Here is a 56,840-nt window from a genome sequence, read left to right on the forward strand (position 1 = left end):
CTGCCCGGCATCGACCTCCGCCTGGAGCGACTGCTCGTGCGGCGGGACACCCAGCAGATCCAGTTCTACGGGCTCGGCGACCAACGGGCCCTGGACCAGGGCGGAACCGAGGCCGTCATCCGCTTTCTGCGCCGCTACTACCCCGTCCGCAGCATCTTCGAGCGCGGGGCTTCGAGGGAGTCGGGCAACCAGTCGTGAGCATGGGCAATCCCGAGGCGTCCGCGGTCGTCGGGGCGTACCGCACCCTTGTCCCGAGCGGGCTGCGGCGCCGGATCGCGCGCCGTGTACCGATCCGTCTGCGGACAGGACTCAAGCAGCTGTTGCGCCATGCGACGGCCGTGACCCTGCTGGCCCGCGCCCTGCGCGCCGCGCGGGCGCGCCGGCGCTGGCCGCATCTGTTCAACGCGCAGGAGCGGCTCGCCGTCCTGGCCGGACACAGCAGACACGTCGCACTGGTGCGCCCCACGGTGTCACCACTCGGACTGCGCGAGGCCAACCTCGAACTCGTCTCGACCTTGTTCGACGAGGAGGGCGTCGACTACTTCGCGATCCGGGGTGAGTCGGACTATCGCTCGTGCCTCGCCGTCGCCGAGGCGGACCGCGACCGGGTGGCTCGGGCGCTGAGCCGCAGCGCCGCCACCGGGCCTGTCTATGTGACCGCCTGCCGCGGCGACGTCGAGGTGGGCCGCCGGGTCCTGTGCGGATCCCGTCGTGCCCGCCAACTCGTGGGCGGAGCGCAAGTGTTGCGTGTCGGCATGGTGTGGAGCGATCCCGCCGCATCCTTGGTCATCGGCCTCGCCCACGGCTGCGACATCGAGTTCTGGCAACAGCAGGACGGCCGACTCGTCGCTCCAAGGCCCAACCGTGTCACCGACGACGTGGCCTTCGACGAACCCAGGGTTGTCGTGCCGGTCAGCAGGCTGACGGGCTTCGCGGCGCTGCACACCCGCCGCACCCGCTCGGTGCGCACCATCGCACCGTGCGCCGACGCACTGCCCGAGGACGTCCGCTTCCCCATCGACGTGGTCTACACCTGGGTCGACGGGGACGACCCCGAGTGGCAGCACCGCCGGGCCGTGTACGGCGAGGGCGGCTATCACTCGGAGTCCGCGAACGCCGCCCGCTATATCAGTCGGGACGAACTCCGCTACTCCCTGCGTGCGTTGGAGCAGAACGCCCCTTGGGTGCGCCACGTCTATCTGGTGACGGACCGTCAACGCCCGGGCTGGCTCAATGAACGCCACCCGCGGATCACCGTGGTCGACCACTCGGAGATCTTCCACGACTCGGCCGCCCTGCCGACGTTCAACTCCCATGCGATCGAGAGCAGGCTGCACCACATCAAGGGCCTGTCCGAGCACTTCCTCTACTTCAACGACGACATGTTCCTCGGGCGTCCGGTCACCCCGGCCGACTTCTTCCTGTCGAACGGCATGACCCGAACCTTCCTGTCGCCGTCCCAAGTCCCCCAGTGGGAGCGGACGCTGGGGGACAGGCCGGTCGACGCGGCCGGGAAGAACAACCGCAGACTGCTGCTGGACAACTTCGGCTCGGCCATCGTCCAGAAGATCCGGCACGCCCCCTATGCGCTGCGGCGCAGCGTGCTCCAGGAGATCGAGACGGAGTTCGCCGAGGCGCACTGGAACACGTCCATGAGCCGGTTCCGCAGCGCGGACGACATCTCCATCCCGTCGTCGCTGTACCACTACTACGCCTACTTCACCGGCCGAGCGATCCCCTCCGAGATCACCTTCGCCTATCTCGACCTGGCCAGGCCCGAGATACAGCGGCGGCTCGGCATCCTGCTGGCCCGCCGTGACCGGCAGGCCTTCTGCATCAACGACACCCTGTCCGACGGGCGCGACGTGGTTCGGCAGACCGTGATGCTCAACAAGTTCCTCCAGGCGTACTACCCCGTGCCGAGTCCGTTCGAGCGCAAGGAGGGCGAGGTCCGATGAAGATCTCCTTCCTCATCAACAACATCTACGGCATCGGCGGCACCAACCGCACGGTCATCAACCTCGCGGAGGCGCTGGCCGTCCACCACGACGTGGAGATCGTCTCGGTGTTCCGGCGTACGACCGCGACCAAGTTCGAGATCTCCCCGCGGATCACCGTTCGCGCCCTCGTCGACCTGCGCCCCGGATCCGCCGACCACACCGCGGCCGGAGGCGACGAGCCCAGCGAAGTGGTGCCGCGTCAGGAGGAGTTCTACGCGCAGTACAGCAGGTTCACCGACGCCCGCATCATCCGGGATCTGGAACGCACCGACGCCGACGTGGTCGTCGGCACCCGGCCCAGCCTCAATCTGTTCGTCGCCGGGTACACCCGCGACGGTGCGCTGCGCATCGCCCAGGAGCACATGACACACCTGGGCATCCCCGCCGCGGTGCGAGCCGAGATGGCCCGGGTCTACCCACGGCTCGACGCCATCACCACGGTCACCGAGGCCGACGCCCGCTCGTTCATGGAGAACACGCCGATCCCCGGCATCTCCGTCGTCGGCATCCCCAACAGCGTGCCCGAGCCGTCCGTACCGCCGTCCGACTGCACGCACAAGGTCGTGGTCAGCGCCGGACGCATGCACCACATCAAGCGGTACGACCTGCTGATCCGGGCCTTCGGGGAACTCGCCGACGAGTTCCCCGACTGGCAACTGCGCATATACGGCGACGGCGGCGAGGCCGGCAAGCTCCGCGAGCTCGTCTCTGAACTGGGCCTGGCCGGACGGGCGTTGCTGATGGGCGGCTTCTCACCGATCGAGTCGGAGTGGGCCAAGGGGTCCATCGCGGCTGTCACCTCCAGCGCGGAGTCCTTCGGTATGACGCTGGTCGAGGCCATGCGCTGCGGACTGCCCGTGGTGTCCACCGACTGTCCCGTCGGCCCGCGCGAGATCCTCCACCCGGGCGAGGACGGCTTTCTCGTGCCCAATGGGCAGGTCGATGGCATCGTCTGGGGGCTTCGACGACTCATGGCCGATGAACCGCTGCGCCGTGCCATGGGGGCCGCCGCCCTGCGCAACGGAGCCGATTACGACCCGTCCGCCGTGGCGGCCCGCTACGTCGCGCTGTTCGAGGAGGCCGCCCGCAAGCGAGCCGCCGCCCAGCGGGGCTACCGGTCCCCGGGGTCGGCCCGTCGCGCCGGCGGCGGCGTTCTCACCGTGCCCCCGGTGACGCTGGGCGCGGCCACCGTGGACGTCACCACCGATGACACGGGCTGGCTGCGCTTTTCGGCCGACGGTCCCGGGGAGGGCCGCCGCCGCTGGCAGTTCACGCTGCGCCACAAGCCGTCGGACGGTGAGCGCCGCCCCGATCTCCCGTTGCGCACCTCGCGCAAGGATCTGGACAACGGTGCGACCCGATATTCCGCCGCGCTCACGCCGTCCGCCTTCGACGCCCTCGGCGACGGGCGCTGGCAGGTGACCATGAGCGCTCCCAACGTCGCCCCCGTGCACATGAAGGCAGGAGTCCGGGACACCCGTGCCCTGATCGGTGCGCGCGCCCGTGTGATCGACCGCCCGCCCACAGGACCGATCGCCTGGAACCTCCCGTACGCCCAGCCGAACGGTCGGCTCATGCTGCGGACCGTGCTGCGTGAGGAGCACGTCGAGTGCACCGAAGTCGATGTCGACGCCGACACGATCTCCCTGCGCGGTGTGCTGTGCGGCGGCCTCCGGATGGAGCCCGGTGCCCAGTTCGTCGTCAGCCGCCGAGGCCGACATGCGCGCAATGTTGCCGTACAGGTAGGGATCCTGGGCCGGCAGTCGTTCCGGGCCGAGGTACCACTGCGCCATGTCGTCGACCTTCGCCTGGAGCGGTGGGAGGACTGGGACTGGTGGCTGCAGCCCGACCCGTACGACCGGCGCAAGGTGCGCGTCTGCCATCTGCTGGAGGACTTCCACGACGTGAAGAGCGCCTACGTATACCCGTCGGTCCCGCTCGCGGGGGAGGAGGCCTCGGAGTTCGCCGTGGTCCACCCGGCGCGCCCGGTGTGGGTGCGTCCGTACTGCTCGGCATCCGGGGCCATGGCCATGAACGTGGTGGACCGATGACCGTCCCGGAGACCTCGCCGACCCGTTCCGTCCTGCACATCGTCGCCCACCAGGACGACGACCTGTACTTCATGAACCCCGACCTGGTGCGCTCCCTGCAGGACGGCGACGACGTCACGACGGTGATCGTCACCGCGGGAGAGGGTGACGGCATCAACGTCGACACCGGCGAACCGCAACGCAAGGCCGTGGCACCCGACTTCGCCCGCTACAGCACCGAACGCGGGTGCGGCCTGCGCTCGGCGTACGCCCGGATGGCGACGGGTGACCGCGACCGTCCGTGGCACCGCGAGGCGGTGGAGATCGTCCCCGGATTCGCCGTGGAGCGGTTCGTCCTCGTCGGCCACCCCTCCGTGTGCCTGTACTTCTTCCAGCTGCACATGGGCGCACCCACGGAGCGGGGCACCCGCACCAGGCTGCACGAGCTGTGGGAGGGCGCGCTGCGCACCCAGCGCACGCTGCCCGTGCACGGCGGGGTCGTGACCGAGGCCCAGCACATCACCCGGGACCAGGTGATCGGCGGGCTCGCGGCACTGCTCGACCGCATCCGGCCGACCACTGTCCGCACCATGGACCCCGACCCCGAACACGACGGTGGCCGAACGGAGTTCGTCTGCTCCGACCACATCGACCACACCACGACCACCCAGTTCGCCCTCGCGGCCCTCACTCGGCACCGCGAGGCGGGGCACACCACCGTCGTCGAGCACTATCGCGGCTACGCCAACCGTTTCTGGGGCTACAACCTCGACTCGGACGCGGTGACGGAGAAGGCCGAGTACCTGGCGACGTACAGCGGCCTCGACGCCCCCGACGACTGCCGGCACGGCACCTGTCACACCTGTGGCGACCGACAGCTGGGCCCGGACCCGTTCCGCAGCACACACATGATGAGCACCGCCCACCGGTACTCGCCGACCACCGGGTGGCTGCGCCTCGGCCCGGGCGGGCGGCTCAATGCCTTCGGAGTGCTGGGCGGTCGGCTTGCCTTCTGGACGGAGACCGGGCCGGCGAGCGGCGAGTGGAAGGGGCCGTTCGTGCTCGGTGAGGGCTGGGTGGCTCCCACCCTGGCCGTTGCCGGACTTCCCGGTGGGTCCGCGGAACTCGCGGCCCTGCGCCGCCAGCACGTCATCGGCAGCGGGGTCACCGTCGACGTCGTCCACACCACCCAGGACCCGGACGGCAACGGATTCAGCGGCTGGCAGAGCCTGGAGAACCCCGACTGGGCGCACGGCGACGCGCACCGCCAGCGGGAGTTGGGAGTGCCGCACGCGGCGGTCGACGCGGCCGGCCGGCTGTACGTCTTCTGCCGCGACTTCGACCAGGGCATCAGCGTGCGCCGTCGGGACACGGACGGCACCTGGGCGCCGTGGGAGAGCATCGGCGGCAGTTTCGTCCAGGACGCGGGCACAGCCGTCACCACTGAGCGCGGCACCGTGGAGTTGTTCGTGCCGGGCAAGACCTCGGTCTGGCGCTGGCACCAGACCGAACCGGGAGGCCCGTTCCTGCTGGACGACACCCTCAAGACGGGGCGGCCGGCGACCGGCGGGCTCTCCGCGGTCGATTCCGGCGGCGGTCGCACCTGCCTGTATTTCCGGGAGGCCGGGACCCAGCAGGTCATGGCCTACCGGCAGCATGCCGACGGTCGCTGGCCGGGCTCGGGGGCGGGGCTCGGCGGCCACGGTGGCACCGGCGCGGTGGCCGCGCTGTGGGCCCCCGAACGCGGGGCACGCGAGGCCTTCTTGGCGCATCGCGGCAGCCGGGGCCGAGTGGTCGTTTCGATGCCCGACCGCGACAAGGACGTCTCTGGTACGCACTGGCGCGAGTCGGGGGAGATGTTCACGAACGCCCCGTCGATGGCGTACGACGCGTCCGGGGCGCTGGCCGTAGCGGTCATCGGCCTGGACGGTCGACTACGAGTGCGGCGACAGCTGTCTCCCAAGGCAGGGAGCCCGTTGGGGCCGTGGAGCTCCTGACCGCACTGTGACGGCTACCCACGAATATTTCGTGGGTAGCCGTCACAGTCACATCAGACGCACACCACTACGCCGGAACCGAAGCCACCCCGGCCTCCAGGAACTTCTTCCCGATGACCCGCTCCGAGACGCCCGCCCGGTCCAGGTACGGAGTGATTCCGCCCAGGTGGAAGGGCCAGCCCGCACCCGTGATCAGGCACAGGTCGATGTCCTGGGCCTCGGCCACGACGCCCTCGTCGAGCATCAGGCCGATCTCCTGGGCCACCGCGTCGAGGACGCGGTCGCGGACCTGCTCCTCCGTGAGGACCACGTCGCCCTGCTCGAGGAGCGCCGCGACCTCCGGGTCCAGCTCCGGCTTGCCGGAGTCGTAGACGTAGAAGCCGCGCTTGCCGGCCTTGACGACCGCCGCGAGGTTCGGGGAGACCGTGAAGCGCTCCGGGAAGGCGCGGTTGAGGGTCTCCGAGACGTGGAGACCGATCGCCGGGCCGACCAGCTCGAGCAGCACCAGCGGGGACATCGGGAGGCCGAGGGGCTCGACCGCCTTCTCCGCCACGGCCACCGGCGTGCCCTCGTCGATGACGTTCTGGATCTCGCCCATGAAGCGGGTCAGGATGCGGTTGACCACGAACGCCGGGGCGTCCTTGACCAGGACCGCGGTCTTCTTCAGCTTCTTGGCGACGCCGAACGCCGTGGCCAGCGCCGCGTCGTCCGTCTGCTCGCCGCGGACGATCTCCAGGAGCGGGAGGATCGCGACCGGGTTGAAGAAGTGGAAGCCGACCACGCGCTCGGGGTGCTTGAGCTTCGAGGCCATCTCCGACACCGACAACGACGACGTGTTCGTCGCCAGGATCGCGTGTGCGGGGGCCACGGCCTCCACCTCCGCGAACACCTGCTGCTTGACGCCGATCTCCTCGAAGACCGCCTCGATGATGAAGTCGGCGTCCGAGAAGCCCTCCGCCTTGTCCAGGACACCGGAGACCAGGCCCTTGAGGCGGTTCGCCTTGTCCTGGTTGATGCGGCCCTTGCCGAGCAGCTTGTCGATCTCGGCGTGGACGTAGCCCACACCCTTGTCGACGCGCGCCTGGTCGATGTCCGTGAGGACGACCGGGACCTCGAGGCGGCGCAGGAAGAGCAGCGCCAGCTGCGAGGCCATCAGGCCCGCGCCGACCACGCCGACCTTCGACACCGGGCGCGCCAGGTTCTTGTCCGGGGCGCCCGCCGGGCGCTTCGCGCGCTTCTGGACGAGGTTGAACGCGTAGATGCCCGCGCGCAGTTCGCCGCCCATGATCAGGTCCGCGAGGGCCTGGTCCTCGGCGTCGAAGCCGGCCTGCAGGTCACCGGACTTGGCGTTCGCGATGATGTCCAGCGCGCGGTACGCCGCCGGGGCCGCGCCGTGCACCTTGCCGTCGGCGATGAACTTGCCGCGCGCCACGGCCTGGTCCCAGGCCTCGCCGCGGTCGACGTCCGGGCGCTCGACCTTGACGTTCCCCTTGAGGACGTCCGCGGTCCAGAGCAGGGACTGCTCCAGGAAGTCGGCGCCCTCGAACAGCGCGTCCGCGATGCCGAGTTCGTAGACCTGCTTGCCCTTGAGCTGCTTGTTCTGGTTGAGGCTGTTCTCGATGATCACCGAGACGGCCTTGTCCGCACCGATCAGGTTCGGGAGCAGCGCGCAGCCGCCCCAACCCGGGACCAGACCGAGGAAGACCTCGGGGAGCGAGAAGGCCGGGAGGGCCTTCGAGACGGTGCGGTAGCTGCAGTGCAGGCCGACCTCGACGCCGCCGCCCATCGCCGCGCCGTTGTAGTACGCGAAGGTGGGGACCGCGAGGGCGGAGAGGCGCTTGAAGACCTCGTGGCCGCCCTTGCCGATGGCGAGCGCGTCGTCGTGCTTCTTCAGCAGCTCGACGCCCTTGAGGTCGGCGCCGACCGCGAAGATGAACGGCTTGCCGGTGACGCCGACGCCGACGATGTCGCCCTCGGCGGCCTCCTTCTCCACCTGGTCGATCGCCGTGTTCAGGTTGGCGAGCGAGGCCGGGCCGAAGGTGGTCGGCTTGGTGTGGTCCAGGCCGTTGTCCAGCGTGATGAGGGCGAACTTGCCCGCACCGTACGGGAGATCGAGGTGGCGTACGTGCGCGGACGTGACGACCTCGTCGGGGAAGAGGGCCGAGGCGCCCTTCAGGAGCTCAGCGGTGGTGGTGCTCACTTGTCGCCTCCGGCGTCCTTGTGGTGCGGGTTCTCCCAGATGACCGTGGCGCCCATGCCGAAGCCGACGCACATGGTCGTGAGGCCGTAGCGGACCTCCGGGTGCTCCTCGAACTGGCGGGCCAGCTGCGTCATCAGACGGACGCCGGAGGAGGCGAGCGGGTGGCCGTACGCGATGGCGCCGCCGTACTGGTTGACGCGCGCGTCGTCGTCGGCGATGCCGTAGTGGTCCAGGAAGGCCAGGACCTGGATGGCGAACGCCTCGTTGATCTCGAAGAGGTTGATGTCCTCGATCGACAGGCCGGCCTTCGCGAGGGCCTTTTCCGTCGCCGGGATCGGGCCGTAGCCCATGACCTCCGGCTCCACGCCCACGAAGGCGTAGGAGACGAGGCGCATCTTCACCGGGAGGTTGTTCTCGCGGGCGAAGTCCTCGGAGGCGATGATCGAGGCCGTCGCGCCGTCGTTGAGACCGGCCGCGTTGCCGGCCGTGACGCGGCCGTGCGTGCGGAACGGGGTCTTGAGGCCCGCGAGGTTCTCGAGCGTCGTGCCCGGGCGCATCGGCTCGTCGGCCGTGACCAGGCCCCAGCCGGTCTCGCCGACCTCGGCGTTGGTGTTGCGGACGGAGATCGGGACGAGGTCCTGCTGGATCTTCCCGTCCGCGTACGCCTTCGCCGCCTTCTCCTGCGAGCGCACGGCGTACTCGTCGGCGCGCTGCTTGGTGATGTGCGGGTAGCGGTCGTGCAGGTTCTCCGCCGTCATACCCATGAAGAGGGCCGACTCGTCGACCAGCTTCTCCGATACGAAGCGGGGGTTCGGGTCCACGCCCTCGCCCATGGGGTGGCGGCCCATGTGCTCGACACCACCCGCGATGACGGCGTCGTACGCGCCGAAGGCGATGGAGCCCGCGGTGGTGGTGACGGCCGTGAGCGCGCCGGCGCACATGCGGTCGATGGAGTAGCCGGGGACCGACTGCGGCAGGCCCGCGAGGATGCCCGCGGTGCGGCCGATGGTCAGGCCCTGGTCACCGATCTGCGTGGTCGCGGCGACGGCGACCTCGTCGATCTGCGCGGGGTCCAGGTTCGGGTTGCGGCGCAGCAGCTCCCGGATGGACTTGACGACCAGGTCGTCGGCGCGGGTCTCGTGGTAGATGCCCTTCGGGCCCGCCTTGCCGAACGGGGTGCGGACGCCGTCGACGAAGACGACGTCCCTGACGGTACGAGGCACGATGGCTCTCCTCCTGGTGCGGGAATGCGCTGCCGCGCGGCGCGGGCGTCCGGTACGGACCCGTTTCCGGGTACGCGGACGGCGCGCTGCGAATACCGTCATGCTACTTGCGGGTAACCAAGTCTTGAAGCCCCCCGGGCCGGAGCGGCGAAGGTCACACCTCCTAAGCCCCTGCGGCGATTGAGCAGCGGGGTCCGGGGCAGAGCCCCGGGGCGGAGGACGGAGGGGCCGCCACCCACGGGGCCCGTGAACGCCGTACGCCCCCGACCGGAAGTCGGGGGCGTACGGAAGAGGGGATGGGATCAGGCCGTCAGCGCCGGGAGCAGGACCGGGGTCACCTGCTCCACCTGCCAGCGCCGCGCCCCGTGCGAGGCCAGCGCCTCCGCCACGGATTCCGCGTCCACGACCGCCGGAGGCTCCCAGCACACCCGGCGCACCGTGTCCGGCGTGATCAGGTTCTCCTGGGGCATCGAGAGCGTCTCGGCGAGGGCAGAGACCGCCGCGCGCGCCGCCGAGAGGCGGGCCGCCGCGGCGGGGTCCTTGTCGGCCCAGGCGCGGGGCGGGGGCGGTCCCGTCGTGGGCTGGCTGGGCTGCGGCAGCTCGGAGTCCGGCAGGGCCCGCGCCCGGTCGACCGCCGCCTGCCACTGCTCCAGCTGGCGCCGGCCCATGCGGTGGCCGAAGCCGGGCAGCGCGGACAGTGCGTGCACATTGAGCGGCAGCGCGAGTGCGGCCTCGACGATCGCCGAGTCACCGAGCACCTTGCCCGGCGACACGTCCCGCCGCTGGGCGACCTGGTCGCGCGCCGTCCACAGCTCGCGGACGACCGCCATCTGACGCCGGCGCCGCACCTTGTGCATGCCGGACGTGCGCCGCCAGGGGTCCTTGCGCGGCGGCGGGGGCGGGGCCGAGGCGATGGCGTCGAACTCCTCGTGGGCCCACTCCAGCTTGCCCTGCCGGTCGAGCTCCTTCTCCAGCGCGTCGCGCAGGTCGACGAGGAGTTCGACGTCGAGCGCGGCGTAGCGCAGCCAGGGCTCGGGCAGCGGGCGCGTCGACCAGTCGACGGCGGAGTGGCCCTTCTCCAGTACGTAGCCGAGCACGTTCTCGACCATCGCGCCGAGGCCCACCCGCGGGAAACCGGCGAGCCGTCCGGCCAGCTCGGTGTCGAAGAGGTGGGCGGGCCGCATGCCTATGTCGCGCAGGCACGGCAGGTCCTGGGTGGCGGCGTGCAGGTCCCATTCGGCGTCGCCGATGGCCTCGCCGAGGGAGGAGAGGTCGGGGCAGGCGACCGGGTCGATGAGCGCGGTGCCCGCGCCTTCGCGGCGCAGCTGCACCAGATAGGCGCGCTGCCCGTAGCGGTAGCCGGAGGCGCGCTCGGCGTCGACGGCGACAGGGCCGGTGCCGGCGGCGAAGGCCGCGACGACATCGGCGAGCGAGGCCTCGTCGGCGATCACCGGCGGGATGCCCTCGCGGGGTTCGAGGAGGGGGGTGGGCGCACCGTCGACTGAACCAACAGATCCTTCAGCAGAAGATCCGCCGTCGTCCAGAGGGGCGCCTCCGGTGGTGCGCAGTGAACTGTCTGCTGCGGTCTCTTGGGCGTCGGTCACCTGTCAAGAGTATCTGTGAACGCACGGCGCCCGTCGACGGAACGTTCCGTCGACGGGCGCCGTGCCGAAGTAAACCGGACGAATCCGGCCACGGGTCGATCAGTGGATGATGCCGGTGCGCAGTGCGACCGCGACCATGCCGGCCCGGTCACCCGTGCCGAGCTTGCGCGCGATGCGGGCGAGGTGGCTCTTGACGGTCAGGGCGGACAGGCCCATCGAGACGCCGATGGCCTTGTTCGACTGGCCCTCGGCGACGAGCCGGAGCACCTCCACTTCGCGGCCGGAGAGTTCGCGGTAGCCGCCCGGGTGGCTCGGGGCACCCGGGGGGCGACGGTGCATACGGGCGGCCGCGGCGCCGATCGGGGCGGCGCCGGGGCGGGTGGGCAGGCCGATGTTGGTACGGGTGCCGGTGACGACATAGCCCTTGACGCCGCCCGCGAGGGCGTTGCGCACGGCACCGATGTCGTCGGCGGCGGAGAGGGCGAGCCCATTGGGCCAGCCCGCGGCTCGGGTTTCGGAGAGGAGCGTCAGGCCGGATCCATCGGGGAGGTGGACGTCGGCGACGCAGATGTCGCGGGGGTTGCCGATGCGGGGACGAGCCTCAGCGACGGACGAGGCCTCGATCACGTCACGAACACCGAGCGCCCACAGATGGCGGGTCACGGTGGAACGGACGCGGGGGTCGGCCACGACCACCATCGCCGTCGGCTTGTTCGGGCGGTAGGCGACCAGGCTTGAGGGCTGCTCGAGGAGAACGGACACCAGGCCTCCTGGGGTGCGGGACGGAGCCGGCTCGGGGATGAAGCCGGGATGAACCGTGCTTTCAAGGTCACTGGGTCCTTCGGCACCAAACCCGGCCGCCTTTAGAGAATGATCACGATTTGGTGAGTAACAATGCGAGCAATTCGGACACGCTAGCGACCATTCGAAAGGGTGCCGAATAGTCAGGAGTCGCATCCAATCGAACCAAATCCGACTGACCGGGGCCATTTCGAAAGGATCCGAAACATGGGAAGGCCGTGTCGGAGGTGCTCCGACACGGCCGAAAATGATCCCTGGGAAACGGCGCTCAGGAAGGCCGCGGCCCCCGCCGCTGCGGCAGCGTCACCACCGCGCCGTCCGGCCCCTGCGGCCCCGCCGCCACCGGCGGAAGGCCCGCGATCTGGCACAGCACCTCGCACCACGCCGCGAGATGCGCCGCCGTGTCCGGTACGCCGCCCAGACCCTCGCGCGGTGTCCACGACGCCCGGATCTCGATCTGCGAGGCGGGCGCCCGGTCGCCGAGCCCGCCGAAGTAGTGCGAACTCGCACGAGTGACTGTGCCCGATGGCTCCCCGTAGGAGAGGCCGCGGGCCTGCAGCGCGCCCGTCAGCCAGGACCAGGAGACGTCCGGGAGCAGGGGGTCGGCCGCCATCTCGGGTTCGAGTTCGGCCCGGACCAGGGTCACGAGCCGGAACGTGCCGTGCCAGGCGTCGTGGCCCTCCGGATCGTGCAGCAGGACGAGCCGGCCGTCGGCCAGATCCTCGTCACCGTCCACGACCGCGGCCTCGAGCGCGTACGAAAAGGGGGCCAGGCGCTGCGGCGGCCGCGTCGGGTCGATCTCGATCTCCGGGCGGAGCCGCGCGGACCGCAGGGCGTCGACCGCCGTGCGGAAGGCGGGCGGGGTGGGGTCGTGCTCCTGTGCAGCGTTCATGTCCCGAGCGTTCTGCCCCTCCCGCACCGATTCACTCATCCCGCCTGTGTCGTCGTGGTCGTCGCGCCCGTCGCCCGACCGTTGTCCCTGAGCCGCAGCCATGCCGGGAAGGTTAAGGGGAGCGGGCCCCGCGCGTGGGGAGGGACACCCCTCTCGGAGCCCCCTTCCCCAGGTCCTTCACAGGCGACGTCGGGGGCGTGCGAAACTTTCGGGTGTGAGTGCCAACACCGAGGCCACGGGCCAGCAGCCGTCAGCGACGTACGAAGCCACGAAGGCGACCAGGAACTCAGCCTTCCTCAAGGCGTGCAGGCGCGAGCCCGTGCCGCACACGCCGGTGTGGTTCATGCGCCAGGCCGGCCGCTCGCTGCCGGAGTACCACAAGGTGCGCGAGGGCATCGCGATGCTGGACTCCTGCATGCGCCCCGACCTGGTCGCCGAGATCACGATGCAGCCGGTGCGCCGGCACGGCGTCGACGCGGCGATCTACTTCAGCGACATCGTCGTGCCCCTCAAGGCCATCGGCATCGACCTCGACATCAAGCCCGGTGTCGGCCCGGTCATCGCCGACCCGATCCGCACGCGCGCCGACCTGGCCCGGCTGCGGGACCTCACCCCCGAGGACGTCTGGTACGTCACGGAGGCCATCGGGCTGCTCACCGCCGAGCTCGGCGAGAAGCCGCTGATCGGCTTCGCGGGCGCCCCGTTCACGCTCGCCAGCTACCTCGTGGAGGGCGGCCCGTCCCGCAACCACGAGCACACCAAGGCGCTCATGTACGGCGACCCGCAGCTCTGGGCCGACCTGGTCGACCGGCTCGCCGAGATCACCTCCGCGTTCCTCAAGGTGCAGATCGAGGCCGGCGCCAGCGCCGTCCAGCTGTTCGACTCCTGGGTGGGGGCGCTCGCGCCCGCCGACTACCGGCGCTCCGTCATGCCCGCATCGGCGAAGGTCTTCCAGTCCGTCGCGGAGTACGGGGTGCCCCGGATCCACTTCGGTGTCGGCACGGGCGAGCTGCTCGGGCTCATGGGCGAGGCCGGTGCGGATGTCGTCGGTGTCGACTGGCGCGTCCCGCTCGACGAGGCCGCGCGCCGCGTCGGCCCCGGCAAGGCGCTCCAGGGCAACTTCGACCCGGCCATCCTGTTCTCCACGCCCGAGGCCGTCGAGACCAGGGCCAGCGAGGTCCTCGACGCCGCTGCGGGCCTGGAGGGCCACGTGTTCAACCTCGGCCACGGCGTGCCGCCGAACACCGACCCGGACTCGCTGACCCGGCTCGTCGAGTACGTGCACACGCAGACCGCCAAGTAGTTCGCGCCGCCGCCGGGGTCCCTTCGGAATTGCCGAAGGGCCCCTGCGGAGAACGGCCATTGTTCGCGCCCGCCACCTCCGATTGCCTGTGCGGTGCGCCACCCCATCCGGTGGCGCGGGACCGTGGAGGTGGACGTGACCGCGCATGCAGCGTCGCAGGCGGCGGCCGGGACGGCGAAGGAGCCGGGGTTCCGTCGAGGGGTGTCGTCGACGGACTGGTGGATCATCGGCCTGCTGCTGGCCTTCTTCACCCTGAACTTCGCCGACAAGGCGGCCATCGGGCTCGCCGCGCCCGACCTGGAGAAGGACCTCGGGCTCACCGCCGCCCAGTACGGCCTGATGTCGAGCGCCTTCTTCTGGCTGTTCGCGGCGGGCGCGGTCGTCCTCGCGCTGTTCTTCCGGCGGATCGGCTGGCGCTGGTCCGCGGCCGCTCTGATGATCGCGTGGGTGGCGAGCATGGCGCCGCTGACCGTGCCCACCACGGTGGGCGTGGTGATCGCGTCGCGGATGGTGCTCGGCTTCTTCGAGGGCCCCGCCCACGCGCTGTGCCAGTCCGTCGTGGCGGACCGATTCCCTTCCGAGCGGCGGGCGTTCGCGGGCGCGATCGTCAACGCCGGTTCGTCGGTCGGGCCACTGGTGGCCACGCCGCTGCTCACGTGGGTCATCGTCACCTGGACCTGGCACGCGGCGTTCATCGTGCTCGTCGCCACCGGGGCGGTGTGGGCGGTCGTATGGCTGGTCGTGACGCGGCGGGAGCCGGGGATGGGGCCGCGTCCTGCGGCGCCCACGGCGGCGGAGGCCGACCCCAACGGTGACATCGACGTACCGCTGACCTCGCTCCTGCGCACCGGCAGCTTCTGGGGACTCGCCCTGCTCTCCTTCGCCGGATACCTCATCTCCTCGCTCAAGGTGTCCTGGCTGCCCTCGTTCCTGCACGACGGAATGGGCTACTCGCGCGGCACCGTCGGGCTCCTCGCCACGCTCCCGTACGGGCTCGCGATCGTCGTGCTGCTCACCGCCGGGCTGATCTCGGGGCGGATGCTGAAGGCCGGGCGCTCGGCGCGGGCCGCGCGCGGATTCCTGACGATGGGCTATCTCTGCTTCGCGGGCGTCGCCATGATCGCCTTCACGCAGGTGCCGCCGGGCGGGCTCCAACTGGCCCTGGTGGTCGCCGCGTTCTCCATCAACAGCGTGGCGTTCTCGGTCGCCTTCGCGGGCGCCGCCGACTTCCTGCCCCGCAGGCACCGGCCCGGCTTCTTCGGCTGCATCATCGCCGCGTACAGCGTCGCGGGGATCGTCGCGCCGTGGCTGCTCGGCGTCATCGTGGACGCCGCGGACACCGTCTCGCAGGGGTACGCCGACGGGTTCCTCGTCGTCGGCATCACCATCTGCGTCTTCGCCGTCGCGGGCGGGCTGCTGCTGAACCCGGCGCGCTCGCGGGAGGCGCTGCTCGCCGAGACCGCGAAGCGCCGCGCCGCGTCCGTGGAGGTGGCCCGATGAACGCTCTCGCAGGGCTGCGCGTCCTCGACTTCGGGCAGTACATCGCCGCGCCCGGAGCCGGGCAGAACCTCGCCGACCTCGGCGCCGACGTCATCAAGGTGGAACCCCTCTCCGGCGACCAGGCCCGCGGCATCGGCCCCTTCGGCACCGCGATGGTCCGCGCCAACAACCGCGGCAAGCGCAGCATCGCCGTCGACCTGCGCGCGCCCGAGGGCGAGGCCGTGGTCCGCGAACTGCTCGCGTCGGCCGACGTGCTGCTGCACAACTTCCGGCACGGCGTCAGCGAACGCCTCGGCCTCGGCCCGGACGTCCTGCTCGCCCGCCACCCGCGCCTCGTCTACGGCTTCGTCACCGGGTTCGGCACGCGGGGCCCCTCGGCATACCGGGTCGGCCTCGACATCGCGGCGCAGGCCGAGTTCGCCGTCATGGACCTCACCGGGTCGGCGGACGGGGACCCGCAGCGGGTGGGCTTCGCGGTGGCGGACGTGCTGGCGGCGCAGGCGCTGACGTCCGGGGTGCTCGCCGCGCTGCTCCAGCGGGCGACCACGGGGCGCGGCGATGTCGTCGAGACCTCGCTCATGGAGGCCGTCGTGCACGCCCAGGCGTCCACCTGGGCCGAGCACGAGCTGAGCGGCAACGTCCCGCGGCGGCGCGGCAACGGGCAGGCGCTGGCGGCGCCCGCCGCGGACCTGGTGCGGACCCGGGACGGCGGGGCGCTGGTCCTCTCCGCCTATACGAAGGAGAAGTTCGCGGCGCTGTGCGAGGTGATCGGGCGTCCTGAGCTGGCCGGTGACCCCCGGTTCGCGTCCAACCCGGAACGGGTGGCCCACCGCCCGGCGCTGCTCGACGTCCTGCACGACACGCTGGGGCGGCTCGACCGGGGGACCGCGCTGGAACGGCTGCGCTCGGCGGGCATCGTGTGCGGGGCCGTGCGCCGGTTCGACGAGATCGTCGACGACGCCGACCTGCTGGCGTCCGGGATCGTCGCGGACTGCGCCGACCCGGAGGGCGGACGCACCGCCCCCACCACCGCCTTCTCGCTGGGCGGTCGGCGCCCCGCGAGCACCTTGTCCGCGCCGCGGGTCGGTGAGCACACGGTGCGCATCCTGGCGGAACTCGGCCGGGGCGAGGCGGAGATCCGCGCTCTGGTCGACGGCGGCACCGTCGCGGCGGCGGACCTCGCGCCCGCCGGCCCGCCCATGCGCGGCCGGACCCCTTAGTCGTCATTGCGCGGCACCGTGCGCCGCCTTGCCCACCCTGCCGCCCAAGGCGGCAGATTGCCCAAGTCGGGACGGGCACCCCGGCACCACCACCCCCTAGGAGGAATCCGCATGATCGACCCCGACGTCTTCGAGCTCGGCTTCGATGCGTATCTGGCCCGCGTGGCCGCCCTCACCGATGACGTTCTCATTCCCGCCGAGCCGGAGATGGTGGAAGCGGGGGAGGTCCCCGAGCGTGTGGTGGAGGCGCTCGCGAACAACGGGCTGTTCGGTGTGTCGATACCGCGGCGGCTCGGCGGGCTCGAGTGGTCCATGAGCCAACAGGTCCAGCTGACAATGGAGTTCACCCGCGCGTCGTGCGTGTACCGGTCGCGGTTCTCCACCGTCATCGGGCTGTGTTCGCAGGCGATCCTCGACCACGGCACCGACGAGCAGCGCGAGACCATGCTGCCGAAGATGGCGGCGGGGGAGCACGTCACGGCATTCGCGCTCACCGAACCCGGTGCCGGGTCCGACGCCGGTTCGCTCACCACCACCGCGCGCCGGGTCGACGGCGGCTGGGTCATCGACGGGCACAAGCGGTACATCACCAACGCCCACTGGGCCGACGAGCTGGTCGTGTTCGCGCGCACGGGGGAGCCGGAAGACGGCGCCGCGGGCGTCTCCGCGTTCCTCGTGCCGCGCGACACCGAAGGCGTCACGACCCGGCTGCCCACCCGCATGAACGGGCACGCGGAGGCGCCGGTCGCCGAGATCGACCTCGCCGGGGCGCGGGTCGCCGACTCCGCGCTGCTCGGCGGCGAACTCGGCGCCGGGTTCAAGGCCGCACTGCGCGGCATCAACCACGCCCGGCTGCACGTCGCCGCCACCTGCGTCGGACAGGCCACCCGGATGCTGGAGGAGACCTCACGGCACCTGTCGGGCCGGAAACAGTTCGGGGCGCCCCTCGCCGACCTCGGCGCCGTCCAGGCCGACCTCGGCCGCTGCTTCGCCGACCTGGAGGCCGCCCGCGCGCTCACCATGGAGGCCGCCCGCGCCTTCGACTCCGGCACCGTGCCGCGCCACCGCATCGCCGCCGCCAAGCTGTTCGCCTCCGAGATGGCGAGCCGCGTCGCGGACCGCTGCGTCCAGCTCCTCGGCGGCGAGGGCATCGTCGGCGACCACCCCGTACCGCGCATGTGGCGCGACGTACGGGCACTGCGGATCTACGAGGGATCCTCGCCGGTGCACGAGCGCAACCTCGGCCGCGCCGTGAGCAGGCAGGTCGGCGTGGACGGGACGCTGCCCGACACTTACCGTGTCACCCGCGGACCGGCCGCGGGCGCGTAAGGCCTGGTCATCACCCGGGTCCGTTCGACGAGGCACGGGAGTCGCGGTGGAGCTGAGACAGCTGGAGCAGTTTCTGGCCGTGGTGGACCACGGCGGACTCGGGCGCGCCGCCGAGCGCCTGTACCTGTCGCAGCCCACCGTCTCCGGGTCCATCAAGGCCCTGGAGCGCGAGCTGAAGGTCGAGCTGTTCCACCGCACCGCGCGCCGCCTCGTGCCGACCTCGGCGGGCCGACAGCTGGTGCCGCTGGCCCGGCGGGTGCTCGACGACGTGGTCGCCGTCCAGGACGCGATGCGCAGCGCCCGCGAGGTCGGCGGGGGCGTGCTCACGGTGATGTGCACGCCCGACATGTCCGGGGAGGCGGTGGCGTCCTGGGCCGGCGGGTTCACGCGCGCGTACCCGGCGGTCCGGCTCGACATCAGCGAGGTCGGCTCCCGGCACGAACTCGTGGCGGCGGTCGCCGACGGGCGCGCCGAACTGGGCTTCACGCTCGCCCCCGACGAACTCCGCGGCGACCTCGACTTCATCGAACTGGGCGTGCAGCGGCTGCTGTTGGTACGCCCACCGGGACTCGGCGCCCCCGCGACGGGCGAGCGGCGCGTCCCCCTCGCCGGGATCGGTGACCTGCCGCTCGCCCGCCGCCAGGTCACCCGCAACGAGGAGGACGCCGTGCAGGCGGCGCTGGCCGCGCACGGCGTCGACCCGACGACCGGCGCGACCGTGCCCAGCCGCAGCGCCCAGCTCGCCTTCGTGCTCAGGTCCGGGTTCCAGGCGTTCCTGCCGCTGCGGATGTGCGCGGCGGCGCTCGACGCGGGGGCCGAGGTCGTCGAGACCGACCCGCTCATCGAGTCGCCGTTCGGCGTCGTGCACCGCGCCGGTGAACTCGCCCCCGCGGCACAGCAGTTCGTGGCCGACGTCCGGTCGGCGCTGCTGGCCTGGTTCGACGCCATCGAGGCGGGGAGGGAGTCCGGGCTCGGGCTGGTGGACGCGGTGGCCGCGGCGCGGGAGGCGGCGCTTTGAGGCGTCGCGCCGACACCGCGCGCTGAGGCGGTGCTTCGAGCCGGTGTCAGCCCGCTCGGACCGCCGCCACCGCCTTCCGCGCCGCCACCAGCACCGGGTCCCACACCGGAGAGAACGGCGGCGCGTAGCCCAGGTCGAGCGCCGTCATCTGCTCCACCGTCATGCCCGCCGTCAGCGCGACCGCCGCCACGTCGACCCGCTTCGCCGCGCCCTCGCGGCCCACGATCTGCACGCCGAGCAGCCGGCCCGTGCGCCGCTCGGCCAGCATCTTCACCGTCATCAGCGCCGCGCCGGGGTAGTAACCCGCCCTGCTGGTCGACTCGATGGTGACGGTCACGTACTGCAATCCCGCACGTCGAGCGTCCTTCTCGCGCAGGCCCGTACGGGCGATCTCCAGGTCGCACACCTTGCTGACGGCCGTCCCGACGACGCCGGGGAACGTCGCGTAGTCCCCGCCGACGTTCGAGCCGATGACCTGGCCGTGCTTGTTGGCGTGGGTGCCGAGCGCGATGTGCCGCTCGCTTCCCGACACCAGGTCCAGCACCTCGACGCAGTCGCCGCCCGACCAGATGTTCTCGTGGCCGCGCACCCGCATCGCCCGGTCCGTGAGCAGCCCGCCGTGCGCCCCGAGCGGCAGCCCGGCTTCCTGCGCGAGGGTCGTCTCCGGGCGCACGCCGATCCCCAGCACCACCACGTCCGCCGGGTACTCGGCGTCGTCCGTGACCACCGCGCGGGCCCGCCCGTCGTCCCCCGTGAGGATCTTCGTCACCTCGGCGTCGTCGACCATGGTGATGCCCATGCCGGTCATCGCCTCGTGCACGAGCCGGCCCATGTCCGCGTCGAGCGTCGACATCGGCTCGGCGCCGCGGTTCACCACCGTCACCTCGTACCCGCGGTGGATCAGCGCCTCCGCCATCTCCACGCCGATGTACCCGGCGCCCACGACCACGGCATGCCGGCCCTCGGTCGCCCGCAGCGTGTCGAGCAGCGCCTGACCGTCGTCGAGCGTCTGCACGCCGTGCACGCCGGGCGCGTCGATGCCGGGCAGTTCGGGGCGGACGGGCCGGGCGCCGGTGGCGATCACGAGCTTGTCGTACGAGGTCCAGGACTCGGCCCCGCCGTCGAGTTCACGGGAACGTACGCGGCGCCCCGCCACGTCGATCTCCGTGACCTCCGTCCGCGTGCGCAGGTCGATGTCCCGCGCCCGGTGCTCCTCGGGTGTCCGGGCGATCAACTCGTCGCGCTCGGCGACCTGTCCGCCCACCCAGTACGGGATGCCGCATGCCGAGTACGACGTGAAGTGGCCCCGCTCGAAGGCCACGATCTCCAGTTCGTCCGGGCCCTTGAGGCGGCGGGCCTGCGACGCGGCGGACATGCCGGTGGCGTCGCCGCCGATGACCACGAGGCGCTCGCGCGCGGTGTCGGTGCTCATTTCTTTACGCTAACCCGGGGTTGCGGTCGCGGGGCGCTGCCCCGGACCCCGCGCCTCAATCGCCGGCGGGGCTGGAAGGGGCTCCGGCGGGGCTTGATTTGGCGGATGTCTGGTTGCGGGAGCGGAAGAAGCGCGCGAACAGGAAAGCGACCAACGCCAGCAGTGCCGCGAACGGGAGGACTGCTGCCAGGGCGATGCCGATCCATTTCAGGGTCGTGGTGAAGGCGTCCCAGCCGCCCGACAGGGCGTCGAGGAGGTCGGGGTCGTCGTCCGCCGCCGGTGTGGCCGGAGGTGTCTCGGTCAGGCGCAGGGTGATCGTCGCGAGGCTGGTGCGGTCCTTGAGGGAGTCCTGCTGCGCGAGCAGCGCCTCCAGCTCCGACTGGCGCGTGCCCAGCTCGCCCTCCAGGGTCACCACGTCGCTCAACTTCTCCGCCCGGTCCATGAGTTCCCGCACCCGCGCCACGCTCGCCCGCTGCGACTTGATCCGGCTCTCGGCGTCCACGACCTGGTCCGTGACGTCCTTCGCCGTCACGTTTCGCTCCAACAGGCGCCCGCTGCCCGCGAGTTGGTCGAGCACGTCCTCGTACGACTCCTGCGGTACGCGCAGTGTCACGCGGGAGCGCTCGTGGCCGTGGCCGTCCCGGTCGGTCGTCTCGTCGCCGACCAGCCCGCCCGCGTCCTCGGCGGCGGTGCGGGCCCTGTCGAGCGCGTCCGGGACGTCCTTGACGCGCACGGAGAGGTGCGCGGTGCGGATGATGTGCACACCGGTCAGCTTCGGTGGCTTCTTTGCCTGTTGGTCGCTGGAGTCGGCCTTGCCGCCCGCACCACTGTTGCCCGGGCCTGCCTGCCCGGCGGCCTTGTCGTCGGCGTCGCTGCCGCCCGCGTCGCCGCCCGCCCCCGAGCAGCCCGTCAGCGCGAGCGCCACCGCGAACAGTGTCGCGGCGAGCAGCGCCAGCGGTCGTGGCCTGGTGCGTGTCGGCGTACTGGAAAGGTGCATGGACGTACCCCCCGAGGGACGTGACGGTCATCGGACGTCCCCTTCGACGCGCGAGTCCCCCGAACGGTGGTTGCCGACCGGTCCCGAAGCGGTCACGGTCGGGACACGGCCGCGCGCGTCAATCTGGAGCTGACGTTCTGACAAAGTGGGGGGCATGCGTGAAGCGGACACTGTGACGAAGACGGGTCGGGGCAGGCGGGGCAGGAAAGTCCTCGTCATCGGCGGCGGAATTGCCGGCCTCGCGGCCGCCCACCGACTGCTCGACGGGAGCGAGCGGGGCGGGCCGGTACACGTGACCGTCCTGGAGGCCGACGAACGGCTCGGCGGCAAGCTGCACACCGGCGAGATCGCCGGCGCGCGCGTCGACCTCGGCGCCGAGTCGATGCTGGCCCGCCGCCCCGAAGCGGTCGGCCTCGCCCGCGAAGTGGGCCTCGGCGACCGCTTGCAGCCGCCCAGCACGGCCACCGCCTCCATCTGGACCCGCGGCGCCCTGCGCCCGATGCCCAAGGGCCACGTCATGGGCGTGCCCGGCACCGCGGAGGCGCTCGAGGGAGTCCTCTCCGACGAGGGCCTGCGCCGCATCCGCCGCGACGACCACCTGCCGCCCACCCACCTCGGCGAGGACGTCTCCGTCGGCAGGTACGTCGCCGCACGCCTGGGCCGCGAGGTCGTCGACCGGCTCGTCGAACCGCTGCTCGGCGGCGTCTACGCGGGCGACGCCGACCTGATCTCGATGCGCAGCGCCGTGCCGCAGCTGTTCGAGGAGGCGGCGCGCCACGTCTCGCTCACGGAGGCCGTCCGCGCCATCCAGGAGCGCGCCGCGGCCAACCAGCAGACCGGGCCCGTGTTCATGGGCATCGAAGGCGGCATCGGTACGTTGCCGGGGGCGGTCGCCGACGCGGTGCGCGCCAAGGGCGGCGAGATTCTGCTCGGCGAGCGCGCCACCACCCTCACGACCCGCGACGGACAGTGGCAGCTCCGCACCGAGTCCGGCCGCACCTTCGAGGCGGACCAGGTGATCGTCGCGCTCCCGGCCCCCGCCGCCGCGAGCCTGCTGCGCACGGCGTCCCCGATGGCGTCCCAGGAGCTGCGCCGCATCGAGTACGCCTCCATGGCCCTGATCACGATGGCGTTCCGGAAGGCGGAGGCGGACGTTCCGGAGGGCAGCGGCTTCCTCGTCCCGCCGGTCGACGGCCACACCATCAAGGCCGCCACCTTCGCCTCCCGCAAGTGGGGTTGGATCGCCGAGCAGAACCCCGACCTGCTCGTCGTGCGCACCTCGGTCGGCCGCTACGGCGACGAGAAGGACCTCGCCCGCGACGACAACGACCTCGTCGACCTCTCCCGCCAGGACCTGCGCGAGGCCACCGGCCTCAACGCCGCCCCGGTCGCCGCGCACGTCACGCGGTGGAAGGACGGTCTGCCCCAGTACCCCGTCGGGCACGCCGCCCGCGTCGACCGGATCCGCGAGCGCATCGCCGCCGTGCCCGGCCTCGCCGTGTGCGGAGCCGCGTACGACGGCGTCGGCATCCCGGCGTGCATCGCCAGCGCGTACGCGGCCGTGGACATCCTCGGTGGCGACACCACGGCCCTCGACGAGCTGAAGGCCGACCCGGTGCAGAGCATGCACGGCGGAGCGGGAGAATGAGGACATGAGTGACGACGCCACCACCCCCGAGGCCGCCCGCGTTCCGAACAAGGGCAAGCTGGCCAAGGACCTCAACGAGGTCATCCGCTACACCCTCTGGTCCGTCTTCAAGCTGAAGGACGTGCTCCCCGAGGACCGTTCCGGGTACGCGGACGAGGTCCAGGAGCTGTTCGACCAGCTCGCCGCGAAGGACGTGACGATCCGCGGCACGTACGACGTGTCCGGACTGCGCGCCGACGCCGACCTCATGATCTGGTGGCACGCGGAGACGGCCGACCAGCTCCAGGAGGCGTACAACCTCTTCCGTCGCACGAAGCTGGGCCGCGCGCTCGACCCGGTGTGGTCGAACATGGCGCTGCACCGCCCCGCCGAGTTCAACCGCTCGCACATCCCGGCGTTCCTCGCCGACGAGACGCCGCGCGACTACATCTCGGTGTACCCGTTCGTGCGCTCCTACGACTGGTACCTGCTGCCCGACGACGAGCGCCGCAAGATGCTCGCCGACCACGGCAAGATGGCGCGCGGCTACCCGGACGTGCGGGCCAACACGGTCGCGTCCTTCTCGCTCGGCGACTACGAGTGGATCCTCGCGTTCGAGGCGGACGAGCTGTACCGGATCGTGGACCTGATGCGGTTGCTGCGCGCGTCCGAGGCGCGGCGTCACGTCCGTGAGGAAGTTCCGTTCTTCACGGGGCGCCGCAAGTCGGTTTCGGAGTTGGTGGCGGGGCTCGCGTAAGTCGATCAAGCCCCTGCGGCGATTGAGCAGCGGGGTCCGGGGCAGAGCCCCGGGACCCCGACCCCGGAGGGGCTTGAACTTAGCGGCTTGAGCCCAAGGGCTTGGGCTCCTTGTGCGGCGCGCACGAGGCCGCACCATTCTCCGGCAGCTCTCCGCGGAGGAGATACGCGTTCAGGCGACCGTTGACGCACTGGTTCGGGCCCGCCCCGATCCCGTGCGTGCCCGCCTTGCGTTCGGTCACCAGGGACGAACCCGCGAGGCGGCGGTTGAGTTCCTGCGCGCCCTTGTACGGCGTCGCCGCGTCCCGTTCGGCCGCGAGGATCAGCGTCGGCGGGAGTTCGCCCGGGGCGGTGCGCACGTCGAGCGGCTGCTGCCGGGGAGTGGACCAGTAGGCGCACGGCAGGTTCATCCACGCGTTGTCCCACGTCTCGAACGGGGCGCGCTTCGCGAGGGCCGAGTTGTCGCGGTCCCAGGTGCGGAAGTCCGTCGGCCAGGACGCGTCGTTGCACTGGACGGCCGTGTAGACGGCGTTGCTGTTCTCGTCCTCCTTGGCCGACTCCTTGATCGGGGCGGCCTGGTCGACGAGCGGCTTCGGGTCGCCCTTCACGTAGGCGGAGAGCGCGTAGGCCCGCAGCGGCCAGTAGTCGTCGTAGTACCCGGCCTGCAGGAACGCGGACTGCAACTGGGCCGGCCCGACCTTGCCCCCGGCCGGCTTGTGGGACACTTCCGCGCTCACCTTCTCGTACGCGGCCTGCACCTTCCCGGGCGTCCTGCCCAGGTGGTACGCCTTGTCGTGGCGGGCGACCCACGCCTTGAAGTCGGTCCAGCGGCGCTCGAAGGCGGCCGACTGTTCGAGGTTGTTGGCGTACCAGATCCCGTCGGGGGACGGGTCGACCGCCGAGTCGAAGACCATCCGCCGCACGTGCGAGGGGAACAGCTCCGCGTACACGGCACCCAGGTACGTGCCGTACGAGGCGCCGATGAACGTCAGCTTCTTCTCGCCGAGCGCGGCCCGCAGCACATCCAGGTCACGGGCGTTGTTGAGCGTATTGAAGTGCTCGATGTCCGGGTTCCGCCCGGCGCACCCGCGCGCGTACGCCTTCGCCTGCGCGACGCGCTTCTTCTTGTACGCGGCCGAGGGGTGGGTCGGCGACTGCGTCGGGCCCTTCCGGCTCTTCTTCGGGTCCTCGCAGGACAGCGGCGCCGACCGGCCCACGCCGCGCGGGGCGTATCCGACCAGGTCGTACGCGGCGGCGATGGGCCGCCACTCCGGCTGCGTTCCGGCCACCGGGAAGTACATGCCGTTGCCGCCGGGGCCGCCGGGGTTGAAGACGAGCGGGCCCTGCCGGGCGACCTTGCGGCCCTTGTTCTTACCGGTCGTGTTCTTGCCGGTCGCCTTCACGCGGCTGACGGTCAGCTTGATCTTCTTGCCCATCGGGTGCGCGTAGTCGAGCGGGACGGTGACGGTGCCGCACCGGACCGAATCCGGCAGACCCTCGACCTCGGGGCAGGCGCCCCAGCGGATCCCGGCGTCCGCGGCGCGCAGCGCGGCGATCGTGGTGCCGGCCGTCTCGGGGGCGGGCTGCGGTGTGGGCGCGGCGGCGCCCGCGGGGGCGGTGACCAGGGCCGAGAGGATCAAGGATCCCGCGGTGGCGCAGAGGGCGGGGGCTGCTCGCATCGCTTGGACGTATCCCTTCGTCGGGGCCCGCGAACCCGTGCGGCGAAGCGGTTCGCGAGGCCGTGCGACTCGCGCACAAAAGGGATCCTTGGGGCGGCAGTTGACGAAGTAAAGGACCAGGTCGTGGGTGTCGGAACCATGACCCTGATGCGTGGTAACTGCCCTCATCGGCGTGCGTGGCGGCTCACTCGGTGGTATGTCGCCCCATGCCGGTCAGCGCCGCGCGCAGCTGCGGGTCGTCGACCGCCCGCACCCCGCGCACCGCGACGGCGAGCAGGCTGCCGGCGCCCAGGGGCCGGCCCGCGAGCAGCCGCTGCCCGGTCGGTGAGGCCCAGCGCGTGTACGGGTGGCTCTCGATGCGGGCGAGGGTGAGGCAGCTCAGTGTGAGCAGCAGCGGGAGCCCGAACCACAGTGCCACCGGCCCCTCTTGCCGCGCGTTCTCGTCCGGCAGCAGCGTTGCGAGCAGGCCGAGCAGCACCACGGCGGCCGTCGCCCGCCGTACCTGCCGTACCGCGCCCGCGAGCGTTGTCCGCTCCTGGTCCGGCACCGCGAGCCCGGCCGCGACCAGCCGCTCCGCGAGCACCCGTACCGCGTCCCCGGCCGCGGCCGCCGTCCGCAGCGGCGCGATCCGCGCCTGACCCTCGGGCCCGATCGCGCGCAGCACCGAACGCTCCATCGGGTCCTCGCCGACCGGGTCGACGACGGTCGCCCAGCCGGTGTGCGCGAGCAGCAGGCGCCGGCTGCGAGCCATCGACACGAGCGTCACCTCGGCGACCCGGTCGGGGCCGCCCGACAGGAAAGCGGTCTCGTACAGGGACAGCTCGCGCCCCTGGTACGCGTCGGCGCGCACGCCGACGGACGTGTCGCGGCCCGTCGCGCGTTCGCCCTCGGCGGCGCGTACGGCCGCGAGACACAGCCGCCCACAGGAGACTCCGGCGGCGACGCAGGCGACGAGGAGGAACAGGACCCACAACATGCGCAGTTTCTACGACAGTTGCGCGAATGCCGCCATGCCTCGCCCACGATGTGGACAGCCGGTCATCGTGTCGTGACGTTCGGCTTCGGTTTCGTCTTCTTCGGCTTCGGCTTGGGTGGCTTCTTGTCGTTGTCCTTCTCGCGTGCGTCGGGGGCCGGTTTCGGCCGGGACGCGGCGGGCGGCAGGGAGAACGAGGGGGTGGGCGACGGTGAGACCGGGGTCGCGGTGCCCGGTGCGGGGGTCGGTCCCGGTGGGGCGGGGGAGCGGGTGGCGGGCGGCGGGCTCGCGGTGGCGCCGTCGCGGGCGAGCGCGTCGAAGTCGACGAGGCCGGTGGCCTCCAGCACCTTGATGTGGTCGAGGACGGTGGTGTTGGCGTCGTCCGCGAGTTCCCGCACGAGCGCGTTGCGCGTCGAGGCGCGTACCTGGGCGACCAGCGAGAAGACCTGCCCGTGGGCGCGGCGGAGGATGTTGGCGAACTTCTGCTCGTAGTCCTCGCCTCTCGCGGCAGTCAACTCCCGTAACCAGCCCTGCTGTTGGGCGTTCGGCTGGCTGGGAAGTTCCAGGTTCATCCGGGCCGCGACCTCGCGCACCCGGGCGTCCAGGAACGTGTGCCCCTCGACGAGGTGCTTGCCCGCCGTCTCGACCGCCTTGCTGGGCGCCCGCTCCTCGGCCTGCTGTCCTGCGGGCAGCTCCCACAGCCCGGCCAGCCGCACCTTGGTGATGAAGAGGCGGTCGGTGGCGGACAGCGGCCCGAATCTGGTGGACACGGTCTGGGCGTTGAGCTCGTCGAGGCCGGTGCCGGAGCGGTCCGCGTACGACCACAGGGGGAAGACGAGCGCGGCCAGCGTCGCCACGAGTCCCGTGACGATGAGCGCGGTGCCGTTGACGCGGATTCCGTGGCCGGTGGCGCCGGGTGGGGTGGTGGGCGGGAACAATCGCATGGTGCCTCCTGGTGCGGCACGCACGCTAGCCTCCGGCTCGGGCGGGTGGGGTGGGCATCGGTCGGGTTTACGTCACCTGCGGTAGGTATGCGGTCGCCGCGGGCCGCACCGGGGTTGCGGACGCGGGGCTCTGCCCCGGACCCCGCTACTCAATCGCCGTAGGGGCTCAAATGGCTCGACCGTGCCGCGGGGCTTGGATGGTTCAGCCATGCCGCGGGACTTGGATGGCTCGGTTGCGCCGCAGGGGCTCTATTTGGTCCGCCGCAGTGCGAAAGCTGCGGTCTTCAGGGCTCGTGCTACCGGGCGGCCGGTCAAGGGCTTGGGGCCGGAGCGGTCGAGCCACCAGTGGGTCAACTCGCGGCGTGTGGCGGGCTCTTGGAGCCGTTGCGTGAGCAGGAGTTGCTCCGCGAAGTCGAGGGCATCGCGACGGTAGCCGTTCGTCATTGGCTGCCGGCGGGCGTAGTCGAGGAAGAGTGACCGGTACGCGGATTCGCCGAGGATCAGGGGGAGTTCGGGTGCCACCTTCGCGACGACGTCGGCCCGCTTGCCCGCGAGTGCCCGGGCCTGGACGGCGAGTCGCGCGCGGTCGAAGCCCTCCGGGGCGGGAGTGCCGGCGACGAGCGCGGACAGCAGGGCGGCCTGGTCGAGTGCGAGCCGCTGCCGCGTGGCGTCGTCGACGGGCGGGGCGGCGGGCGAGGTCATCCGGTCGTCAGGGGCCTGCGCGCGGGGGCCGGACCCGGCCGCGACCGTCTCCCGGACGACCTCCACCTCGCGCCCCAACTCCCCAAGGTCCTCGGGGAAGTTGTCATCGCGCTCGAGCAGTACACCCGGCGGGGTCACGCGCGAGGCCAGCTCGGCGAGTACGTCGAGCACGGCCGGCGGCACGGGGTGGGAGTGGCTGTCGTGCCAGACGCCGTCCCGCTCGAAGCCGCCCGCGACATGCACGTACGCGATGGCCTCGACCGGCAGCTCGGCCAGCGCCTTCGCCGGGTCCTCGCCGCGGTTGACGTGATTGGTGTGCAGATTGGCCACGTCGATGAGCAGCCGTACGCCGGTCCGCTCCACCAGCTCGTACAGGAACTGCCCCTCCGTCAGCTCCTCGCCCGGCCAGCCGAACAGTGCCGCGATGTTCTCCACCGCGAGGGGTACCGGCAGCGCGTCCTGGGCGATCCGGACGTTCTCGCACAGCACGTCGAGCGCGTCGCGGGTGCGCGGCACGGGCAACAGGTGCCCCGCCTCCAGCGGCTGCGAAGCGGTGCGCGCGCCCCCGGCACGTACGAACGCGATGTGCTCGCTGACCAGCGGCGAACCGAGAGCCTCCGCGCACGCGGCGAGGTCGGCGAGCCGCCCCTCGTCGGGACGGTCGGCCCCGCCGAGGCCGATCGAGACGCCGTGCGGGACGACGGTGACGCCGCGCTCGCGCAGCCGACGCAGGGAGTCCGGCAAATGCCCCGGACACAGATTCTCGGCGACGGCCTCGACCCAGTCGATGCCCTGCATGGCCTCGACCGTCTCCGCGATCTCGGGCCGCCAGCCGATCCCGGTACCCAGCTCCATGGAACTCCCCCTCCGCCGCCCTGCTTCCTGGTCTCCTGACCACGAAGGCACGGCGCGAACCCCTTCGGGACCACGTTCAGAGCAACATTTGAGGTTTCATCCATGGGCATCCGGCGGGGCAGCTTCAAGTGGCCGTCGGCGCGGCACAGGAACGGCCCGCCGCGGCGAGGACCGGGGACCCGGCCCGGCCTCCCGCGGAGTGGGGTAGCCTTCCGAGTGGCCCCGGCCGTCCGTCATCCCCCGTGCGGACGGGCGGGGTCTTTTACGTGCCCGGGGCCCATTCGTGCCCGGGGCTCAGAGGTGGGCGAGGCCGGGCAGGAGATCGCCCGTGAGGGGTCCCTCGGACACGACGGTGTCGCTGGGCGGGATCTCCGTGAACCCGGCATCCCGTACGACCGGCAGTCCGCCCGTGGTCAGCGCGGGCCAGCGCGCCGGGTCGGCGGTCCGCACGGAGAGCGGGAAGCCCGCCTCACGCCACTCCTTGCGCTCCGCGTCGGACAGCTCCCACCAGGCGAGTTGGGCCCCGTGGCCGGCCTGCGCCATGGTCTTGCCCGCGGTCATGCCGAGGTCGGGGTTGAGCCAGAGGACCGGGGCCGAGGAGTCGGGGGCGGGCGGCGCCTCCGGGTCGTCGAGGTCCGTGCCGGAGACCTGGAGGCGGGCCAGGTCCTTGGGCCAGCCGTCGAGGGGGACCGGCGGGAAGACCCGTACCTCCGCGGACCCGGTGGTGACCGTGATCCCGTCGAGGGCCTCCGCGCGCCGCCACTCCGCGCCCCTCGCCCGCCGCACCACCTTGCGGATCCGGGCGTCCTGCCAGTCGTGCATCGCCTGCGCCCACGGTCCTTCACCGACCGAGCGCTCGTCCGAGAGGATCACCAACACGGCGCGCGCCGCGGCCTCCAGGGCGTCCGTACGCGTCGGGGGCGCGGCCCGCTCGATACGTACGACGAGCGGCAGCACGAACTCGCGTGCGCTGGGCTCGGGGTGGGAGGGGGTGTCGGTACGGGGGGCATCACTGGTCACCGGTCCAGTCTGCCAGGCGGTCGGCCGACCCCCACGCCACGGGGCTCTGCCCCGGACCCCGCGGGCTCTCGTACGAAAGGCGGGCTTGATTTGCCGGGGCCGCTTGAATGGGCGGGGTCGCTTGGTGGGGTGGGGTTGAAAAGATCGGGGCTCCGCCCCGGGCCCCGCGGGCTCTCGTCCGAAGAGCGGGCTTGAATGGCTCAGCCGCCGCCGGGGCCCCAGCACGTGTAGGGGAACATGACCGCATGCACGTCACGCTCCGCGGCGCGGGTCGCCGCTATGGACTTGGTGGGCCCTGGGTGTTGCGCGGGGTCGACATGGACGTGCCCGAGGGGGCCGTGTTCCGGGTGCGGGGGCCCAACGGCACGGGGAAGTCCACGCTGTTGCGGCTGGTCGCCGGGATCGACGCGCCCACCGAGGGCCGGGTCATCGGCCGCCCGCGCACCGCCTACGTCCCCGAACGCTTCCCGCCCGCCCTGCCGTTCACCGCCCGCGCCTACCTCACGCACATGGGCCGCATCCACGGCCTCGGCCGCCCGACGGCCGCGCGGCGGGCGGGGGAGTGGCTGGAGCGGTTCGGCGCCGGTGCCTACGCGGGGTCACCCCTCGCCGAGCTGTCCAAGGGCAGCAGCCAGAAGGTGGCGGTGGCCGCGGCCCTGCTCGCGGAGCCGGAGCTGCTCGTCCTCGACGAGGCCTGGACCGGCCTCGACACCGCCGCCCGCGACACGCTCGACGACGCCGTCGCCGAACGCGCCGGGGCCGGCGCCGCCGTGCTCTTCGTCGACCACGACCCGCGCCGCCTGACCGGCACCGCCGACGCGACGTACGAGGTCGAGGAGGGGGCCGTGCTGCGGAGCGAGGGAGGCGGCGGGGCGACCGTGGTCGTCGACGCCGCCGGGCCCGCGGGCCACGAGCCCGCCCTGTCGCACCCGCACACCCACGTCCGCCTCGACCCCCGCACCGTACGGATCACCACGGACGCCGCGCACTCCGACGCTGTGCTGCGCACGCTGCTCGCCGCCGACCCGCCCTGGCACATCGTCGCCGTCCGCACGCCCGAGCCCACGGAGAACAACGGATGACCACGGCCCTGCTCTCCTACCAGTCGGCCCTGCTGCTGCGCTCGCAGCGCTGGCTGGCGCCGGTCGTCCTCTACGCCGCGTTCGCCGCAGTCGGCGTGCAGGCGGGGCAGCCGGTGCTCGACTCCCTCGGGTACACCGCAGCGGCCCTGCTCCCCGTGGGGGCCTGGCTGGCGCGGATATGCGTCACCAACGAGCCGCCCGCTGCCCGCAGTTGCACCGCTGCGGCGACGGCGCCGTGGCGCGCCCACGCGGCGAGCCTGGCCGCCGCGTTCCTCGCCACGCTGGCCGTCGGCGTCGCGGCGACCGTGGTCGTGGCGCTGATCAGCGACGGGGTCAGCACCGATCGCCTGGTGCGCGTGGCCAAGTGGCCGGCCGCCGGGGCCGGGCTGCTCGCCGTGCTGGTGTGCGCCCTCGTCGGCGTCGCCGTCGGGGCCGTCACCACCTGGCCCGTGGTGCGCGGCACAGGGCTCGGCGTGGCCACCTTGGTGCTGTGCGCGCTCGTCGCGCTGATCGCCCCAGGATCACCGGCGAAGTCGGTGGTCAGTGCCCTGGTGACCGGGTCGCAGGACGGGGCGGTGCCGGTCCTGCTGCTGCCGCTCGCAGGGGCGGTGGCCGTGGCCGGGATCTGCGCGGCGGCGGCCTGCGCCCTCGCTTCCCGCCGCTGAGGCCCGGCTAGCCAGAGCAGGCCGTGCGCTGCGCCTCCTGCCACTCGCAGACCGGGCACAGCGTGATGCCCTTCGTCGACTCCGGGTACTCCGTCGGCTTCCGGCACAGCACGCACTCGGCGAACGGCTCGCCAGGCGCAGCAGTGGGTGCCGGGCGCTCCTCGGGGCCACCGGCGCAGTAGTCGCTCATGGCTCCAGCGTACGTACACGGGCGTACGGCCAGCGCGGGCGAGCACGGCCAAGCCACGGTCACGCCCCGCGCGCCGCCCCCACCAGATCCGACACCCGCACGAACCGGTACCCCTTCGCCCGCAGCTTCGGCACCACCGCCCGCACCACCCGCTCCGTCGTCGGCGCCGCGCTGCGCGTGCAGTGCATGACGACGACCGAACCGGGCCGCACCCCGTCGAGCACCTGCCGGGTCACGGCGTCCGCGTCCGTGGCGAACGCGTCACCGCTCACCACGTCCCATTGCACCGCCGTCACCCCGGTCGGCGTCAGCGCCCGCAGCGCCGCCCGGTCGTAGCAGCCGCCGGGGAACCGGAAGTACGGCACGACATGCTCGACCCCCGCCTTCCGGAACGCGCCGAACGCGCGGTCGACATCGGCCCGCATGCCCCGTGCCGGCACCCTCGGCAGTCCGTAGCAGTCCCCGGTGAAGGCGTAGTGGCTGTACGAGTGGTTGGCGACCTCGAACAGCCGGTCCCGGCCGATGTCCTTGGCCTCCGTGGGGTACTCCTCGGCCCAGCGCCCGGTCATGAAGACCGTGGCAGGGACCTTCAACTTACGTAGGGTGCCCACCAGTTGAGGGTTGTCGAAGCGCTCCCCGGCCCGCGCCCGCGCCCCCTGGTCGGCCGTCATGTCGGCGTCGAAGGTGAGCGCTACGGTCCGGTTCTTCGTCGCCGCGCCGCGCTTGAAGACGGGGGTGGTGCCGCCCGGGCCGGGAGCGAGGGTGGGCTTGGGGGTCTTCTTCGGTTTCGGGGACGCCTTCGGTGAGCTGTCCGGGGCGCCTTTCCGGGGGCTCTCCTGGGAGCCGGTGGGGCGCGTCGCGCCCGAGACCCCCGACGAGGAGGGTTCGCCGCATCCGGCGAGGCCGAGAGCGAGCGCGCCCAGGGCGCAGGCCGCGGTCACGCGGCGTACATGTCTGATCACGCGCCGACAGTATCGTCGGATTTACCTCAAATCGTGCAAATCGGACTCGCGAGGAGGGGCGTGATCTCGTGCAGTGGGGTACCCGGCCCCCATGACGACACCAATGGCTTCCCCCGACCCCTCCACCTCGGTCGTCCCGTTCGTCGTCGGCCTGGTGATCGCGCTGGCCCTGATCTGGGCGGTCTGGATGGGCATCAGGTTCCGACGCCGGGAACCGGGCCCACCCGACCCGGCCGACCAGCCGAAACTCCCGCGTACGGGCCCGGTGGAAGAGGTCCGCGAGATGCGGGAGCCCGACGAGATGCCGCACACGGACGACGGCGGCTCCCGCCTGCCCCCGCACGAGCTGCCCGGCTTCGGCAACGCGGGCAGCAAGCGCAGCACTGACCAGCGGCCGCGCCACTGGAGCCGGGACGGCGGCGACGCAGCCGGCAGCGGCGGCCCGGGGCGCACCTGAGGGGACGGGCCACGCGCGGGGGGCACGCGTTACGGAGCGTGACCCTTCAGCGCGCGGCCCCGGCCCGGGTTCTGCCTCGGCCCGGGGTCAGTGCGCCGCCCCGGCCCGGGCGCGTCGGCGGCGCTCGGCCCGCAGCAGCCGGGCCCGCTCACCCTCGGAGGTCCCGCCCCAGACCCCCGACGTCTGCTCCGTGGCGACGGCCCACCGCAGGCACTCCGTGATCACCGGGCAGCTTCGGCACACCTCCTTGGCGGCCTCTACGTCATCCATGGCGGGCCCGGTCGTGCCGACAGGGAAGAAGACGTCCGGGTCCTCATCGACACACGCCGCGCTGTCCAGCCACTCCATCTCCGTGTTCCTCACTGGTAACGGCATGCGGCGGCGGGTGCCCCCAACACCCGTACGGAAACGCGGAGTTTGAGCGCCGCAGGCAGGGGGACCCGGATCGCGGCCGAAAGGCCAGGGGAGCAAAGGGAAGTCGGGGCCGGGCGGGGTGCATCCCCGCCCGGCCCCGACGTCGCCCTGCGACATGGAGCGGGAGGGGCTACAACGGAACGGAGTGGAAGGGAGTGAGCCGCCATGCCCAGCGGATCGAGCGCCAAGCGTGAGCGCCAGTACGAGAAGATCAGGAAGAGCGCCCAGGACCGGGGCGAGAGCACGTCGCGGGCCAAGGAGATCGCCGCCCGCACGGTGAACAAGGAACGTGCGAGGAGCGGCGAGTCGAAGCAGGCGAGCCGCACATCGACGCAGGACATCTCCTCGGGCAGGCGCGGCGGCCTCCGCTCCCACCAGGGCGCCGGCGGTCCGACGAGGGACCAGCTCTACGAAGAGGCCAAGAACCGCGGCGTCGAGGGCCGCTCGAAGATGAACAAGGACGAACTCGCCAAGGCACTGGGGCGCTGATCACTTCATGGCAAAGCAACCGGGCGCCGTCCCGCGGGACCTCCCCGACCAGCAGGCGGACACCGAAGAAACCGAAACCACCGGGCCCGGCACGAACCCCGAGCCCGACACCGACGCCGAGCAGCGGGCCGGGGCCGAGGGCGCCCCGGAGGACGAGTCCGGGCCCGACGTCACCGTCCCCGACTCGGACGTGGCGGGCACCGGCCGCACCGGCGCACCCCATGCCCCGGGCGTCCACCCGGACCAGCCCGTCCCGGACGAACCCGCCGACTGACACTGACTCCCATAGCGCGCTAGCGCCCCCGCAGCGCCCCCGCCACCTGGTCGAAGAGCGCCGCGTGGGCGCGGGCGCTTGCGGGGGTCTCCGGGTTCCAGGGCAGCACCGACGCCCGTTCGGCGACGGACGCCCAGTGCGGGTCGGCCGCGTACTGGGCGCGCGGCGCCGCGTTGGCGCGGGCGTCCGACAGGATGACGTCGGGGGCGAGTTCGGCGACGTCCCGCCACGTCCCCGTGTACCAGTTGGCGCCGGGCCCCTCGGGCGGCGCCACCATGCCGACACCGAGCCCGCCGAGCGCGCTCAGGTCGGGCCACTTGGTGGGCCGGGCCAGGTGCACCGCGTCCGCCCCAGCGGCCGAGAGCGCCAGCACCTTCAAGCCCCGCGCCCCGCGGGCCGCGACCCCCAACTGCCGTTCGGCGCGGGCGAGTTCCTCCCGCATCTCTGCCGGCTCCGAGGTCCCGAGCGAGTGCCCGAGCTCCGCGAAACGCTGCCGCACCCCGCCCAACGTGCGGCCCTGCCCCACGTCGAACACGGCGACGGGGACGTGCTCCTCCAGATGCTTCGCCGTGTCGGGCTCGATGCCGTACACCTGCCCGCCGCCGTACGTGAGCGCCACGACCAGGTCGGGGCGCGCCGCGAGCACGTCGTCCAGGCCGAGCCCCGCTCCCGCGCCCAGATACGCGAGGTCGTCCAGCGGCAGCGCGCCGGACTTGGCGTGATCGGGCTCCTCGCCGTCGTGGAACGAGCCGAAGATCCCCACCGGGCGTATGCCCAGATCCCACAGGCTCGCCCCGGCCTGTATATAGGCGACGACGCGCTGTGGCGTCTCGCTCGCGGACGTGAGGTGTCCGCGGTCGTCGGTGAACTCCCAGGCTGTGGTTGACCGTTCTTCCATAAAGGGGACCTTGCCCAGGGCACTCGCCCGGCACGCGGTGTGCCACCCGCGAAAACCGGCCACGCGAACGGCCGTCCCCTCGAACGAGGGAACGGCCGACCGTCATGCGTCAACGGCTCAGTGCCAAGGTCCCGTCACGGCGAACGTGGTCCCCGGCGTATAGCAGTTCACGAACATCGTCTCGCCGTCCGGCGAGAAGGTGACCCCGGCGAACTCGCCCCACTCGGGCTTGTCGGCCGTCCCGATGTTCTGCCGGCCGCGCGCCATGGCGTACACCTCGCCCTTGCGCGTCACGCCGAACACGTGCTGAGCGCCCTCGCCGTCCTCGCACACCATCAGGCCCCCGCTGGGCGCGAGGCAGATGTTGTCGGGCTCCTCGCCCGGCAGCTGGACGTCCGTGTCGGGACCGAACACGATGACCAGCGTCAGGCGGCGCGACGACGGGTCGTAGCGCCAGATCTGGCCGAAGTGGTCGGCGGCCGAGCCCTCGCGGCTGCGGGCGTACGACGAGACGAAGTAGACGCTCGACCCGCCCCAGTAGCAGCCCTCCAGCTTCTGGGCGTGGGTGATGCCCTTCGGGCCGAAGTCCTGGTTCCGGATGGGGGTCTGTGCGGCCAGCGGGTCCGGCACGTCGACCCACTCGATGCCGCTGAACGTGGCGCCCGTCTCCTGGACCGCCGACAGGTCCGGCACGCCCGGCACCCGCATCGCCTGCAACTTCCCGCCCGCGCGCAGCGAACCGAGGCCGCCCTTCGCGTTCTTGGGCAGGAAACGGTAGAAGAGGCCGAAGGGCTTGTCGAAGGCGTCCTCCGTCTCGTAGACGACGCCGCGCTTCGGATCGACGGCGATCGCCTCGTGCTGGAAGCGGCCCATCGCGGTGAGCGGGACGGCGCCCGAGCGGTGCGGGTCGACCGGGTCGACCTCGAAGATGAAGCCGTGGTCCTTGGTGTAGCCGTTCGTACCGGCCTTGTCCTCGGTCTCCTCGCAGGTCAGCCAGGTGCCCCAAGGCGTGGGCCCGCCCGCGCAGTTGACCGCGGTGCCGGCGATGCCGACCCGCTCGGACAGGACATTGTTCTTCCGGTCCACGGAGAGCACGGTACAGCCGCCCTTGCCCATCGGGTCGTACGTCAGACCCTCGACGGTCGGCACCGCGATCTTTCCGGTGACCCGGTTCTCGTGGTTGCGTACGAGGTGCACGCGGCCCTGTCTGCCGGCGAACGCCGCCATCCCGTCGTGGTTCGACGGAACCTTGCCCTCGCCGGAGCGGAGTGGCTCCCCCTCTCGCGACAGGACCTTGTAGCGGAATCCCTTCGGGAGGTCGAGGAGACCGGCCGGGTCGGGCACCAACGGGCCGTATCCGGCGCGTCCTTGGGCGGCTGCCGAGCCGGCGAACAGCTCGGAGAGGTTCCCGGCGAAGGCGATGCCCACCCCCAGGGCGCCGGAGCGGGCGAGTACTTGACGTCGGGTCGCGGACTGTCGTGCGTCAGCGGTGCGGGACATGGGTGCAACCTCCTGCTGGCGGACAGGAACTGTGACCCGGCTGTGTTTACCACGTGCCTATCGCCGCGGGAACCACGCGCGTAGCGCAGGCGATTCGTGCACCGACCATGTATCGGAGCGCCCGTGACGTGCCCGTACTCACTCGTGACTTACGCGTGTACGAGCCCCTACTTACTCGTGTACGAGCCCCTTCGCGTCGCGCGCGAGCGCGGTCAGCCGGGAGATCGCCCGGAAGTACTTCTTCTTGTAGCCGCCGTTCAGCATCTCCTCGCTGAACAGCCGGTCGAACGGAAGCCCCGACGTGAGCACGGGTATCTCCCGGTCGTAGAGCCGGTCCGCCAGGACGACGAGCCGCAGTGCGGTCGACTGGTCGGGCACGGCCGCCACATCGGTGAGGCAGACGGCCTTCAGGTCGTCCGTCAGCGCCCCGTACCGGCTCGGGTGCACGCGCGCGAGGTGCTCCAGAAGGTGCGGGAAGTCGTCGAGCGAGGCGCCCTCGGTGGCGTACGCCGCCTTGGTGACCTGCTCGTCGGTGAACGGCGCGGGGGCCTCGGGCAGGCCGCGGTGCCGGTAGTCCTCGCCATCGATGCGCAGCGGCCTGAAGTGGGCCGACAGGCCCTGGATCTCGCGCAGGAAGTCGGCGGAGGCGAACCGGCCCTCGCCGAGCTTGCCCGGCAGCGTGTTGGACGTCGCGGCGAGTGCGACACCGGCTTCGACGAGCCGCGCGAGCAGACTCGACACGAGCACCGTGTCACCCGGGTCGTCCAGCTCGAACTCGTCGATGCAGAGCAGCCGGTGGCCGCCGAGCGTCTTGACGGTCTGCTGGAAGCCGAGCGCGCCGACCAGGTTCGTCAGCTCCACGAAGGTGCCGAACGCCTTGTACTCGGGCTCGGCGGGGGTCGCGTGCCAGAGGGAGGCGAGGAGGTGGGTCTTGCCGACGCCGTAGCCGCCGTCGAGGTAGACGCCGCGCGGTCCGGTCGGGGCTGCGGGCTTCTTGCCGAAGCCGAGGAAGCCGCGCTTCTTGCCCGCCCCGGTCGCGTGCGCCCCGCGGAGGCCGGCCGCGAAGGAGCTCAGGACCCGGACGGCCTCGGTCTGGCTGGGCTGCTTCGGGTCCGGGATGTACGTGTCGAAACGTACGGAGTCGAAACGGGGCGGCGGCACCATCTCGGCGACCAGGCGCTCCGCGGGGACGCGCGGCTCGCGCGCGCACAGGGACAGCGGCGACGGGTCGGCTATGGGGCTGATGCCCATCTGGCTGGACTCCCGGGAGTCGGCGGCTTCGAGGGATGACGACACGGTTACCCACCTTAGTCTCCGTGCCACACTGCACGTCATGCGACGCCTGTTCCCTGTGACGTACGAAACAGCAGATGGCAAGGGGTACGAGGGGAGGGAGGCGAGCCCGGAGGGGCGTGAGTGGAGCCTCGACGAGCTCGCCTACGCCTACGCGTACCCGCCCGAAGCGGCGCACGCGCCGTGGCTGCGGGCCAACATGGTCTCCACGCTCGACGGCGCGGCCCAGCACGACGGCCGCTCCCAGCCCATCTCCAACGCCACCGACATGCGGGTCTTCGGCACGCTGCGCGGGCTCGCCGACGTCGTCGTGGTCGGCGCGGAGACGGTCCGCCTGGAGGGCTACCGCCCCGCCCGCGCGCGCGAGGCGTTCGCGGCGCGCAGGGAGGCGGCCGGACAGGGCCCCGCCCCGCAGATCGCCGTGATCAGCGCGAGCCTCGACCTCGACTTCGACCTGCCCCTGTTCACCGACCCGCTGGTGCCGACGCTGCTGCTCACCGGCGCGGGCGCCTCGGCCGACCGGGTCGCGGCCGCGCGCAAGGCGGGCGTGGAGGTGCTGGTCGCGGGCGACGGAGCCGCGGTCGAACCCGACCGCGCGGTGGCGGCGCTCGGCGAGCGGGGCCTCAGGCGCCTGCTCACCGAGGGCGGGCCGAGGATGCTCGGTCAGTTCGTGGCGGGCCGGGTACTCGACGAGCTGTGCCTGACCGTGTCCCCGATGCTGACCGCGGGGGACGCCCAGCGGATCGCGGGCGGCTCGACCTTGGCCGTGCCGGAGCGGTTCGAACTGACGTCCCTACTGGAGGAGGACGGATTCCTGTACAGCCGTTACGCCCGGCCGCGGGGCGGACAGTAGCCACTGTCGGCCGCTGTCCGCCGACAGCACGGCGACATTCGGCGGAATGACTCGTTCCGTTTAGCTTTGGCTGGGCACACTAAATCTCGCAGTCCCCGTGCGAATACGGGGCAGGATGGTTTCCGCAGGTCCGCTGGTCCACCCGGAGGGTCGTCGTCAGTCGGCCCACGGTAGGAGAAGAAGGGCGCCCGTCGTGTTCACGAGCGTATTGATGATCGAGAAGGCTCTGACCTCCGCCGACGTGGAGTTCGTCACCACCTTGCACGGCGAGGAGGACGTCTCCTTCCACGTGCTGCTGCAGCCCCGCGGAGACCAGGCGGACCGCCTGCTGCGGGCCATCGACGACGTCGCGATGGGCGAGTTCGACGAGGCGGGCAGGGAGAGCGAGGTGCCCGAGGGCGACGAGGCCAAGGGCCCGGCGGAGAAGGCCCTCGCCGTCTCCCTCGCCGCGCTGCACCAGGCGGGCAGCGAGGCGGTGGGCCGACTCATCGAGGACCACCCGCTGGACGCCCTCAAGGCGCTCGTCGACGAGGTGAAGGCGGACGAGGTCATCGTGCTGACCGATCCGCACTACGTCGAGGAGTTCTTCCACCGGGACTGGGCCTCGCGCGCCCGCCACCAGGTCGGCGTGCCGGTCCTGAAGCTGTTCTCGCACAGCAAGGCGTGACGGACAGCAGGGGGTGACGGGGCGAGGGGCGGGGCGGCACGGGCCGAGGCAATAGGCTTGGCCCCTGCCGTGGTCGACGTGACTACGGACCAGGACACCCGAGAACCCCAGGGGAGATCACGCATGGCACCCGGCCTGCCGCATTCCGTCGCCGACATGGACCGACCGCACTTCATCGGCATCGGCGGCGCCGGCATGTCGGGCATCGCCAAGATCCTCGCCCAGCGCGGCGCGCAGGTGGCGGGCAGCGACGCCCGTGAGTCCGCGACCGCGCAGGCGCTGCGCGAGCTCGGCGTGACGGTGCACATCGGCCACGACGCCGCGCACCTCGCCTCCGACGCCACCTGCGTGGTCGTCTCCTCGGCCATCCGCGAGGACAACCCGGAGCTGGCCCGCGCCAAGGAGCTCGGCGTCCCGGTCGTGCACCGCTCGGACGCGCTGGCCTCCCTGATGGACGGCCTGCGCCCGATCGCGGTGGCGGGCACGCACGGCAAGACGACCACGACGTCGATGCTCGCGGTGTCCCTGAAGTCCCTCGGCCTGAACCCGTCCTACGCCATCGGCGGCGACCTGGACGTCCCCGGCTCCAACGCCGACCACGGCGAGGGCGAGATCTTCGTCGCCGAGGCCGACGAATCGGACCGCAGCTTCCACAAGTACAAGCCGGAAGTCGCGATCATCCTCAACGTCGAACTCGACCACCACGCGAACTACGCGTCCATGGACGAGATCTACGAGTCCTTCGAGACGTTCACCGGGAAGATCACCCCCGGCGGCACCCTCGTCATCGCCGCGGACCAGGCGGGCGCCGCCGAGCTGACCCGCAGGGTCCGGGACACGACGTCCCTCAAGGTCGTCACGTACGGCGAGTCCGAGGGCGCGGACATCCGCATCCACAAGATCACCCCGCGCGGCCTGGCCAGCGAGGTGACCGTCCTCCTGGACGGCAAGCTGCTGACCTTCACGGTCTCCGTCCCCGGCCGCCACTACGCGCAGAACGCGGTGGCGGCGCTCGCCGCGGGCGTCGCGATGGGCATCCCGGCCCGGAACCTGGCCTCGGCCCTCAAGTCGTACACGGGCGTCAAGCGCCGCCTCCAGCTCAAGGGCGAGGTGAACGGCGTACAGGTCATCGACTCCTACGCCCACCACCCCACGGAGATGACGGCGGACCTGGACGCGATGCGCGCGGCGGCCGCCGACTCGCGCCTCCTCGTCCTCTTCCAGCCCCACCTCTTCTCCCGCACCCAGGAGCTGGGCAAGGAGATGGGCGCCGCGCTCGCCCTCGCGGACGCCTCGGTCGTCCTCGACATCTACCCGGCCCGCGAGGACCCGATCCCCGGCATCACCAGCGCCCTGATCATCGACGCCGCCCGCGAGGCGGGCGCCGACGTACAGGCCGCCGCCGACAAGGACGCCGCGGTCGCGGCGGTCGCGGGAATGGCCAAGCAGGGCGATCTCGTTCTCACCATGGGCGCGGGCGACGTCACGGACCTCGGCCCGCGGATCCTTGACCAGCTGAAGGGATGAGGCACATGTCGTACGACGTCGAGAAGCCGGACGAGCAGTGGCGCACGGAACTGAGCCCGGCGGAGTACGCGGTGCTGCGCCAGGCCGGCACGGAGCCCGCGTTCGTCGGTGAGTACACCGACACGAGGACGAAGGGCGTCTACGCCTGTCGCGCGTGCGGCGCCGAGCTCTTCACGTCCACCGAGAAGTTCGAGTCGCACTGCGGCTGGCCGTCCTTCTACGACCCGAAGAACACCGACGCCGTGGAACTCATCGAGGACCGCACCCACGGAATGGTCCGCACCGAGGTGCGCTGCGCGCGCTGCGGATCGCACCTCGGCCACGTCTTCGAGGGCGAGGGATACCAGACGCCCACGGATCAGCGGTACTGCATCAACTCGATCTCACTCACGCTGAGCCCCGAGGGGGAGTGAGCACCGGCGGTCCCGGCGGCGCTCAGCGCGCCGCCGTTGCCGCCGTCACCGGCCGGAAGCCCGGGTTGCTGACGCAGTCCGACATGCTCTCGGTGTTGGTCTCCTTGTTGATCGGGCACGCGCCGATGACGAAGCGCGACGCGACCCCGCCGGGGAAGGCGACCTCGACCTGGTCGGCGTACTTGTGCGTGTCGCCGATCGTCTCGTTGACGTCGATGCCGTTCGGGGCGTCGATGTAGTAGTTGTACGCGCCGCCCCGCATCCACTTGGTCCACTTCTTAAAGAGGTCGTGGTCCCGGGTGGTGGAGACGAACGGCGACGGCTGGTTCTTCAGTACGTACTGCTCCAGGTCGTACTGCCCGGTCGTGACGTCCTTCGCCTCGAAGCCCTCCTTGAAGATGACCGCCGGGGCGCGCCCGTCCGCCCGGTACAGCGTCTGGCAGTCGTTCCGGTACTCCGGGTCCGGCGAGATCCTCTCGAGCGGGACGCGGTCGATGGCCGCGTAGAGGCGGTCCGGGACGACGGGACAGGAGGAGGGCGCGGCCTTCGCCACGGAGGTCGCGGACTTCGTGGTGTCGACGTCCGGGGCACTGGCCGTGGCCGACGGCGCGGAAGCGAGGGCCAGCACGGACACCACGGCGGCGGGCAGGGCGGCGAGGCGGCGCGCGGTACGAGGGATCTTGTTGATCATCATGAGCAGAACCTTCGGGGGCCGCGACCAAGATCCCTGCCAATCACCGGATCGTGGGCGTGTGCGGGTGGCACACCCGTAGTTCCTTGATCCCGTTGATGAAGTTCGACACCAGGCGCTTCGGTGGGGCCGCGAGTGTCAGGGTCGGGAGAGACCGGCCCACTTCCTCGTACAGCGCCTGTAGTTGAAGGCGGGCGAAGTGGGCGCCCAGGCAGACGTGCGGACCGTCTCCGAAGGAGACGTGGGGGTTCGGGGTGCGGGCCAGGTCCAGGGTGAACGGGTCGGGGAAGACGCGTTCGTCGTGGTTGGCGGAGGCGTGGAGGACGACCACCTTGTCGCCGCGCTTGATGTGGGCGCCCGCCAGGGTCGTGTCCTCGGTCGCCGTGCGGCGGAAGGTCAGGACCGGTGGGTGGCGGCGCAGCAGCTCGTCGAGCGCGAGCGTCAAGTCGGCTTTTCCCGTGCGGAGTTGTTCGTACGCGGGTGGGGACTCGGCCAGCAGGGCGAGGCCGCCGGGAGCGGCGCTGCGGACCGTGTCGTTGCCGGCGATCGTCAGCAGGAAGAAGAACATCTGGCGTTCGGGCGGGGTGAGATCGGGGTCCGCGGCGAGCGTCGTCATGATGTCGTCGGCCGGGTGGGCACGCTTGTGGGCCGTCAGCTCCTCGGCGTACGCGAACATGTCGGCCAGTGCGGAGGGGGAGCGGGGGTTCACCGGTGGGCCGCTTGTCTCTGTTGCCTCGTCCGGGTCCTGGTAGCCGATGACGCGGCGGGTCCAGTGCAGGAGCAGCGCGCGGTCGGACTCCGGGACGCCCAGGAGGTCGGCGAGGTTCAGGAGGGCGTAGTCGTCGGTGACCGTGGTGACCAGGTCCACTGTGTCCGTGTTCTTGTTGTCGTTGTCGTGAAGGGCCTTGTGCAGCAGGGATCTTGCCCGTTGCCGTGCTGATTCCTCGAACGCCGCCACTCGGCGCGGCGTGAACGCCCGGCTCACCAGGCGGCGCAGCCTGCCGTGGGCCGGCGGGTCCTGGTTGAGCATCATGCCGCGGATGAACGGGAGGTCCGCCGGGTCCGGATCGCGGATCTGGGTCGCGCCCAGGTGCGAGGAGTACGCCGACGCGTCCTTGAGGACCCGGACCACGTCCGCGTGCCGGGTGACCGCCCAGAAGCCGGGGCCCTCCGGCCAGCCGAGGACCGCGGGCTCCGGCTGCCAGGCCACCGGGTGGTGGTCGCGCAGCGTCCGGTAGCGGTCGTGCGGGACGCCACGCGCGTACAGGCGCGGGTCGAAGACGTCGGGGACGACAGGCGTCACGAGCCGTCCGCCCGCAGGAAGTCCTCCATGACGCGGATCAGCGCGAGCGGCGCCTCGTCCATCGCGTAGTGGCCGCACACGGGGAGGTCGACGAGCTCCCCGCGGGTGAACCAGGCCAGCCACGTCGAGCGCATCAGGGGCGCGGCAAGGGCCGGGTCGAGCTGCCCGGTGATCGCGAGCGCGGGGACCGTACAGGGGTCCAGGTCCGCGTGGAAGTCGTCGCCGGTCCACGAGTCGAGCCAGGCCCGGAACGCCTTGGTGTCGCTGCACGCGAACGAGCGCTCCACCATGCGGTCCAGCCACGCGGCGGGGCGTACGCCGCCCGTCGTGACGTCGATGATCGCGCGGCGGTTCGCGGGGGAGGTGTCGGCCGTCACGAACAGCTCCCGCTGCTCGGGCGTCATGGGCAGACCGGACGCCGGGACCGGGGACACGCCCACGACGCGGCGCACCCGGCGCTGCGCGGTCGCCACCACGCGCTGCGCCACCGTGCCGCCCATGGAGTGCCCGATCAGCGAGAACCGCTCCCAGCCGAGCCGGTCCGCGAGGTCGAGCACGTCCGCGGCGCCCTCGGCCGTCGTGTACGCGCCCGGCGTCTGCTTCGCCTCCCCGTAGCCGCGCAGGTCCACGAGCGCGTACTGGAAGGAGGTGCGGTCGAGGTCGGCCACGATCGGCGCGTAGGCGGCGCGGTCGGCGAACCAGCCGTGCACCGCGATCACCTTGTGCGGGCCGTCACCGTGCAGTTCGTACGGCAGGACGAAGGAGGAGGCCACGTCGACTCCCAAGGGTGTGGGACTTCGGGCGGTGCGGGACGCCTCCAAAGGTGGCGCGGGGCCGGGCCCGGCCACAAGGGGGCGCACGCGCGCGTGGCGGCGTGCGCCGTGGCCGATCGGCGACAATGTGGGGGTGACCTCCCCCGACGCCCCACCCGACCGCCCCGACCTGCGCGCCGATTGCGCCGACTGCTTCGGCCTGTGCTGCGTCGCCCTCCCCTTCGCCAAGTCGCACGACTTCGCGCACGACAAGAACGCGGGCACGCCCTGCCGCAACCTCCAGCAGGACTTCCGCTGCGGCATCCACGCGAGGCTGCGCGACGAGGGCTACCCCGGCTGCACCGTCTTCGACTGCTTCGGTGCGGGCCAGAAGGTCTCCCAGGTCACCTTCGAGGGCGTCGGCTGGCGTGAGCGGCCCGAGAGCGCCAGGGCCATGTACGAGGTCTTCCCGGTCATGCGCCAACTGCACGAGCTGCTCTGGTACTTGAGCGACGTACTGGAGCTGAGAGCGGCCGGTGCCGTGCACGACGACGCCCGGCGGGCCCGCGAGGACATCGAGCGGCTGACCCGCGCGCGCAGCGACGAACTCGTCGCCGCCGACGTGCCGACCATCCGGGGCGACGTGAACGCCCTTCTACTGAAGGCAAGTGAACTGGTGCGCGCCGACGTGCCCGGCGCGCTCGGCCGCAAGAAGAACCACCGGGGAGCCGACCTAGTAGGCGCGCGTTTCAAAAAGGCCGACCTACGGGGCGCCAATCTCCGCGGCGCCCTCCTTGTAGCCGCGGATCTGACGGCCGCAGACCTCCGCTCGGCCGACCTGATCGGCGCGGACCTGCGCGACGCCCGGCTCGCGGGCGCCGACCTCACCGGGGCGCTGTTCCTCACCCAGGCGCAGGTGAACGCGGCCCGCGGCGACGCGGCCACCCGCATCCCTGCGGGCCTGCGGCGCCCGGCGCACTGGGCGTAGGTCCCGGCCCCGAGCGGGGCTCAGGAGGCGCACACCGAAGGCAGCGCCCGCGCAAGGCCCTTGAGGTGGAGTACGTCGAACCCGCGCGCGTGGGCGTCGTGCAGCGCCGCTGCCGTGAGCAGCGGCCCGCAGGCGGGGGAGGTGCGCACGGGGGCCACCGCCCGCAGCGCGTCCAGGAGCTGCGTCGTGATGCGGTCGAGCTGCGGGCGCACCTCCGTGGCGAGGTCGGGGCGCTCGGTCGGGCGCTGCTCGGGGTGGGCGTCCCAGCGGGCGTAAAGACCGCGCTGCACCACCTTGTTGGCCTCGATCTGATCCCGGAAGACGGACTGCGTGAACGCCGGGTCGATGCCGAGGTCCGCCGAGCGCTTCGCCACGTCGTCGAGGATCTGCTGCTCGCGCGCCGGGTCGTCGATCGGCGCGTCCGTGCCGTACTTGGCCGCCGCGACCTTGTCCGCGAGCGCGAGCCGCTCCGTGGCGAGCGAGGTGATCGCGGCGAGGGCGCGCGGGTTGGCGTGGGCGGTCTGCGATGCGGTGGCGGGTGCGGCCGGGGCCGCGGAAGCCGGGAGGGCCGCCCCGCCGAGGGTGAGCGCGGTGGCGGCGCCCAGGGTGACCAGGCAGCGGGCGGCGGTCGACGTGGTCCGGATGCGCAACGTGGGTCCTTCGCTTCGTACGGGCAAGGGGTGCAGGCAGTGCAAGAGGTGCCCCTGTTGTGTATCAGGCGGCACGTCTTTCCCTGAACGGGCGCCGTTCAGTCCCCGGTTCACGCGATGGTGCGATCATGTTCCGCCCCGCGGATGCCGGTTGACGGCCACGGGTAGGGCGGCGCTCATGACACACGAGTCCACACAGCCCTTCCACCTGCCGCGCTTCTACATGCCGTACCAGGCCCGGCTCAATCCGCACCTGGACGAGGCGCGGGCCCATTCCACGGTGTGGGCCCGCGAGATGGGGATGCTGGAGGGCAGCGGTGTCTGGGACCAGGGCGACCTCGACGCGCACGACTACGGCCTGTTGTGCGCGTACACGCACCCGGACTGCGACGGCCCGGCGCTCTCCCTGATCACCGACTGGTACGTGTGGGTCTTCTTCTTCGACGACCACTTCCTGGACATGTTCAAGCGCACGAACGACCGCGCGGCCGGCAAGGCGCACCTGGACCGGCTGCCGCTGTTCATGCCGATGGAGCTCGACACCCCCGTGCCCGAGCCGGAGAACCCGGTCGAGGCGGGCCTCATCGACCTGTGGCGGCGCACCGTGCCCGCCATGTCGATGGAGTGGCGGCGCCGCTTTGCGGAGTCGACCGAGCACCTCCTGAACGAGTCGATGTGGGAGCTGTCCAACATCAACGAGGGGCGGATCTCCAACCCCGTCGAGTACATCGAGATGCGCCGCAAGGTGGGCGGCGCCCCCTGGTCGGCGGGCCTGGTGGAGTACGCGACCGCCGAAGTCCCGGCGTCCGTGGCCACGTCGCGGCCGCTGCGCGTCCTCATGGAGACGTTCTCCGACGGCGTGCACCTGCGCAACGACCTGTTCTCCTACGAGCGGGAGGTCATGGACGAGGGTGAACTCTCCAACGGCGTCCTGGTGTTGGAGACCTTCTTCGGCTGTACGACACAGGAGGCGGCGGAAGCCGTCAATGATGTGCTGACCTCGCGGCTGCACCAGTTCGAGCACACCGCGCTGACCGAGGTGCCCGCGCTCTCCGTGGAGAAGGGGCTCACACCGGACCAGGTCGCCGCGATCGCCGCGTACACGCGCGGCCTTCAGGACTGGCAGTCCGGCGGCCACGAGTGGCACATGCGCTCGAGCCGCTACATGAACAAGGAGGCCGCCGCGCAGGCTGCTCCGTCCCTGGGCGCGCCGAGCGGGATCGGCACCGGCACCGTCGACGTACGGGCGCTGCTCGCCGACGTCGGTGCCGAGCGCCTGCGCGCGTACACGCACGTGCCGTTCCAGAAGGTCGGCCCCTCCCTGATCCCCGACATCCACATGCCGTTCGCCCTGACCCTCAACCCGGAGCTCGACGGGGCCCGCGCGCGGCTGCTCCCGTGGATGCACCGGATGGGCATCCTCGCGGAGGGCGTCTGGGACGAGGACAAACTCCGCGCCTACGACCTGCCGTTGTGCGCGGCGGGCCTCGACCCCGACGGCTCACCGGAGGCGCTCGACCTCAGCTCCCAGTGGCTCGCCTGGGGCACCTACGGGGACGACTACTACCCGCTGATCTTCGGACACCGCCGCGACCTGGCCGCCGCCAAACTGTGCACCGCGCGGCTCTCCGCCTGCATGCCCGTGGACGGCGAGGAGATCCCGCCGCCGACCAACGCCATGGAGCGCGGACTCGCCGACCTGTGGCGCCGCACCACGGCCGCCATGACCCCGCAGCAGCGGCGCACCCTGAAGGACGCCGTCGAGGTCATGACGGCGAGCTGGGTGTGGGAGGTCGCCAACCAGCTCCAGAACCGCATCCCCGACCCGGTCGACTACCTGGAGATGCGCCGCGCCACCTTCGGCTCCGACCTCACCACGAGCCTGTGCCGCATGGGCCACGGGCCCGCCGTGCCGCCCGAGGTCTACCGCACGGGCCCGGTGCGTGCCCTGGAGAACTCGGCGATCGACTACGCGATGCTGCTCAACGACGTGTTCTCGTACCAGAAGGAGATCGAGTTCGAGGGCGAGATCCACAACGCCATCCTGGTCGTGCAGAACTTCTTCGGCGCCGACTACCCGACGGCGCTCGGCATCGTGAACGACCTCATGACGCAGCGCATGCGGCAGTTCGAGCACATCGTCGACCACGAACTCCCCGTCCTCTACGAGGACTTCGGCCTCGACCGCGAGGCGCGCACGGTCCTCGACGGCTACGTAGACGATCTGCGGAACTGGATGGCGGGCATTCTCAACTGGCACCGGGAAGTGGACCGCTACCGCGACGCGTGGCTCTCACGCCGCGCCCACGGCTTCGTCCCGGGCCGCGTTCCGGCACCTCCGGTTCCGATTGGTTTCAACAACCACACGTCCGGATGGGGCGGTTCGGGGAACTTCGCTGGGACACCAGCCGTCTTGTGAGGTCGTGGATCGGGTGTCGTTGCGCCATCGACCTTTCGGGCATAGCCCAGGCCGTTGGCCGGCCCCAGGGGCTGTGGGGCGGAGTCGGGAACGGGAGTTCGTGCGCCGAATGGGTGACCTGAGGGTGGGTGCGTCGTTGAACCACGCGATGGTCTTCGGCGTGGTGAAGGGCGGGCGAACGGGGTGGTCGGAGCGGTGATGCGCAGCGCGTCGGGCTTGCGGGTGTTGTCCCCGCCCCGCCTGGCCCGGCATGCCGGGGCGATGGCGCTGAAAACGCGGCTGCGGCTGTCCGAGCGGGACGCGGAGGTTCTGGCCGGACTGGGGGAATTCCTGGATCGGCTGGCGGGGGCGGATCTGGCGGAGCGAGTGCGGCTGGGCACTGGGCATACGCTGGAGGATTTCGCGCGGCGCAAGCGGGAGTTGAGCGCGATCACCTCGGCCCGTTGGGCGGGCACCATCGTGCGCGGCAGCAACGACCAGTGGGTGCTGGCCCGCCGTGCGCAGGCCGACGACCTGAAGCAGCTGACACGGGCGATCGAGGTTATCCGAGGGCGGCTGGCAGTACCGGTGGCCGCCTGCGACATCAAGACCCGGGTGGCGGGCTACCCGACCCAGGCCGTCCGCGCCGCCAAGCAGCGCCGTCTCGCGCACCTCACCGCGCGCGCCGCCCGGCTGCGAGAGCAGCGGCGGGCCGGGAGGGTGAAGATCGTGCGCGGCGGCAAGCGTCTACTCAAGACCCGCCTGCGGTTGGAGCCGGCCGGGCTGGACGAAGCAAGTTGGCGGGAGCGGTGGAGGCAGGCGCGCACCCGGATCGAGGCGGACGGCGAGTCCGGCAAACGCCACGGCAACCAGACCATCAGCATCAGCCCGGACGGCGTCGTCACCATCAAGCTGCCGGGCGAACTTGCCGCCCAGCATGCCGATGTGGTGGACCGCTACGGGCGCTACACCCTGGATGCCCGCGCGGCCTTCGCGCATCGGGATGCCGAGTGGCAGGCGCAGGTGAAGGCGCACCGCGCGGTCGGCTACACGGTCACGTTCGAGTGCGGGCGCTGCTATCTGACAGCCGCCTTCACCCCGCCCTCGAACGTGCTGCCCGAGGGGGCGGACGATGAGGCGTTCTTGGCCGCCGTGCGGGCCCGCGGGGTGATCGGTATCGATCACAACGCCGATCACCTCGCCGTGTGGCGTCTGGACGTGCACGGCAATCCCGTCGGCCGCCCGACCCGCATCGAGGTCGACTACGCCGGTTCCACCTCCCGCCGCGATGCGCAGATCCGGCACGCCTGCTCCGCCCTGCTCCGTCAAGCGCGCCAGTCGGGGGCGGGGGCGTTGGTGATCGAGGACCTCGGGTTCGCCATCGGCCGGGAGGAGTGCGGCGGGTGTGGCAGGCGGGGCCGGGTGTTCCGGGCCACGGTGGCGGCGATGCCGACGGCGAAGTTCGCGGCCCGGCTCCTCGCGATGGCTCACCGGGCGGGACTGTCGGTGATCGTCGTCGACCCGGCGTACTCCAGCCGCTGGGGCGCCCAGCACTGGAAGAAGACCACCAGCACGGCAACTCATCAGACGTCCGGTCATGACGCTGCGGCGATCGTGATCGGCCGACGCGGCCAGGGACCGTGCACACGATGCACGCCGCCGAAGAGAGAAGGCAACGGCCCAGCCTGCCGAAGACCGTCCGCGGCAGGCCACTGACGTGCAGTCCTGGACGCAGGGCTCACTTTGACTCAGTGGATAGGAACGGTGTTCTTTACTGTGACCGAAATCTTCGAGCGCATCACGGACAAGCTGGCAAGAGACGAAATCGCGCCGCCGCACAACGAGAAAGACCCCAGAGGTCACACGGGCTGACCCACCCGACCTGCCGCGTGCGTGACGGCCGCCCGCGCCAGCGCCTGCACGATCGGGTGCGGGCGGCTGCCGTCACCGGACAGCTCCGGCTGGAACAGCGTCGCGACGAAGAACGGGTGCTGCTGCGGCGGAGTTCGTGACGGCGCTGACCGGATAAGCCGCTGATCGGCGGCCCCAGGGGGCGCCGGCGTTCGAGCCGGCCCCGGCACTCTCACTCGTTCGTGGATCGTCGTGGGCGTGCGCGGAGGGTAGGGCTCTGGCCGTGGCCGAGTGGGCCAGGGACCGGAGGCGGGCGACCCATGGAACAGACTGCGTTGCGTCCCAAGTCGATGCCGGGAACCGGGGGCAGGGCATCGACCACGACGTCGACGCCGGAGCCGTCGGCCGGCCCGCTGACGGGGCCCGGTCCTGAGCCGAAGCCCGGCAGGCCGGGCGCCGCCCAGCAGCTCGGCAGGCGCCTGTGCAGCGTGCTGTGCGGCCTGCTGTGCGCGGTCGTGCTCGTCCTCGCGGGCATCGGCCTCGGCACCGTGGGAGCCACCGTCATCGGCATGAGCAAGCTCGCCGAACTGAAGCGGCAGGCCCCGCCCGCGGCAGGGCCCGCGACCCCGCCGCCGAGCAGCCCCGCCGCCACGCCGGGACCCACCACGGCGCCCGCACAGCCCGCGGCGCCCCTGCCGAGGGGCGGGCTCGGCGTGGAGGTCGTCGACGCCCCCAAGGCACCCGGCGCGCTCGTCGTGGCCGTGCACGTCCCGGGCCCCGGCTACACCGGCGGCCTGGTCCGCGGCGACGTCCTGGTGGGCCTCGGCGGCCGGCGCGTCGGCTCCGCGCTCGACCTGGCGGCGCACGTGGCCGACGTCGCGGACACCCGACCGGGACGACAGGTCGTGGTCACGGTCCGGCACGCGAACGGGGAGCTGCAGAAGCTGGCGGTCACCCCCGGGGTGGTCACGTGACGGCCGTATTCGGCGCGCGCCCCGCCCACGGCGCCTGAAATCATGGGCAGAGGTCGGTCTCGCGCCGCCCCGCGCCGCCGGGCAGGATGGCTGCCCGTACGACGCCCGCACTCCCACAGGCGCCCACCCGTACGAAAGGCCAGGACATGACGACCGGTACCCCCGCGCCCTTCACCGCCGCCGACTACAAGGCCCGCATGGACCGTGCCGCGCAGTCCGCCGCCGACGCGGGGCTCGCAGGGGTGCTGGTCGCGCCGGGCCCCGACCTCGTATGGCTCACCGGCTACCACGTACCGGCCGACACCGAGCGGCTCACCCTCCTCGTGCTCGCGGCCGACCAGGAGCCCACACTCGTCGTGCCGACCCTGGAGGCGCCCGACGCCGCCAAGGCCGCGGGCGCCGACGCGATGACGCTGCGCGACTGGACCGACGGCAAGGACCCGTACGACGTCACCGCCCCGCTGCTCAGGTCGGTCGGGGGTCCGGGCCGCTTCGGGGTGAGCGACAACGCCTGGGCGATGCATCTGCTCGGCCTGCAGAAGACCCTGCCCGAGACCTCGTACGTCTCGCTCACCGAGGCCCTGCCGATGCTGCGCGGCGTGAAGGACGCCGCCGAACTGGAGCGCCTCGCCGCCGCCGGCGCCGCGGCGGACGCCACGTACGAGGAGATCAAGAAGGTCGCCTTCGCGGGCCGCCGCGAGAACGACATCGCCGGTGAACTGTCCGATCTGCTGAAGCGGTTCGGGCACTCGCAGGTCGACTTCACCGTCGTCGGCTCGGGCCCGAACGGCGCCAACCCGCACCACGAGGCGAGCGACCGCGTCATCGGACACGGCGACATGGTGGTGCTCGACTTCGGCGGCCTCAAGCACGGCTACGGCTCCGACACCACCCGTACCGTGCACGTCGGCGAGCCGACGGACGAGGAGCGCAAGGTCCACGACATCGTCCGGGAGGCACAGACCGCGGCCTGTGACGCGGTACGCCCCGGGATCGCCTGCCAGGACGTCGACCGGGTCGCCCGCAAGGTCATCACGGACGCCGGGTACGGCGAGTACTTCATCCACCGCACCGGGCACGGCATCGGCGTCACCACCCACGAACCGCCCTACATGATCGAAGGCGAGGAGCAGGAGCTGGTGCCGGGCATGTGCTTCTCCGTCGAACCCGGCATCTATCTGCCGGGCCGGTTCGGCGTCCGCGTGGAGGACATCGTGACCGTCACCGAGGACGGCGGTCGGCGTCTCAACGCGACGGCGCGCGAGATGGCGATCGTGGGCTGAGCGGCCATGCCGTCGACGCCGCGGCAGCCCACTGCCGACGCCGTGCGCTGCGTCCTGGAGGCGATGCTTCCGGACGGCGGCACTCCGGAGGTGCGCCCCGTCACCGAGGGCGGCGAGCACTCCACGTGGTGGGTGGGGAAGGCGCACGTGCTGCGCCTCGTCACCGACGGGGCGATGTCCGCGCGGTTGCGCCGCGAGGTGCGCCTCCGTGATCTCGTACGTCCCCACGTCCCGGTCGCCGTGCCCGCCTCCGTCGCGACGGGGGAGTGGGCGCCCGGCCTCGCCTGCACGCTCGACAAGCGGCTGCCCGGGGAGTCCGCAGAGGTCAGGGACGTCACCGCGGCCGGCGAGGAGGATCTCGCCGGGCTGCTCGCGGGGCTGCGCGAGGTGCCGGTCGCGCGGACCGTTCCCGTCGGGGTGGCGAAGGTGCCGCCGCGCTCACTGGAGAGCCTGCGCCGCGAGGCCGGCGCCGCGGCCCTGAAGCTCGACGCGGACGGCGAGTTCGAGGCCGAGCGGCTCGATCAGCTCGCCGCGCGGGCCGTCGCGCAGCTCGTCCCGCAGCCCGAGGCCGTACTCGTCCACCACGACCTCAAGGGCGAGCATCTGACCGTGTCGACGGACGGCCGGGTGCGCGGCGTCCTCGACTGGGCCGACGCGGTCGTCGGTGACGCCGCGGAGGACATCGCCGGGCTCACGATCGCGGTGGGCGCGCGTGCCGCGGTCCGCTCCGCGACGCTGGCGGGGTACGGACCGCGGTCGTGCCTGCGGGGGCTGTGGCTGGCCCGGTGCGATGTCCTGGTGCGGCTCGGGGACCGGCTGTACGGCGCGGACGACAGCCCCGAGAGCCTGCTGCGGGTGCAGTTGGAGCGGGCGTGGGAGGCGATCCTGCTGGAGCTGGTGTCGGAGGGCTGAGCCGGAGGGCGGCGGCGGGACGGAGGGCCGGGCCCGCCCGCTCTCCGGCCCGCCGCCCTCCGTCCCTGTGCGCTTCTACGGTTGCGCTTCTACGGCGCCACAGCGACCACGCAGGACTCCGCCGGGACCGTCAGCACGCCGTCCCTGCCCGGCAGTTCCACCGGCTCCCACGTGGCGAGCAGCCGCGCCACAGGACGCCCCAGCGGAATCGACACCGGCACGTCCGACAGGTTCACAGCCACCCGTAGATCGCCGCGCCGGTAGGCGATCCACCTCGCCCGCTCGTCGTACGCGACCTTGACCGCGGCCAGATCCGGGTCCCGGAGGTCGGGGCGGGCGCGGCGCAGGGCGATGAGTTCGCGGTACCAGGTGAGCACGCGCGCGTGGTGGCCCGTTTCGCGCTCCTCCCAGTTCAGACAGGAGCGCTCACGGGTGGCCGGGTCCTGCGGATCAGGGATGTCCTCCTCGGCCCAGCCGTGCGCCGCGAACTCCCGCCGCCTGCCCTTGCGTACGGCTTCGGCGAGGGCGGCGTCGGTGTGGTCGGTGAAGTACTGCCAGGGCGTGCTCGCGGCCCACTCCTCGCCCATGAACAGCATCGGCGTGAACGGCCCGGTGAGCACGAGCGTCGCCGCGCACGCGAGCAGTCCGGGACTCACGAGCGAGGAGAGGCGGTCGCCCTGCGCCCGGTTGCCGATCTGGTCGTGGGTCTGCGTGTAGGCGAGCAGCCGGTGCGCGGGGACGGTGGTGCGGTCCAGCGGGCGGCCGTGGCGGCGGCCGCGGAACGTCGAGTACGTGCCGTCGTGGAAGAAGCCGTGGGTGAGCGTCTTGGCGAGCGAGGCCATCGGCTGCCGCGCGAAGTCCCCGTAGTAGCCCCGCTGTTCACCGGTGACGGCCGCGTGCACGGCGTGGTGCACATCGTCGTTCCACTGCGCGTGCAGTCCGAGCCCGCCCTCGGAGCGCGCGGTGATGACGCGCGGGTCGCCGAGGTCGGACTCGCCGACCAGGAACAGCGGCCGCCCGAGGTCTTCGGCTAGCGCGTCCACGGCCGCCGAGAGCTCCTCCAGGAACGGCAGGGCGCGCCGGTCGTGGAGCTCGTGGATCGCGTCGAGCCGCAGCCCGTCGATCCGGTAGTCGCGCAGCCAGGCGAGCGCGCTGCCGATCAGGTACGCGCGTACCTCGTCGGAGCCGGGCGCGTCCAGGTTCACCGCGCTGCCCCACGGCGTGTGGTGCGTGTCCGTGAAGTACGGGCCGAAAGCGGGCAGATGGTTGCCGGAAGGGCCCAGGTGGTTGTGCACGACGTCGAGCACGACACCGAGGCCCTGTTCGTGCGCGCTGTCGACAAAACGCTTCAGCGCCTCGGGCCCGCCGTACGGCTCGTGCACGGCCCACGGGTCGACCCCGTCGTAGCCCCAGCCGTGCCGGCCCGGCATGGGGCACAGCGGCATCAACTCCACGTGCGTGATGCCCAGGTCGGCGAGGTGGCCGAGCCGCCCCGCGGCGGCGTCGAGTGTGCCCTCCTGCGTGTACGTGCCCACATGGAGCTCGTACAGGACCGCTCCCGTCAGTCCGCGCCCGGGCCACTGGCCGCGCCACGCGTACCGCCTGTGGTCGACGACGGCGCTCAGCCCGTCCGGGCCCTCGGGCTGCCGCCGCGAGCGCGGGTCGGGCAGCACGGGTCCTTCGTCGACCGCGAAGCCGTACCGCGTGCCGTCCACGGCCTCGGCCCGGCCGGACCACCATCCGTCGCCGCGGTACGGGTCCCGCGCCAACGCGCGCGTGGTGCCCTGTTCGTCTTCGGCGCCCCGTATGTGGAGCGTTACCTGCTCGGCCTGTGGTGCCCACACCTCGAACTGCACGGACCGTTCCCCCTCGTGACCGGATGCCTGCCGACAGTGACGGCTGAGTCCCATGGTGCGTCAGTTGTGATCGACGCGGGGCCGTTTTGCCTCGCTGGGGCACGCGTCACACGAAGTCGAGGCTCTGCCGCACGAAGTCGGCGCCCGTCACACGAAGTTGATGCGCTTCTGTGCCACCGGGTACCCGGCCTTCGCGAAATTCGCCGCCATGGGGAAGTTGCCCTCGTCCGTGGCCGCCGCGATGAACTCGGCGCCCCGCTCGGCCAGGAAGTGCGTCGTCTCCACCAGGAGGTCGTACGCGTACCCGTGCCCGCGCTGTTCGGGCACCACGCCGATGAACCCGACACAGGGGCCCGCGGGATTGTGCGCGGGCACATGGAGGCCGACGAGCTCGCCCTCCTTCGTGTACGCCAACTGCAACCACTCGCGGCCCGCGGGGAACCAGTGGAAGAAGTCCAGCTCCTGGCGCGCGGCCCGGTCGGAGCCGCTCTCCTCGATGGCCGCCCGCGAATGCGCGTCCAGCGTCCCCGAGTGCACGCGCCGCAGCACGTCCAGGACGGCCTCGTCGTCGGGCTCGGGGCGGAACTCCAGGCGGCCGGGCCGCTCGGGCAGACCGTCCCCCGGAGTCCACCGATACCGAAAACGCTCCACCAGGAAGCGCATGCCCGCGTCCTCGACCGCCGCCCTGCGCGGCTCGACCGCGGCCACGACCTCCGGCCGCTCGCGCCAGTCGGGCGGCAGCAGCAGGTCGAACTCGGTGCGGAACGGTGCCCTCCGCAACAGCTCGGCGCCCGCCGCGGCCTCGCCCTCGGCGACGTCGAACCAGTCCAGGGCCACGGGCCGCTCGTCGTCGGGACCGCCCCACCACGCCGCGCGGGCCACCACACGGTCGCCGCGCAGCGCCACCCAGGTCCACTCGGGCCGGTACTCGCCGCCCTCGCCGACGGTGCGGTACACGGATCCGACGAGGGCGCGGCCGACCAGGCCGGGATCGTCGAGGGAATGGAAGAGGCGGGCGTCGGCCTCGGTGAGAGCACGCACGACAAGGGGCAGGACTGTCGAGGTCAAGAAGTCTCCTTGGGGAGCGGCCCGTTGGTGGCCGCGGCGCGCCGAACGTAACAGCGCGGGGTGGCCCACGCTCCCGGTTTTCTGGACACCTCGGCCTCCGCTGCCCGACAATTCCCTTTGTGACGTCCTCTTTTGAACACCACACGTACCCGGCTCGGCTCTCCGACGCCGAGCGGGACCGTGCGCTGAAGGTGCTCAGGGACGGCGTCGCCCTCGGTCGGCTCTCGCACGACACGTTCGTGCGCCGCATGGAGCTGGTGTTCACCGCCCGGCGGACCGAGGACCTCGACCGGCTCACCGCGGATCTGCAGCAGGAGAGCCGCTGGTC

51 protein-coding genes (2 of these 51 running past the window's edge) are annotated in these 56,840 nt (G+C 71.9%); 27 read left to right on the forward strand and 24 right to left on the reverse strand.

The annotated features are described in order from the left end of the window. The 4 genes in view from OHA73_RS32205 to OHA73_RS32220 are tightly spaced (at most 2 nt apart) and all read left to right on the forward strand, a layout consistent with a single transcriptional unit that may run on beyond the window. Nucleotides 1–198 carry the 3' end of a sugar phosphotransferase gene (locus OHA73_RS32205; protein WP_327656767.1) on the forward strand. 1,416 nt of this gene lie to the left of the window's left edge, so only the last 198 of its 1,614 coding nucleotides appear in the window; its start codon lies beyond the left edge, outside the window; it ends in the stop codon at nucleotides 196–198. Between the two features lie 2 nt (nucleotides 199–200). Further along, nucleotides 201–1,958, forward strand: coding sequence for a stealth family protein (locus OHA73_RS32210; protein ID WP_327658565.1), 1,758 nt, complete (start codon nucleotides 201–203; stop codon nucleotides 1,956–1,958). Then, a complete protein-coding gene (locus tag OHA73_RS32215; RefSeq protein WP_327656768.1) occupies nucleotides 1,955–4,051 on the forward strand; it encodes a glycosyltransferase family 4 protein in 2,097 nt (698 codons plus the stop codon). Before OHA73_RS32210 ends, OHA73_RS32215 begins: the two co-directional genes overlap by 4 nt. Beyond that, complete coding sequence (locus tag OHA73_RS32220) at nucleotides 4,048–6,027, forward strand: hypothetical protein (RefSeq protein ID WP_327656769.1); 1,980 nt, start codon at nucleotides 4,048–4,050, stop codon at nucleotides 6,025–6,027. Before OHA73_RS32215 ends, OHA73_RS32220 begins: the two co-directional genes overlap by 4 nt. Before the next feature lie 67 nt (nucleotides 6,028–6,094). Here the strand turns inward: OHA73_RS32220 and OHA73_RS32225 are convergent, their stop codons facing one another. The 5 genes from OHA73_RS32225 to OHA73_RS32245 all read right to left on the reverse strand — a co-directional run bounded on the left by OHA73_RS32225 (nucleotide 6,095) and on the right by OHA73_RS32245 (nucleotide 12,747). Next, the gene (locus OHA73_RS32225) at nucleotides 6,095–8,227 is read right to left on the reverse strand and encodes a 3-hydroxyacyl-CoA dehydrogenase NAD-binding domain-containing protein (RefSeq protein WP_266715087.1); all 2,133 of its coding nucleotides are present in this window, start codon (nucleotides 8,225–8,227) and stop codon (nucleotides 6,095–6,097) included. After that, complete coding sequence (locus tag OHA73_RS32230; RefSeq protein ID WP_266715088.1) at nucleotides 8,224–9,450, reverse strand: thiolase family protein; 1,227 nt, start codon at nucleotides 9,448–9,450, stop codon at nucleotides 8,224–8,226. Before OHA73_RS32230 ends, OHA73_RS32225 begins: the two co-directional genes overlap by 4 nt. Before the next feature lie 302 nt (nucleotides 9,451–9,752). Then, nucleotides 9,753–11,054, reverse strand: a complete 1,302-nt coding sequence (locus OHA73_RS32235) for a ribonuclease D (protein ID WP_327656770.1) — start codon at nucleotides 11,052–11,054, stop codon at nucleotides 9,753–9,755. 99 nt (nucleotides 11,055–11,153) lie between these two features. After that, the gene (locus tag OHA73_RS32240; protein WP_266602921.1) at nucleotides 11,154–11,816 is read right to left on the reverse strand and encodes a response regulator transcription factor; all 663 of its coding nucleotides are present in this window, start codon (nucleotides 11,814–11,816) and stop codon (nucleotides 11,154–11,156) included. Between the two features lie 307 nt (nucleotides 11,817–12,123). After that, nucleotides 12,124–12,747, reverse strand: coding sequence for a DUF3000 domain-containing protein (locus OHA73_RS32245; RefSeq protein ID WP_266715090.1), 624 nt, complete (start codon nucleotides 12,745–12,747; stop codon nucleotides 12,124–12,126). Between the two features lie 214 nt (nucleotides 12,748–12,961). Between OHA73_RS32245 and hemE the strand changes: the two genes are divergently transcribed. The 5 genes from hemE to OHA73_RS32270 all read left to right on the forward strand — a co-directional run bounded on the left by hemE (nucleotide 12,962) and on the right by OHA73_RS32270 (nucleotide 19,117). Continuing rightward, on the forward strand, nucleotides 12,962–14,050 hold the full coding sequence (gene hemE / locus OHA73_RS32250; protein WP_327656771.1) for a uroporphyrinogen decarboxylase: 1,089 nt from the start codon (nucleotides 12,962–12,964) through the stop codon (nucleotides 14,048–14,050). Between the two features lie 135 nt (nucleotides 14,051–14,185). After that, nucleotides 14,186–15,550, forward strand: a complete 1,365-nt coding sequence (locus tag OHA73_RS32255) for an MFS transporter (protein ID WP_327656772.1) — start codon at nucleotides 14,186–14,188, stop codon at nucleotides 15,548–15,550. Next, a complete protein-coding gene (locus tag OHA73_RS32260; protein WP_267068841.1) occupies nucleotides 15,547–16,770 on the forward strand; it encodes a CaiB/BaiF CoA transferase family protein in 1,224 nt (407 codons plus the stop codon). Before OHA73_RS32255 ends, OHA73_RS32260 begins: the two co-directional genes overlap by 4 nt. A gap of 111 nt (nucleotides 16,771–16,881) precedes the next feature. Next, nucleotides 16,882–18,099, forward strand: a complete 1,218-nt coding sequence (locus tag OHA73_RS32265; protein WP_327656773.1) for an acyl-CoA dehydrogenase family protein — start codon at nucleotides 16,882–16,884, stop codon at nucleotides 18,097–18,099. Nucleotides 18,100–18,145: 46 nt separating this feature from the next. Beyond that, nucleotides 18,146–19,117, forward strand: coding sequence for a LysR family transcriptional regulator (locus OHA73_RS32270; protein ID WP_327656774.1), 972 nt, complete (start codon nucleotides 18,146–18,148; stop codon nucleotides 19,115–19,117). A 46-nt stretch (nucleotides 19,118–19,163) separates the two neighbouring features. On the opposite strand, the gene OHA73_RS32275 is transcribed toward OHA73_RS32270, so the two are convergent. Further along, nucleotides 19,164–20,549: an FAD-dependent oxidoreductase gene (locus OHA73_RS32275; RefSeq protein WP_327656775.1), complete on the reverse strand. Its 1,386-nt coding sequence runs from the start codon at nucleotides 20,547–20,549 to the stop codon at nucleotides 19,164–19,166. Between the two features lie 55 nt (nucleotides 20,550–20,604). Beyond that, on the reverse strand, nucleotides 20,605–21,546 hold the full coding sequence (locus tag OHA73_RS32280; RefSeq protein ID WP_327656776.1) for a DUF4349 domain-containing protein: 942 nt from the start codon (nucleotides 21,544–21,546) through the stop codon (nucleotides 20,605–20,607). Between the two features lie 154 nt (nucleotides 21,547–21,700). Here OHA73_RS32280 and hemG point away from each other — a divergent pair, with 154 nt between their 5' ends. Further along, nucleotides 21,701–23,194: a protoporphyrinogen oxidase gene (hemG, locus tag OHA73_RS32285; RefSeq protein WP_327656777.1), complete on the forward strand. Its 1,494-nt coding sequence runs from the start codon at nucleotides 21,701–21,703 to the stop codon at nucleotides 23,192–23,194. A 4-nt stretch (nucleotides 23,195–23,198) separates the two neighbouring features. Next, nucleotides 23,199–23,930, forward strand: coding sequence for a hydrogen peroxide-dependent heme synthase (hemQ, locus tag OHA73_RS32290; RefSeq protein ID WP_266715099.1), 732 nt, complete (start codon nucleotides 23,199–23,201; stop codon nucleotides 23,928–23,930). Nucleotides 23,931–24,009: 79 nt separating this feature from the next. Here the strand turns inward: hemQ and OHA73_RS32295 are convergent, their stop codons facing one another. From OHA73_RS32295 to OHA73_RS32315, 5 genes are all read right to left on the reverse strand, one after another. Continuing rightward, a complete protein-coding gene (locus OHA73_RS32295; RefSeq protein ID WP_327656778.1) occupies nucleotides 24,010–25,608 on the reverse strand; it encodes an alpha/beta hydrolase in 1,599 nt (532 codons plus the stop codon). A 184-nt stretch (nucleotides 25,609–25,792) separates the two neighbouring features. Continuing rightward, nucleotides 25,793–26,584 (reverse strand): TIGR04222 domain-containing membrane protein, encoded by a 792-nt coding sequence (locus OHA73_RS32300; RefSeq protein ID WP_327656779.1) that lies wholly within the window; start codon nucleotides 26,582–26,584, stop codon nucleotides 25,793–25,795. 62 nt (nucleotides 26,585–26,646) lie between these two features. Next, a complete protein-coding gene (locus tag OHA73_RS32305; protein ID WP_327656780.1) occupies nucleotides 26,647–27,525 on the reverse strand; it encodes a DUF4142 domain-containing protein in 879 nt (292 codons plus the stop codon). 249 nt (nucleotides 27,526–27,774) lie between these two features. Then, nucleotides 27,775–29,082: a multinuclear nonheme iron-dependent oxidase gene (locus OHA73_RS32310; protein WP_327656781.1), complete on the reverse strand. Its 1,308-nt coding sequence runs from the start codon at nucleotides 29,080–29,082 to the stop codon at nucleotides 27,775–27,777. A 294-nt stretch (nucleotides 29,083–29,376) separates the two neighbouring features. Then, the gene (locus tag OHA73_RS32315) at nucleotides 29,377–30,102 is read right to left on the reverse strand and encodes a peptidyl-tRNA hydrolase (RefSeq protein WP_327656782.1); all 726 of its coding nucleotides are present in this window, start codon (nucleotides 30,100–30,102) and stop codon (nucleotides 29,377–29,379) included. A 245-nt stretch (nucleotides 30,103–30,347) separates the two neighbouring features. Between OHA73_RS32315 and OHA73_RS32320 the strand changes: the two genes are divergently transcribed. Together OHA73_RS32320 and OHA73_RS32325 are read left to right on the forward strand one after the other, a co-directional pair. After that, entirely contained in the window at nucleotides 30,348–31,184 is an 837-nt protein-coding gene (locus OHA73_RS32320; protein ID WP_267068835.1) for an ATP-binding cassette domain-containing protein, read from the forward strand. Next, nucleotides 31,181–31,849, forward strand: a complete 669-nt coding sequence (locus tag OHA73_RS32325; protein WP_327656783.1) for an ABC transporter — start codon at nucleotides 31,181–31,183, stop codon at nucleotides 31,847–31,849. The genes OHA73_RS32320 and OHA73_RS32325 overlap by 4 nt, the downstream gene beginning before the upstream one ends. 7 nt (nucleotides 31,850–31,856) lie before the next feature. On the opposite strand, the gene OHA73_RS32330 is transcribed toward OHA73_RS32325, so the two are convergent. Beyond that, the gene (locus tag OHA73_RS32330; RefSeq protein WP_267068833.1) at nucleotides 31,857–32,039 is read right to left on the reverse strand and encodes a hypothetical protein; all 183 of its coding nucleotides are present in this window, start codon (nucleotides 32,037–32,039) and stop codon (nucleotides 31,857–31,859) included. 59 nt (nucleotides 32,040–32,098) lie between these two features. Beyond that, nucleotides 32,099–33,001, reverse strand: coding sequence for a polysaccharide deacetylase family protein (locus tag OHA73_RS32335; protein WP_327656784.1), 903 nt, complete (start codon nucleotides 32,999–33,001; stop codon nucleotides 32,099–32,101). A gap of 91 nt (nucleotides 33,002–33,092) precedes the next feature. Between OHA73_RS32335 and OHA73_RS32340 the strand changes: the two genes are divergently transcribed. Next, complete coding sequence (locus OHA73_RS32340) at nucleotides 33,093–33,458, forward strand: DUF6479 family protein (protein WP_327656785.1); 366 nt, start codon at nucleotides 33,093–33,095, stop codon at nucleotides 33,456–33,458. Between the two features lie 87 nt (nucleotides 33,459–33,545). Here OHA73_RS32340 and OHA73_RS32345 read toward each other — a convergent pair whose 3' ends face one another. Beyond that, nucleotides 33,546–33,806: a WhiB family transcriptional regulator gene (locus OHA73_RS32345; RefSeq protein WP_327656786.1), complete on the reverse strand. Its 261-nt coding sequence runs from the start codon at nucleotides 33,804–33,806 to the stop codon at nucleotides 33,546–33,548. 231 nt (nucleotides 33,807–34,037) lie between these two features. Between OHA73_RS32345 and OHA73_RS32350 the strand changes: the two genes are divergently transcribed. Both OHA73_RS32350 and OHA73_RS32355 read left to right on the forward strand, forming a co-directional pair. Further along, the gene (locus OHA73_RS32350; RefSeq protein ID WP_267068831.1) at nucleotides 34,038–34,361 is read left to right on the forward strand and encodes a plasmid stabilization protein; all 324 of its coding nucleotides are present in this window, start codon (nucleotides 34,038–34,040) and stop codon (nucleotides 34,359–34,361) included. A 7-nt stretch (nucleotides 34,362–34,368) separates the two neighbouring features. Continuing rightward, complete coding sequence (locus tag OHA73_RS32355; protein ID WP_327656787.1) at nucleotides 34,369–34,635, forward strand: hypothetical protein; 267 nt, start codon at nucleotides 34,369–34,371, stop codon at nucleotides 34,633–34,635. 19 nt (nucleotides 34,636–34,654) lie between these two features. Here the strand turns inward: OHA73_RS32355 and OHA73_RS32360 are convergent, their stop codons facing one another. The 3 genes from OHA73_RS32360 to zapE form a co-directional block, all read right to left on the reverse strand. Beyond that, complete coding sequence (locus OHA73_RS32360; protein ID WP_266715113.1) at nucleotides 34,655–35,533, reverse strand: ABC transporter substrate-binding protein; 879 nt, start codon at nucleotides 35,531–35,533, stop codon at nucleotides 34,655–34,657. 117 nt (nucleotides 35,534–35,650) lie between these two features. Continuing rightward, nucleotides 35,651–37,033 (reverse strand): PhoX family protein, encoded by a 1,383-nt coding sequence (locus tag OHA73_RS32365; RefSeq protein ID WP_327656788.1) that lies wholly within the window; start codon nucleotides 37,031–37,033, stop codon nucleotides 35,651–35,653. Between the two features lie 171 nt (nucleotides 37,034–37,204). Beyond that, nucleotides 37,205–38,284: a cell division protein ZapE gene (gene zapE, locus OHA73_RS32370; protein WP_327658566.1), complete on the reverse strand. Its 1,080-nt coding sequence runs from the start codon at nucleotides 38,282–38,284 to the stop codon at nucleotides 37,205–37,207. Nucleotides 38,285–38,366: 82 nt separating this feature from the next. Between zapE and OHA73_RS32375 the strand changes: the two genes are divergently transcribed. From OHA73_RS32375 to msrB, 4 genes are all read left to right on the forward strand, one after another. After that, nucleotides 38,367–39,179, forward strand: coding sequence for a pyrimidine reductase family protein (locus OHA73_RS32375; protein ID WP_327656789.1), 813 nt, complete (start codon nucleotides 38,367–38,369; stop codon nucleotides 39,177–39,179). 193 nt (nucleotides 39,180–39,372) lie between these two features. After that, nucleotides 39,373–39,846 (forward strand): indole-3-glycerol phosphate synthase, encoded by a 474-nt coding sequence (locus tag OHA73_RS32380; protein WP_266715116.1) that lies wholly within the window; start codon nucleotides 39,373–39,375, stop codon nucleotides 39,844–39,846. Between the two features lie 123 nt (nucleotides 39,847–39,969). Continuing rightward, nucleotides 39,970–41,373, forward strand: coding sequence for a UDP-N-acetylmuramate--L-alanine ligase (gene murC / locus OHA73_RS32385; protein ID WP_267068827.1), 1,404 nt, complete (start codon nucleotides 39,970–39,972; stop codon nucleotides 41,371–41,373). A gap of 5 nt (nucleotides 41,374–41,378) precedes the next feature. Beyond that, complete coding sequence (gene msrB, locus OHA73_RS32390; RefSeq protein WP_266715118.1) at nucleotides 41,379–41,786, forward strand: peptide-methionine (R)-S-oxide reductase MsrB; 408 nt, start codon at nucleotides 41,379–41,381, stop codon at nucleotides 41,784–41,786. 22 nt (nucleotides 41,787–41,808) lie between these two features. Here msrB and OHA73_RS32395 read toward each other — a convergent pair whose 3' ends face one another. Genes OHA73_RS32395 through OHA73_RS32405 form a run of 3 tightly spaced genes read right to left on the reverse strand, consistent with a single transcriptional unit; the run spans nucleotide 41,809 to nucleotide 44,553 of the window. Continuing rightward, the gene (locus OHA73_RS32395; RefSeq protein WP_327658567.1) at nucleotides 41,809–42,477 is read right to left on the reverse strand and encodes an ADP-ribosyltransferase; all 669 of its coding nucleotides are present in this window, start codon (nucleotides 42,475–42,477) and stop codon (nucleotides 41,809–41,811) included. Nucleotides 42,478–42,520: 43 nt separating this feature from the next. Next, nucleotides 42,521–43,780, reverse strand: a complete 1,260-nt coding sequence (locus OHA73_RS32400; protein ID WP_327656790.1) for a cytochrome P450 — start codon at nucleotides 43,778–43,780, stop codon at nucleotides 42,521–42,523. Then, on the reverse strand, nucleotides 43,777–44,553 hold the full coding sequence (locus OHA73_RS32405) for an alpha/beta fold hydrolase (protein ID WP_267068824.1): 777 nt from the start codon (nucleotides 44,551–44,553) through the stop codon (nucleotides 43,777–43,779). Before OHA73_RS32405 ends, OHA73_RS32400 begins: the two co-directional genes overlap by 4 nt. A gap of 133 nt (nucleotides 44,554–44,686) precedes the next feature. Between OHA73_RS32405 and OHA73_RS32410 the strand changes: the two genes are divergently transcribed. Then, a complete protein-coding gene (locus OHA73_RS32410) occupies nucleotides 44,687–45,520 on the forward strand; it encodes a pentapeptide repeat-containing protein (RefSeq protein WP_327656791.1) in 834 nt (277 codons plus the stop codon). 20 nt (nucleotides 45,521–45,540) lie between these two features. Here OHA73_RS32410 and OHA73_RS32415 read toward each other — a convergent pair whose 3' ends face one another. After that, nucleotides 45,541–46,170 carry a chorismate mutase gene (locus tag OHA73_RS32415; RefSeq protein WP_323187223.1) on the reverse strand — a complete coding sequence of 210 codons (630 nt, stop codon included), beginning with the start codon at nucleotides 46,168–46,170 and terminating at the stop codon, nucleotides 45,541–45,543. 178 nt (nucleotides 46,171–46,348) lie between these two features. Here OHA73_RS32415 and cyc2 point away from each other — a divergent pair, with 178 nt between their 5' ends. The 5 genes from cyc2 to OHA73_RS32440 all read left to right on the forward strand — a co-directional run bounded on the left by cyc2 (nucleotide 46,349) and on the right by OHA73_RS32440 (nucleotide 53,588). Beyond that, nucleotides 46,349–48,589 carry a germacradienol/geosmin synthase Cyc2 gene (gene cyc2 / locus OHA73_RS32420; protein ID WP_327656792.1) on the forward strand — a complete coding sequence of 747 codons (2,241 nt, stop codon included), beginning with the start codon at nucleotides 46,349–46,351 and terminating at the stop codon, nucleotides 48,587–48,589. A 198-nt stretch (nucleotides 48,590–48,787) separates the two neighbouring features. Further along, nucleotides 48,788–50,284, forward strand: coding sequence for a transposase (locus tag OHA73_RS32425; RefSeq protein ID WP_327656793.1), 1,497 nt, complete (start codon nucleotides 48,788–48,790; stop codon nucleotides 50,282–50,284). Nucleotides 50,285–50,739: 455 nt separating this feature from the next. Next, a complete protein-coding gene (locus OHA73_RS32430; RefSeq protein WP_327656794.1) occupies nucleotides 50,740–51,393 on the forward strand; it encodes a S1C family serine protease in 654 nt (217 codons plus the stop codon). Nucleotides 51,394–51,539: 146 nt separating this feature from the next. Then, nucleotides 51,540–52,676, forward strand: a complete 1,137-nt coding sequence (locus OHA73_RS32435) for an aminopeptidase P family protein (protein WP_266715125.1) — start codon at nucleotides 51,540–51,542, stop codon at nucleotides 52,674–52,676. A 6-nt stretch (nucleotides 52,677–52,682) separates the two neighbouring features. Further along, nucleotides 52,683–53,588, forward strand: coding sequence for an aminoglycoside phosphotransferase family protein (locus OHA73_RS32440; protein ID WP_327656795.1), 906 nt, complete (start codon nucleotides 52,683–52,685; stop codon nucleotides 53,586–53,588). An 89-nt stretch (nucleotides 53,589–53,677) separates the two neighbouring features. On the opposite strand, the gene treZ is transcribed toward OHA73_RS32440, so the two are convergent. Together treZ and OHA73_RS32450 are read right to left on the reverse strand one after the other, a co-directional pair. Beyond that, complete coding sequence (treZ, locus tag OHA73_RS32445) at nucleotides 53,678–55,444, reverse strand: malto-oligosyltrehalose trehalohydrolase (protein WP_327656796.1); 1,767 nt, start codon at nucleotides 55,442–55,444, stop codon at nucleotides 53,678–53,680. Nucleotides 55,445–55,591: 147 nt separating this feature from the next. Further along, nucleotides 55,592–56,512, reverse strand: coding sequence for a GNAT family N-acetyltransferase (locus OHA73_RS32450; protein ID WP_266715128.1), 921 nt, complete (start codon nucleotides 56,510–56,512; stop codon nucleotides 55,592–55,594). A 119-nt stretch (nucleotides 56,513–56,631) separates the two neighbouring features. On the opposite strand from OHA73_RS32450, the gene OHA73_RS32455 reads away from it, so the two are divergent. Next, nucleotides 56,632–56,840, forward strand: partial view of a DUF1707 and FHA domain-containing protein gene (locus tag OHA73_RS32455; RefSeq protein ID WP_267068819.1) — the 5' portion only. Its footprint extends 343 nt past the window's final position; the window shows 209 of its 552 coding nt (coding positions 1–209); the start codon lies at nucleotides 56,632–56,634; its stop codon lies beyond the right edge, outside the window.

This window comes from Streptomyces sp. NBC_00483 (genome assembly GCF_036013745.1).
Taxonomy (GTDB): Bacteria; Actinomycetota; Actinomycetes; order Streptomycetales; family Streptomycetaceae; genus Streptomyces.

Bases quoted from the DNA above. Each gene is read 5' to 3' on its own strand.
- OHA73_RS32295 (WP_327656778.1), bottom strand. From the start codon at position 25,608: ATGCGAGCAGCCCCCGCCCTCTGCGCCACCGCGGGATCCTTGATCCTC.
- OHA73_RS32360 (WP_266715113.1), bottom strand. From the start codon at position 35,533: ATGGAAGAACGGTCAACCACAGCCTGGGAGTTCACCGACGACCGCGGA.
- OHA73_RS32440 (WP_327656795.1), top strand. From the start codon at position 52,683: ATGCCGTCGACGCCGCGGCAGCCCACTGCCGACGCCGTGCGCTGCGTC.
- OHA73_RS32365 (WP_327656788.1), bottom strand. From the start codon at position 37,033: ATGTCCCGCACCGCTGACGCACGACAGTCCGCGACCCGACGTCAAGTA.
- OHA73_RS32355 (WP_327656787.1), top strand. From the start codon at position 34,369: ATGGCAAAGCAACCGGGCGCCGTCCCGCGGGACCTCCCCGACCAGCAG.
- OHA73_RS32300 (WP_327656779.1), bottom strand. From the start codon at position 26,584: ATGTTGTGGGTCCTGTTCCTCCTCGTCGCCTGCGTCGCCGCCGGAGTC.
- OHA73_RS32260 (WP_267068841.1), top strand. From the start codon at position 15,547: ATGAACGCTCTCGCAGGGCTGCGCGTCCTCGACTTCGGGCAGTACATC.
- murC (WP_267068827.1), top strand. From the start codon at position 39,970: ATGGCACCCGGCCTGCCGCATTCCGTCGCCGACATGGACCGACCGCAC.
- OHA73_RS32275 (WP_327656775.1), bottom strand. From the start codon at position 20,549: ATGAGCACCGACACCGCGCGCGAGCGCCTCGTGGTCATCGGCGGCGAC.
- OHA73_RS32280 (WP_327656776.1), bottom strand. From the start codon at position 21,546: ATGCACCTTTCCAGTACGCCGACACGCACCAGGCCACGACCGCTGGCG.
- OHA73_RS32345 (WP_327656786.1), bottom strand. From the start codon at position 33,806: ATGGAGTGGCTGGACAGCGCGGCGTGTGTCGATGAGGACCCGGACGTC.
- OHA73_RS32330 (WP_267068833.1), bottom strand. From the start codon at position 32,039: ATGAGCGACTACTGCGCCGGTGGCCCCGAGGAGCGCCCGGCACCCACT.
- OHA73_RS32310 (WP_327656781.1), bottom strand. From the start codon at position 29,082: ATGGAGCTGGGTACCGGGATCGGCTGGCGGCCCGAGATCGCGGAGACG.
- OHA73_RS32210 (WP_327658565.1), top strand. From the start codon at position 201: ATGGGCAATCCCGAGGCGTCCGCGGTCGTCGGGGCGTACCGCACCCTT.
- OHA73_RS32325 (WP_327656783.1), top strand. From the start codon at position 31,181: ATGACCACGGCCCTGCTCTCCTACCAGTCGGCCCTGCTGCTGCGCTCG.
- OHA73_RS32245 (WP_266715090.1), bottom strand. From the start codon at position 12,747: ATGAACGCTGCACAGGAGCACGACCCCACCCCGCCCGCCTTCCGCACG.
- hemG (WP_327656777.1), top strand. From the start codon at position 21,701: ATGCGTGAAGCGGACACTGTGACGAAGACGGGTCGGGGCAGGCGGGGC.
- zapE (WP_327658566.1), bottom strand. From the start codon at position 38,284: ATGGGCATCAGCCCCATAGCCGACCCGTCGCCGCTGTCCCTGTGCGCG.
- OHA73_RS32320 (WP_267068835.1), top strand. From the start codon at position 30,348: ATGCACGTCACGCTCCGCGGCGCGGGTCGCCGCTATGGACTTGGTGGG.
- OHA73_RS32395 (WP_327658567.1), bottom strand. From the start codon at position 42,477: ATGATCAACAAGATCCCTCGTACCGCGCGCCGCCTCGCCGCCCTGCCC.
- OHA73_RS32350 (WP_267068831.1), top strand. From the start codon at position 34,038: ATGCCCAGCGGATCGAGCGCCAAGCGTGAGCGCCAGTACGAGAAGATC.
- OHA73_RS32435 (WP_266715125.1), top strand. From the start codon at position 51,540: ATGACGACCGGTACCCCCGCGCCCTTCACCGCCGCCGACTACAAGGCC.
- OHA73_RS32425 (WP_327656793.1), top strand. From the start codon at position 48,788: ATGCGCAGCGCGTCGGGCTTGCGGGTGTTGTCCCCGCCCCGCCTGGCC.
- OHA73_RS32215 (WP_327656768.1), top strand. From the start codon at position 1,955: ATGAAGATCTCCTTCCTCATCAACAACATCTACGGCATCGGCGGCACC.
- OHA73_RS32305 (WP_327656780.1), bottom strand. From the start codon at position 27,525: ATGCGATTGTTCCCGCCCACCACCCCACCCGGCGCCACCGGCCACGGA.
- OHA73_RS32430 (WP_327656794.1), top strand. From the start codon at position 50,740: ATGGAACAGACTGCGTTGCGTCCCAAGTCGATGCCGGGAACCGGGGGC.
- OHA73_RS32375 (WP_327656789.1), top strand. From the start codon at position 38,367: ATGCGACGCCTGTTCCCTGTGACGTACGAAACAGCAGATGGCAAGGGG.
- OHA73_RS32220 (WP_327656769.1), top strand. From the start codon at position 4,048: ATGACCGTCCCGGAGACCTCGCCGACCCGTTCCGTCCTGCACATCGTC.
- OHA73_RS32265 (WP_327656773.1), top strand. From the start codon at position 16,882: ATGATCGACCCCGACGTCTTCGAGCTCGGCTTCGATGCGTATCTGGCC.
- hemQ (WP_266715099.1), top strand. From the start codon at position 23,199: ATGAGTGACGACGCCACCACCCCCGAGGCCGCCCGCGTTCCGAACAAG.
- cyc2 (WP_327656792.1), top strand. From the start codon at position 46,349: ATGACACACGAGTCCACACAGCCCTTCCACCTGCCGCGCTTCTACATG.
- msrB (WP_266715118.1), top strand. From the start codon at position 41,379: ATGTCGTACGACGTCGAGAAGCCGGACGAGCAGTGGCGCACGGAACTG.
- OHA73_RS32340 (WP_327656785.1), top strand. From the start codon at position 33,093: ATGACGACACCAATGGCTTCCCCCGACCCCTCCACCTCGGTCGTCCCG.